A 55,841-nucleotide genomic window follows, 5' to 3' on the forward strand; every position below is an offset into this window, starting at 1 on the left:
TCATGCGCCGGGTGGTTGGCTCAGTCCCGGAAGCGGCGGGTCAGCTCGCCATAGGCATCGATGCGGCGATCTCTCAGGTAGGGCCAGATGCGTCGCACCTGCTCGCCGTGATCCAGGTCCAGGGTGACCAGCAGGGTCTGGGCCTCTTCGCCGGCGTGCGCCAGCAGCTCGCCCTGTGGGCCAGCGACGAAGCTGCCGCCCCAGAAGTCGATGCCCGGGCTGACGCCGGAGTGGTCCGGTTCGTGGCCCACCCGGTTGGCGACCAGAACCGGTACGCCATTGGCCACAGCATGGCTGCGCTGGATGATGGTCCAGGCGTCCTTCTGGCGTGTCTTTTCCGCGTCATCGTCATTCGGTGCCCAGCCAATGGCGGTGGGGTACAGCAGCACCTCGGCGCCGGCAAGGGCCATCATGCGTGCCGCTTCCGGATACCATTGATCCCAGCACACCAGGACGCCGAGTCGCCCGACCGAGGTGTCGATGGGGGTGAAGCCCTGGTGATGTGCGGGGTCATGATCTCCCGGGGTGAAGTAGAACTTCTCGTAGAAGCCGGGATCATCGGGAATGTGCATCTTGCGGTAGTGACCCACAGCGCCCTTGGCGCCGTCGTAGACCACTGCCGTGTTGTGATAGATGCCGGGCGCACGACGTTCGAACAGCGAGCCCATCAGCACAATATCGAGTTCGCTGGCGAGTGCCGCCAGGCGTGTCCCGGTGGGCCCGTCCAAGGGTTCGGCGAGATCGAACAGGTCAGGATCTTCGTACTGGCAGAAGTAGTGGGTGGCATGCAGCTCCTGCAGCATCACCAGCTTGGCTCCCTGGCCGGCCAGGTCGCGGATGGCCTGTTCGCTGGCATCCAGGCTGCGTGCCTTGTCGGGCCAGGCCGGTTGTTGCACCAGGCCCACGATCAATTGGCGCGTCATTGGTGTGCTCCTTCAAGGTTGAGAGTGCCGCGGGGCCACTGCATGGTCAGGCAGTGCAGGCTGCCATGCTGACGGATGGCGGCGCTGGCATCGATGGGAATGATGTCACGCTCCGGGAAGGCGCCTGCCAGGGCGTTGAGCGCCGCCAGATCCTGTCGATCGCCGTACACCGGCACCAAAACGGCACCATTGATGATCAGAAAGTTGGCATAGGTAGCCGGTAGCCGATGTCCGTCGTCGCCATCCCGGCACGCGGCTGGCCAGGGCAGGGGAATCAGACGGTAGGGCGAGCCGTTGGCCTGGCGCAGCGCCGTCAATTCCTGCTCCATGGCGTGCAGGTCGGCGTAGTGGGAGTCGGCGGGATCATCGCAGCGCACGTAGGCAATGGTCTCGGCATCGCAGAAACGGGCCAGGGTGTCGACGTGACTGTCGGTATCATCCCCTTCCAGGTGTCCATGGCGAAGCCACAATACTCGCGTAAGCCCAAGCTGGCTGGCGAGCCAGTCCTCGACCTGTTGCCGGGACAGGTCAGGGTTGCGATTAGGGTTGAGCAGGCAGGCTTCGGTGGTCAGCAGGGTGCCTTGCCCGTCGGTTTCGAGAGCGCCACCCTCCATGACAACATCGCTGGTGGTGACGGGGCAGCGTATCCAGTCCGCCGTGACCAGCTGCTGCGTGAGGGTATTGTCGCGATCAGCGCGAAACTTGCCGCCCCAGCCGTTGAAGGTGAGGTCGTGGAAATGCACAGCGTCGCCATCCTGGCTGGCCAGTGGGCCATGATCACGGGCCCAGGTGTCGTCCGCCTCGACCACGACGAGGTGTACTCTGTCGGTAGCGGCACCTCGGGCCATCAGGCGCTGGTGCAGACCATCGCCGCAGGCAGGGTCGGGTACCCCGATGATGACGTGCTGATAGCGGCTGATGACCAGCGCCAGCTGCTCCATCATGGCCTCGATGGCGGGCAGAGTATCGGCCCAGTCGCTGTCAGGGCGGGGCCAGGTCAGCTGGACGGCGTCCTGGGGATGCCACTCGGGAAGCAGGCGGTTCATGGCAGTGTCCTGGAGGTCGAAACGGCGAAATGTAGGCCTGCGAGCAGGAAGATGCAAGGATCTCGCAAATCCCATGCCGTGGCGATGCAGAGGCGTGCAAAAAACCGTACCATGGCGGCCTGCCGACAAGGAAAGAGTCCATGCTTGATCGATTGCCATTTCTGATCGGCTTGCGCTATGTGCGAGCCAAGCGACGCAACCACTTCATCTCCTTCATCTCGCTGACGTCCATGCTGGGGCTCACCCTGGGCGTGGCGGTACTGATTCTGGTGCTGTCAGTGATGAACGGTTTTGACCGAGAGCTACGCCAGCGGGTGCTGGGCATGGTGCCCCACACCCAGATCGAGCAGGCCGGTGGCATGACCGATTGGCAGCCTCTGGCCGAGCGTCTGACCCAGCGCGAGCACGTTATCGGTGCCGCGCCCTATATCCAGCAACAGGGCATGTTCTCCCAGGCCGGACGTAATCAGGGAGCCATGGTCAACGGCATCGATCCGCAGTGGGAAAGCCGCGTTTCCATTGTCGACGAGAACATGTCCCAGGGCTCTCTCGATGACCTGCAGCCGGGTGAGTGGCACATCGTGCTGGGGTCGATCCTTGCCAACAATCTGAGGGTCGATGTCGGTGACAGCGTGACCCTTTTGGTACCCGAAGCCTCGATCACTCCGGCTGGCGTATTCCCGCGTCTGAAGCGCTTCACCGTCAGCGGTATCTTCAGCGTAGGGGCCGACCTGGATGCCAACCTCGCCTATGCCAATATCGAGGACATGCAGACCTTGGCACGCATGGGCGATAGCGTTGGTGGCCTGCGTCTTGAGCTGGATGACCTGTTCCTGGCCGGTCAGGAAACCCAGGCCATCGTCAATGAGCTGGGCGCTGGCTATCGCGGCTACGATTGGACCTTTACCCGTGGCAACCTGTTCCAGGCCATCCAGATGGAGAAGCGCATGATCGGGCTGCTGCTGACGGTGATCATTGCCGTGGCCGCGTTCAATATCGTCTCTACCCTGGTCATGGTGGTGACCGACAAGCATGCCGACATCGCCATTTTGCGCACGATTGGCGCCACGCCTCGTTCGATCATGGGGATCTTCATGGTTCAGGGGATTGCCATCGGCGTGATCGGCATCCTGATAGGGGTTGCGCTGGGCATCTTGCTGGCGCTGACAGTGTCCGACATCATCGCTTTCGTGGAGTCCACACTGGGGATCCATTTCCTCGATGCCGGCGTCTACTTCATCAGCGACCTGCCGTCAGAGCTGATCTGGAGTGATGTGTATCAGATCGTTGCAGCCGCCTTTGTGCTGACCTTCCTGTCCACCCTCTATCCGGCGTGGCGAGCCGCCCGGGTCCAGCCTGCCGAGGTGCTGCGCTATGAGTGATGTTGTCAATCAGCCGGCAGCGACCGAGGCGCCGGCTGCCCAGGCGCCCGGCAAGGTAATGCTGGAATGTCATCAGCTGTCCCGCGTCTACGACGAGGGGCCCGCCGACCTGGTCGTGCTGGATCAGCTGGAGCTCAAGGTGCACGCCGGGGAGCGCGTCGCCGTTGTCGGTAGCTCCGGGTCTGGCAAGACGACCTTGCTCAACCTCCTGGGTGGGCTGGATAGCCCCAGCGCTGGCGAGGTTCGTGTCGATGGAACGGTGCTGCATCAGTTGGGGGACGCCGAGATCGGCCGTTTTCGCAACCGCCACATCGGCTTCGTCTACCAGTTCCATCACTTGCTGGCCGAGTTCTCCGCGCTGGAGAATGTGGCGCTGCCGCTGATCATTCGCGGGAGTCGCAAGCGCGATGCCGAAGACAAGGCGCGGGCGCTGTTGCAGAAGGTGGGGCTGGGGCCGCGTGCGGATCACAAGCCCGGCGAGCTGTCCGGTGGTGAGCGCCAGCGCGCGGCCATTGCCCGCGCCCTGGTGACCGACCCCAGCTTGATGCTGATGGATGAGCCCACCGGAAACCTGGACAAGCACACCGCGGCCAGCATTCTGGCGCTGATGGATGAGCTGGCTGCCAGCGCGCGCTGCGCTTTCGTTATCGTCACCCACGACCCGGAGCTCGCCGCGCATCAGGACCGCGTGTTGCGGCTGGACAATGGTCGCCTCCAGCCCGACTGAAGCGCTTTCGGTAAAATGGCTTCGGTAACATGTGGATGGCCCCGCTGCACGGCAGCGGGGCCATTTTCTTATCTAAGGCGTATCGGGGGCGTAGTGGGAGTATAGCGAGTGATGCGTCAGGAGTGAGCGCGGGCCTGACGGCGGCGGCGCCGCCGCGCCTTCCAGCTGCGCGAGACCTGCCAGCGCCATAGCAGTCGAATGACCACATTGGCGAGGGCGCCGACAATCACTGCAGCCACCAGCGAGCCAAACAGCAGTGACGGCAATATGTCCATCAGCTGTCCTTGCAGCCACTCTGTGGTCAGGCGATGAGGGGCATGCAGTGCCGGTTGCTGCAAGAGCCATGCGCCAAGGCAGTAGTTGCCATAGAAGATGATCGGCATGGTCAGCGGATTGGTGATCCATACCAGGGCGACCGACAGCGGAAGATTGCAGCGGCCGAGGCGCGCGCCAAGTGCCGCTACCACCATTTGGCACGGAATAGGCAGCAGGGCGCTGAACAGGCCGACGCTGAATGCGTTGGCCACGCTACGCCGTGTCAGCACCCACAGCGCGGGGTCAGCAATCAGGTGAGCCATGAAGCGCAACGAGCGCTGCCGACGCAGGGCGTCTGGCGAGGGTAGATAGCGCTTTAGTAGTCGACGCGGCATGGAGTATCAGCTCAAGGCTGCGGATGCGTGGCTATTATCCATACAAGCCGATGCCCTTGCCATGACGTCGGCCAACGCTGTGCCTGAAAGACCTGACCTGGCCGCCGGCAAGGTCTTGTCAGAGAGGAGCAAGTCGCTGTGCAGATGGGGGAGCTGAAAGGGCGCTGAACAAGGGCGGCCACCCGCGCCTCAAGCCCGGGTGACGGGGACAAGGAAGGTCCACCAGCAGGAGTGCCATGGACATGACGGGCGGTCGGTCACTGTATTGGCGTGGCGCTGCCAGGGCGGGACAGCGGTCGCACCAGAGGCGCGGTGGTGGGCCTGCGTGGCCATCACCGGCTGTCAGTCTAGCCAGCGGCGCCACCTTGGGCGGCGCGCTGATCGGCGTGGCGGAGCCTGCCATGTACCTTCTGCTCGCGGTCGCAGTGGCCAGTCTTGCCGCGCGACGCTGGCGGCTGCTGCTGGGTGCATGGGTGGCGCTATGGGTGCTGCTGTCGCTGTTGCAGCAGCAAGGCGCGCGTCTTCCGGCGGGCCTTGCCGGAGTCACCTTGTTGGCTGATGTCCGGGTCGGCGCGGCACGTGAGCTGGCCGGGGCGCAGCGCCTGACGCTGGAGGTCGAGCGCTGTGAACCGATGCTGGCTGACAGGCTTGCCTGCGATCGCCTGGAGCGGGTTCGCGTCACCCATTACCGGGCGGCACATCAGGCAGCCGGTCTCGGCAGCCCGCAGCCGAGTGGACGCATGACGGTGGGCGAGCGCTGGCGCCTGGCGCTGCGTCTGCGGCCGCCAACTGGCTTGGCCAACCCTGGCCGCTTCGACTATGAACGCTGGCTGTGGCAGCAGGGCATTCAGGCGATCGGTGCCGTGGTATCGGAACCCCCGCCGTATCGCCTGGCGCTGGCACCAGAGGATCTGCGCGAGTCGCTGCTGGCCACGCTGGAGGGTCTGGCTTTGGCTGAGCGCACTCGTCGCTGGCTGGCGGCGTTGACGCTGGGTCGGGGCGAGCGCCTGGAGGCACAGGAGTGGCAGCTGCTGAACAGCACTGGAACCACTCATCTGGCGGTCGTGTCCGGGCTGCACGTTGGCTTGGTGGCGGTGCTCGCACTGGGCTGTGGGCGCTGGCTGTCTCGGAGGATTCAGCCTGGACGCTGGCGTCTGGTGCGCTGGCCATGGTGGTGGGCGGGAGGTTTTACCGCTGGCTTCGTCTGGCTGGTGGGTGCCGAGCCCCCGGCACTCAGGGCGCTGGTGATGATTGTCATCGCCCTGTGGGTCGCCGGCGGTCGTCATGCGCCGTCGGCGTGGCAAGGCTTGGCGGTGGCCTGGACGCTGGTGGTACTTATCGATCCGCTGTCGCTCTGGCGTCCGGGGCTATGGTTGTCCTTTGGGGCGGTAGCCGCGTTGATCATCATGTGGCAAGGGCGCGGTCTGAAGCCGCACCAGCGGTCGGGCCGGGGCGTGCAGACGGCGTTGGTCACGCTGGTACGTACCCAGCTTCTGCTGGCGCTTCCCATGGCGGGGCTGGTGCTGGCCTTTACGGGTCAAGTGTCGCTGGTGACGGTGCTGGCGAACCTGGTGGCGGTGCCGCTGGTGTCGCTGATACTGGTGCCGGCGGGCATGCTGGGTTGGGCGGTAGTGCTCGTAGCCCCGCCGCTGGCACTGTGGTGGTGGAAGGGATGGGGTTGGGTGCTGGCGGCACTGCTTGAGCTGCTTGAGGGGCTGTCCTGGCCAGCCGCAATGCTGTGGCTCGATGTCGATATCCGGCTCTCGCTGGCGTTGCTGCTGTGGGGCATTGGCGTCGTCATCTGTCTGCCCGGCATCGGGCGCGGTCTCAAGGGAGGCGCAGTGATCGCTCTGGGCGTTGCCCTGATCAGTCTGGCGCCGGCACGGCCCGACCCCCGTACCGTTCGCCTGGTGGTGTGGGATGTGGGGCAGGGCTTGATGGTCGAAGTCCATACCGCTGGCCATCGGCTGCTGTATGACAGTGGCCCACGCTATGCTTCCGGCTATGCCCCCATCGACGGTATCTGGCCGTCACCCCAGCAGTTTGACCAGGTCATTATCAGCCATGCTGACCTGGACCACTCGGGTGGCGTGGAGCGCCTGGTCGAACAGCATAAGGTGGCGCACTGGTGGCATCCCGCTGGACGGATACCCGGTTTACCTGCTGAGCAAGCTGCCGACGGCTGCCATTGGGGGCAGCAATGGCGCTGGGAGGGCGTCGACTTTCGTTTTCTATGGCCAGGCTCGGATGAGGCTGTCGCGACACTGGAGTCCAATGACCAGTCCTGCGTGTTGCTGGTCAGCTCCCCTGGGGGGAGTGTGCTGATTACCGGCGACGCCAGTCGCCGGGTCGAGCGCTACCTCATCGCTCAGCTGCCTTCGCCGCCGACGGTGCTGGTGGTCGGGCACCATGGCAGTGACGACAGCACCGGCGCCGCACTGATCGACGCCAGGGCGCCGCAGTTGGCGGTAGCCTCCAGCGCCGCCTTCAACCGGTTTGGCCATCCCCATGATGATGTGATTCGGCGGCTTCGGCAGGCAGGCAGCTGTATCCTCGACACAGGGCTCGATGGTCAGCTGGTGATCGATCTGGACAGGGCCGGCGTGCATCTGGTCAGCAGTGGACGCCGGCGTCATCTGCACGGCGGTGTCGAAGGTCTCTGCCATGGGGTAGAATCTCGCCACTGAATCTCGCTGCCCTGTGCAACCTGCTGGTGTGCCAGCGAGCTGGCATCGTCACCAGGCTTGGTCGCGGCTGATGCCGAAAAGGCTGAATGCTGCGCTGATCGACGTGCTGGTGGTCGACGTGCTGGTAGTCGACGTGCTGGTAGTTGACCTGTTGGCAGTCGACCTGCTGGCAGAAACGCAGCAGGTGAACCCAGCCAGGCTGGGTCATGCGACAGGGCTGATTCCCCTTGCAACTGGAGCCAACGTGAGCGAATACTCCGGCTGGGCGCTGTACAAGCGCCTCCTTGGTTACGTCAGGCCGTTCTGGAAGTCCTTTCTTGTCGCGGTGATCGGTTACGCGATCTACGCGGCCTCCAGTACGGCGCTGGCCGAGATGATGAAGCGCCTGATCGACGGCATTCAGAATCCCGACGCAGCGTTTCGACTGTTTTTGCCGCTGTTTGTGGTGGGCATGTTCGGCGCGCGCGGTCTCGGCACCTTCCTCGGCACCTATTTCATGAGCAATGTGGCGCGCAATATGGTTCATCGGCTGCGCTGCGATGTGTTCAATCACATGCTGAGACTACCGGGGCGATTCTTCGACAATCACTCCTCGGGGCATCTGATCTCCCGCGTCACCTATCACGTGGAGCAGGTCACCGGTGCGGGCACCAAGGCCATTACGGTGGTGCTGCAGGAAGGCCTGTTCGTGCTCGGCCTGCTGGGCTATCTGCTGTGGACCAACTGGATGCTGACGCTGCTGTTCATGGCAGTGACGCCATTGATTGGTGGCGTAGTCAGCTATGCCAGCAAGCGATTTCGCAAGATATCCAAGCGCATCCAGCGCTCCATGGGAGATGTCACCCATGTCGCCTCCGAGGCGCTGACCGGCTATCGCGTCGTGCGCACCCACGGGGCAGAGCAATACGAGATGACCCGCTTCCATGACGCCAGTGAGGTCAATCGTCGACAGAGCCTCAAGGAGGCCTTGACCAAGGCCACCAGCACCCCGGTCATCCAGCTGTTGGTCGCCCTGTCGCTGGCGCTGCTGGTGTGGCTGGCGATGTCGCCTGCGCTGATGGACAACATGACCCCAGGCGAATTCGTGGCCTTCATCACTGCAGCGTCGCTGATGGCCAAGCCCATCCGCTCATTGAGCGAGATCAACGGCACCATCCAGAAGGGGATCGCCGCCTCCAGTGAGCTGTTCGGCCTGCTGGACGAGCCGGAGGAAGTCGATAGCGGGAGCTTGGTCCCGGGTCGTCTGCGTGGTGACATTCAGCTCGAGCAGGTGCGTTTCGCCTATGGCAGTGACCAGCCGGAGGTGCTCAAGGGCATTGACCTTAGCGTTCGTCAGGGGGAAATGGTCGCCATCGTGGGACGCTCGGGCAGCGGCAAGTCCACCCTGGTGAGCCTGTTGCCGCGCTTCTATCAAGCCACCGGCGGTCGCATTCTGATTGATGACGTCGCCATTGAGGAGTACCAGCTGACGGCGCTGCGTCAGCAGATCGCCCTGGTCAGTCAGCAGGTCACGCTGTTCAACGCCACCATCGCCGAGAACATCGCCTATGGCGTCCCAGACGCGGATCCTGCCGCGATCGAGGCTGCCGCCAAGGCGGCCCATGCCCACGAGTTCATCGAGCGCATGCCCGGCGGCTACCAGGCGCTGGTCGGAGATAACGGCGTGATGCTGTCAGGCGGACAGCGTCAGCGCATGGCCATCGCCCGGGCGATATTCAAGGATGCGCCGATCCTGGTGCTCGATGAAGCGACCTCTGCGCTCGACACGGAATCCGAGCGCCATATCCAGGCGGCTCTGGAAGAGGTCTGCAAAGGCCGCACGACGCTGGTCATCGCTCACCGCCTGTCGACGATTGAGCGCGCCGATCGCATTCTCGTGATGGAGCAGGGGGAAATCATCGAGCAGGGCAGTCACAGTGAGTTGCTGGAGCGTGAGGGGGCTTACGCCGCCCTGCACCAGCTGCAGTTTCAGGAGGCCTGAATGGGGCTTGGTCAACGCTGGCTCGATGCCGCCTACCGAGGCTCGCCGTGGCTGACCTTGCTGCGCCCGCTGGAGCTTCTGTATCGGCGTGAAGTCGAGCGGCGCGCCAAGGCGTACCGACAGGGTTCTCGCCAGGCCTGGCGAGCGTCCGTACCGGTCATCGTCGTGGGTAATCTGACCCTGGGCGGTACCGGCAAATCCCCGCTGGTGGCCTGGCTTGCTCGGCGCCTGAAGGAGCAGGGTTGCCGCCCTGGAGTGCTCTCGCGCGGCTATGGCGGTAAGTCGGACGCCTATCCACTGCTGCTGACGCCCACCACTGAGGTAGCAGAATGCGGCGATGAGCCTCGGATGCTGGCGGATCAGACCGGACTGCCGGTGGTGGTGGATCCGGACCGCCCGCGTGGCGCTCAGCGCCTCATCGATGAAGGGTGCGACGTGATTGTCACCGATGATGGCCTGCAGCATCACGCCCTGGCTCGCGACATCGAGCTGGTCGTGGTGGATGGCAGGCGCGGGTTCGGCAATCGACGCTGCTTGCCCGCCGGGCCCTTGCGTGAGCCCTTGGCCCGACTTTCCAGTGTTGACGCCCTGTTGATCAATGGCGATGGAGCTGCCAGCTTGCCCGCAGGGTACCGCATGCGGCTCGAGCCTTCAGGCTGGCGCCGGTTGGGGGATTCACGGGTCTATCCGCCGTCACCCTTGCCGTTCGACGGCCCAGTAGTGGCCGTGGCCGGCATCGGGCATCCGCAGCGATTTTTCGCCACCCTGGATGAGCTGGGGGTCGACTACCTGGCTCGGCCTTTCAGCGATCATCATCGTTATACCCCTGCGGATGTAACGACGGACAACGGGCAGCCAATGGTCATGACCGCCAAGGATGCGGTCAAATGCAGGGACCTGGCTCCGACTGATGGCTGGGTGCTGGATGTGGAGGCGCGTCCAGACCCTGACTTTATTCGCTGGTTCGATCAGCGCACGGCTGGTTGGTCGGATGGGCGCCGAGATACGGCGGCAGGCGCCTCCGGCGCTGACGGTATCCAATGACGAGATTCTGAAGTGGGGAGACGATGATGGACAAGGAACTTCTGGCAATGCTGGTGTGCCCCCAATGTCAGGGCAAGCTGCGCTATGACCGCGAGGCCAACGAACTGTGCTGTCTGTATGACGGTCTGGCCTATCCGGTACGAGACGGGATTCCGGTGATGCTGGCAGAGGAAGCCAGGGTCATGGACGTGGACGAGACGCTGAAGAGCCATCCAGGGCGCGGCGAGCCGCAAGGGTAGGGAGCAGTATCGATGCAGGATTTCATTGTCGTGATTCCAGCACGCTACGCCTCGACGCGGTTGCCGGGCAAGCCTCTTGCCGACATCGCCGGGCGTCCCATGGTGGCCAGGGTCTGGGATCTGGCCAAGCGCTCACTGGCAAGTCGAGTCGTGATCGCTACCGACGACCCGCGCATCGAGCAGGCAATGTCTGACCTTGGTGCGGAAGTGGTGATGACCCGTGCGGATCACTCGACCGGCACCGATCGGCTTGCGGAAGTGGTCGATCTGCTGCAGCTGAACGATGAGGCAGTGCTGGTCAATGTTCAGGGCGATGAGCCCTTGCTGCCGCCGGAGCTTGTCAATCAGGTGGCGATTCGCCTGATGCGGGACGAGGGGGCATCGGTCGCGACCCTGGCAGAATCCATTGGCGATGTGGACACCTTGTTCAATCCCAACGTGGTCAAGGTGACCCGTGCCGCCTCGGGGCGGGCGCTGACCTTTACCCGGGCGCCGATGCCGTGGGACCGAGAGGGCTTCCGTGAGCCCCCCAGCGTATTGACCACCGATGCCTGGCTACGCCATATCGGGCTGTATGCGTATCGTGCGGGCTTTTTGCGCGCCTACAGCGAGTGGCTGCCCGCTCCTATCGAGCAGCTGGAGCAGCTGGAGCAATTGCGCGCGTTGCACTACGGACACGCTATTCAGGTGGCCCTGGCAGAGCAGACGCCAGGAGCCGGCGTGGATACAGAGGAGGACCTCGCCCGCGTGCGCGCTCACTTCGAGCAACGGGCGAGAGGAGCCACGCCATGAGACTGGACGATTCGCCCGCGAAGATTCGTGTGCTGTTTGTCTGCCTGGGCAATATCTGCCGCTCGCCGACCGCAGAAGGAGTGTTCCGTCAGCAGGTGCGCGCGTTAGGCCTTGATGACCGCGTCGAGATTGACTCGTGTGGCACCGGCGGCTGGCACATCGGCGAGCCCCCCGATGCACGGGCGCAGCAGGCGGCGAAGCAGCGGGGCATCGATATTTCCGGGTTGCGTGGTAGGCAGCTGTGCCAAGAGGATTTTACGCGTTTCGATGTTGTGCTGGCGATGGACCACGACAACCTCGCCGAGCTGGAGCGATGGATGCCGGCCGATAGCCAGGCTTCCATAGGCTTGTTGATGGAGTGGGCCGGTGAGCCTGGGGCGGCCGTGCCGGACCCTTACTATGAAGGTGGCTTCGATAGGGTCTATGCGATGATCGAGCGGGCCTCCCAGGCGCTTGCGGCAGAGCTGGAACAGCGCCTGGAGGCGGCGAGGTGAAGCTATCCATCGAGCATGACGTGATGCTGTCGGGGGCCAACACGCTCGGCCTGCCCTGCAGAGCGGAGCGAGTAGCCGTCGCCAGGGATCGTCAGCAACTGGCAGCACTGCTGGAGAGCAGCCGCGATGAGCCGGTGACGCTGTTGGCCGGGGGCAGCAACCTGATCCTGCCCAGCGTGCTTCCAGGACTGACGCTTCGGCCCCAGCTGGACTACTGGTGGATCGAGCGTTGCGGCAGCGAGGCCCTGGTGCACGTGGGGGCGGGGGTCAGCTGGCATCGGCTGGTGATGGCCCTGGCTCGCGACGGCTGGTGGGGGCTCGAGAACCTTGCCCTGATTCCCGGTCATTGTGGAGCGGCACCCATACAGAATATCGGTGCCTACGGCGTCGAACTGGCCGACGTGCTGGCCTCGGTGAGCGTTCTTCATCGCGCCGACGGCAGGGCGGAGACGCTGGACGTAGATGCCTGTGGCTTCGGCTACCGGGAGAGTCGCTTCAAGGGGGAGTGGCAGGGGAAGGTGATCATCACCGACCTGATCCTCAAGGTGACTCGCCATGGAGCTCCCAGGCTCGGATATGGCGATCTGGCCCAGCGGGTGAGTGCCAAGGCGTCGGCCCTGGAGGTCGCCGAGGCCGTCTGTCAGGTGCGTCAGGAAAAGTTGCCGGATCCGCAGGTCCTCGGCAACGCCGGCAGTTTTTTCAAGAATCCCGTGGTGGATGCGTATCGGGCTGAGGCATTGGCCGAACAGTTTCCCGCCATGCCCCGCTACCTGCTGGAAGATGGCAGGGTCAAGCTGGCCGCTGGCTGGTTGATTGATCAGTGCGGTTTGAAAGGCTGGCGCGACGGTCACTTCGGCGTTCATGACCGCCAGGCGCTGGTGCTGGTGCATCATGGTGGTGGCGATGCACGGGAGCTGCTGACTTTCGCCGACAAGGTGGCTGGACGGGTGGCAGAGCGCTTTGGGGTTACGCTGGAGAGGGAGCCCCGCCTGGCCTAGGCGATGCTGGCCACGGGCCAAGGTCGCTGAGCACGGTGTCTATCACGTCTGCACAAAAAAACGCCCGCAGCCTTGGCTGCGGGCGTTTTTGGTTGGCCGAGACTAGACGTTGTGACTATCGCCCGTCTTGTCCTGGCTGGCAGCTACCGAGCCTGACTCACGCTTTCGCTGTTCGCGCGGGTCGTTGTGGGCACGGCGACGGCGGCGACGAGCAGGCTTGTCCGTCGCGCTGCTCTTGCTGTCGCTATCGTCTTCTGCCTTGGCTTCAGCTGTCGGGGCCTCAGCAGCCTTGCTCTCAGCTACTGCCTTCGACTCTGCCGGCTTAGCATCAGCCGCCTTCGCTTCAGCCGTTTTGGTCTCGCTCGGCTTGGTCTCGCTCGGCTTTGCTTCGGTCGGCTTGGACTCAGCAGGCTTTGACGCAACAGCCTTGCTGTCAGTCACCGCCTTGGCTTCCGTCGGCTTCGTTTCAGCCGCTTTGGCCTCAGCAGGCTGGGCCTCAACAGCCTTGGACTCGGCAGGCTTGGACTCAACAGCCTTGCTGTCAGTCGCCGCCTTGGCTTCCGTCGGCTTCGCTTCAGCCGTCTTGGACTCAGCAGGCTTGGCTTCAGCGGGCTTGGCTTCAGCGGGCTTGGTCTCGGCAGGCTTGGACTCAACAGCCTTGCTGTCAGTCGCCACCTTGGCTTCCGTCGGCTTCGCTTCAGCCGTTTTGGACTCGGCAGGCTGGGCCTCGACAGCCTTGGTCTCGGCAGGCTTGGACTCAACAGCCTTGCTGTCAGTCGCCGCCTTGGCTTCCGTCGGCTTCACTTCCGCTGTCTTGGTCTCGGCCGACTTGGTCTCGGCAGACTTTGACTCAACGGGCTTAGGCTCAACGGGCTTGGACTCAGCCGCCTTGCTGTCAGCTTCCGCCTTGGTATCAGCTGGCTTGGCTTGCGTAGGCTTGGCTTCTGCCGCCTTGGTCTCAGTCGCCTTACTGTCAGCTTCCGCCTTGGCGTCAGCTGGCTTGGCTTCGGTCGGCTTGGCTTCAGCAGGCTTGGCTTCAGCGGTCTTGCTGTCAGCTTGCTGCTTGGGATCCGCTGCCTTGGCGTCGGTGGGCTTGGCGTCTGCCGTCTTTGCGTCAGCAGCCTTGGACTCAGTCTCCGCCGGGGCGTTGACGTTCTGGCCGGCCTTAGTGGCTGGGGCCTTGGAAGCGTCAGTGGTGCCCGCTTCGGCTGACTGACCATGGTCGTCGCTAGCGGCAGCCTCTGCCTGAAGGCGCTGTTGCTCCTTTACGGCATCGGGATTGATCGCCTGCTTGCGGCTGCGATTGCGCGGATTGTTGCGGGTGCGCTTGGGCTTGGTGTCCTTGGGTGCGTCGCTGGCAGCCGGGCCGTCAGCCTGAGCGGCGCTCTGGCTGTTCTTGGCCGTGGTGGGCTTGGCACTGGATGCCTTGCTGTCGTCGCTCTTGCGAGACTCCTGCTGACGCGGCTCTTGTTGACGCGGCTCTTGCTGGCGTGACGCCTGCTGACGTCCGTCGTCGCGACGTGAGCGCTGACGGTTGTCGTTGCCATCGCTCTTGTCGTTACGGTTGTCGGCCTTGGGCTGACGACGATCCTGCTGGCGGCGGTCCTGACCACTGCTGTCACTGCGACGGTCCTGGTTATCGCTGCGCCCGGCGCGTTGGCTGTTGCTCTGCTGGCGCTGGTTGGTCTGACCGTTGCTGCGACGATTGCGCTGACGTCCGCTGTCGCTACGCTGGCCGCCGTCAGAGCGCTGCTGCCGTTCGGAGGCGTTGACGTTCGTCTTGCGCGTGTCGGAGCGAGCGCTGTCGCTGGTGTCTTCTTCGCCGCCGAGGAAGCGAGCGAAGCCTTTCACCAGGCGCCCAAACAGTCCCGCATTGTGCACGCCCGCCTGACTGGTATTGGCTGCCGGCTGGCGCTGTTGCCGCGCAGGGGTCTGGCGGCTGGCGCGCTGAGGCGCTGCCGGGCGCGCTTCCTTGGCCACTTCTTCCTCGTTGAGAGAAGCGGGGGCGGGAGCGTTATGCACGACGCTCTTCACCGCTGCCTCGGCGCGCTGCACCGGCTTGCCGAACGCAGCGTCGGGTTCCTTGCCGACCTCGGTGTCGGTGGACAGCTCGAAGCTGGAGGCGTGGGCGGTGCCTTCTTCATCGACGTGATCATCGCGCAGGCGCTGCACGTCGTAGTGCGGCGTATCCATGTCCGGGCTGGGCAGCACGACCACGCGCACGCCTTGACGACGCTCGATTTCGGCCAGCACGGCGCGCTTCTCGTTGAGCAGGTAGGTGGCTACCGGCACCGGCAGAATGGCGCGAATCTGCGCGCTGCGCTCCTTCATCGCCTCTTCTTCGATCAGGCGCATCACCGACAGCGACAGCGAGCGGACATCGCGGATAGTGCCCTGACCATCGCAGCGGGGACAGACCACGCCGCTGGTTTCGCCCAGGGAAGGGCGCAGGCGCTGGCGTGACATTTCCATCAAGCCAAAGCGTGAGATGCGTCCGATCTGGACCCGGGCGCGATCAAGCTTGAGGGCATCACGCGCGCGATTCTCGACCTCACGCTGATTGCGTGCGGGCCCCATGTCGATGAAGTCGATGACCACCAGGCCACCGATGTCCCGCAGACGCAGCTGTCGTGCGATTTCGTCGGCAGCCTCGAGGTTGGTCTGCAGTGCGGTCTCTTCAATATCGCTGCCGCGGGTGGCCCGCGCCGAGTTGATGTCGATGGACACCAGCGCCTCGGTGTGATCGATGACGATGGACCCACCGGAGGGCAACTTGACCTCCCGCTCGTAGGCCGTCTCGATCTGTGACTCGATCTGGAAGCGGGAGAACAGCGGTACCTCATCGGCGTACAGCTTGATCTTCTGCTGATAGGAGGGCATCACCTGGCGAATGAAGGAGAGCGCTTCCTGGTGAACCTCGGGGCTGTCGATCAAGACCTCGCCGATGTCCTGGCGCAGGTAGTCGCGCATGGCGCGAATAATGACGTTGGATTCGCGGTAGATCAGGAAAGGCGCAGAACGCTTGCCGGCCTCTTCGGTGATGGACTCCCACACCTGAACCAGATAGTCCAGATCCCACTGGAGTTCTTCCGGGGAGCGCCCGATACCTGCGGTACGGACGATCAGGCCCATCTTGTCAGGCACCGTCAGCTGGCCCATGGCTTCCTTGAGCTGGGCACGTTCCTCGCCTTCGATGCGACGCGAGATACCGCCGGCGCGGGCATTGTTGGGCATGAGGACCAGGAAGCGGCCAGCCAGGCTGACAAAGGTGGTCAGTGCAGCACCCTTGTTGCCACGTTCTTCCTTGTCGACCTGAACGATGACTTCCTGGCCTTCCTTGAGGACTTCCTTGATGCTGGGACGTCCTGAGGGCTCCTTGATGAAGTACTCGCGAGCGATTTCCTTGAGCGGCAGGAAGCCGTGTCGCTCGGCACCAAAGTCGACGAACGCCGCTTCGAGGGAGGGTTCCACGCGGGTGATCTTGCCGCGATAGATGTTGGCTTTTTTCTGTTCCCGGGCACCGGATTCGATGTCCAGGTCGTACAGGCGTTGTCCATCCACCAGGGCGACGCGCAGCTCTTCAGGCTGGGTCGCGTTGATGAGCATCCGTTTCATGTTGTCTCGCAAAATGGGCGCGCCGGAGGGCGCCCATTGGCAACGGCAATGGTGAACCGCTGGTGCAGCGTGCTTGTGCTCAGCGCATGTCGCGGAAGCTGCGCCCGGCCACGACATCCAGCTGCGATCGCCGTGGCATGATCATGTTGAGTACGGGGCGGAGGGAGAACGTGTCTCGGTGGGGCCTTGCCCATCCGGTCCTGCCGTCACCGCCAACACCTGGCATTCAATCGATTCACCGTTGCCGGCCTCCGGCACGGTGTTGTACGTCTCCCGACGACAGTGGAGGGCGACCACTCAGGGTGGAGGCATGTCCGTTGCGTCGGGCGTGATGTTGTCACCTTTACATCGGCGGCGGGATCTCTCAGGGATCGTCGCGGCCTCTGCGGTAAACGCTGTGTCAGTCACATTTCGCTCAGGCCTGCGTGTCTGTCGTGCAGGCGCTTGCTGGGATCAATCGGACCCGGGGAGCGAGAGGGCAATATAACAGTAATGCCAAGGGTCAGCAATTGGCGACAAGCTGCGCTAGAATGGCGTTTTAATGCGGGTTTCCAGTGGAGTGACAGCGTGGCCGAAGGGCGTGACGTACAGTGGGTGGAAGTGACCGAGGGCCAGGTCGGCCAGCGCGTCGATAACTTTTTGATGAGTCGGCTCAAGGGCGCGCCGCGCTCGCTGGTGTACCGGATCGTGCGCAAGGGCGAGGTGCGGGTCAACAAGAAGCGGGTGAAGGCGGACACGCGTCTGGCGCTGGGGGATCTGGTGCGTATCCCGCCGCTCAAGCTGGCGCCACAGGAGGCCGTGCGCGAGGTCAGTGACAACCTGCGCAACCTGCTGGCCGGCAGTGTGCTGTTGGAAGGGCCGGACTGGATGGTGCTGAACAAGCCCTCAGGGCTTGCCGTGCACGGAGGCAGTGGCGTCAAGATCGGCTTGATCGAGGCGCTCCGCCAGGTGCGGGAAGATCTGGATTTTCTTGAGCTGGTGCACCGACTGGACCGTGACACCTCCGGCTGCCTGCTGTTGGCCAAGTCGCGTCCTGCGCTGCTGTCACTCAACCAGTCCTTGAAGCAACACAAGATGAACAAGCAGTACCTGGCGCTGGTGGCCGGGCGCTGGCCCGCCCGACGTGACTTCGTGAGTGCACGCCTGGATCGCTACGACGCCGGCAATGGCGAGCGACGGGTGAGGGTCGATGCGGCGGGCAAGGTGGCGCGTACCCGTTTCGCCGTGCGCGAAACCTTTGCCGGTGCCACCCTGGTCGAGGCGGAGCCGATTACCGGTCGTACCCATCAGATTCGCGTGCATGCGACCCATGGCGGCCATCCATTGCTTGGTGATGACAAGTACGGCAGTCGTGAGGGCGCTCGCCTGAGTCGCGAACTGGGTCTTGAACGGCTGTTCTTGCACGCGGCGTCACTGACGTTTCCCGAGCCGACCAGTCAGCGGCCGGTGCAGATTCGGGCGCCGCTGGATGACGCTCTCGAGGCGGTACTCGAGCGCGCGAGAAGGCGTCAATAAGCCACCTGGTGGTGGTCTCAGGCGGCCAGCTGGCATGTCTTCAGTGGTATCTCGCCTGCACACCTTTTTGTGGCGGTGGCTGCTGCCATGACCAACTCTTCTGGTAAGGAGTCGGCGCTTTGCGGCGACGACTCAGGACAGCCCCAGAGGAGCGATGGCGATGCGTGTGTTGAGCGAGAAGGTGACCTTTGCCGGTCAGGATGGACAGCAGCTGGCGGCGCGCCTGGATCGCCCCGAGGGCAGCGAGCCCCAAGCCGTGGCGATCTTTGCGCACTGTTTTACCTGCACCAAGGATATTCTTGCCGCCAAGCGTATCGCCGCCGGACTGGTATTGCGCGGCGTAGCGGTGCTGCGCTTTGACTTTACTGGGCTGGGACACTCCGAGGGTGAGTTCGCCAACACCCACTTTTCATCGAATGTCGACGACCTGTTGGCGGCCGCTGCTTATCTGGAGGGAATGGGCTTGGCGCCAGGACTGCTGGTCGGGCACTCCCTAGGCGGAGCCGCAGTGCTGGCGGCGGCGGGTCAGCTGCCGGCGGTGAAGGCGGTTGCGACCATCGGTGCTCCGTTCGATCCGGCCCATGTGCTGCATAACTTTGGCGCAAGTCTGGAGCTCATTGAGCGACAAGGCGAAGTCAAGCTGGAGCTGGCGGGTCGCCCCTTCACCATCCGCAAGACCTTTGTCGACGACCTGCGTGAGCAGCGCCAGCGTCAGCGTATCGAGGCGCTAGGGCGCCCCTTGCTGGTGTTGCATGCGCCGGGGGATGAGACCGTCGAGATCGAGAATGCCGCTGCGATATTCGGCGCCGCTCGCCATCCCCGCAGCTTTATCTCCCTGGATGATGCCGACCACCTGCTGACCCGGGCCGCCGACGCCGAGTACGCCGCCGAAGTGGTGGCTAGTTGGGCGTCCCGCTATCTGGGGCTGGTGGCGCCTAAGTCGCTACCGGGGGTGCCCGAAGGGACGACCCGGGTGTCCGAGGCGGACCCCGGCGGGTTTCGCCAGGATGTGCTGGCGGGGGCGCATCATCTGCTGGCGGACGAGCCGCTATCCTATGGCGGAACCAATCTGGGATTTACGCCGTATCAGCTGCTCGCGGCCGCCCTGGGCGCCTGCACGTCGATGACGGTGCGTAGCTATGCCAGGCGCAAGAAGCTGGCCCTCGATGATGTGACGGTGGATGTCAGTCACGACAAGATTCATGCCGTGGACTGTAGCGAATGCGAGGCGAGCGGTGGCAAAATCGACCGCTTCGAACGTGTTCTCCACCTTGCCGGTGCCTTGACCCAGGATGAGCGTGATGCGCTGCTGGCCATCGCCGACCGTTGTCCTGTACATCTCACCCTGGAAGGTCAGGCCCTGGTGGTCACTCGACTGGCGGGCGAACCCCGCTGAGCGGTGGCAGGACACGACCCATGCAGTGAGGGCTCCCCTGCGGTGCCCGCCGAGGAGCCATGTCTTGCGCTACGATCTGACCATATTTGATTGGGATGGCACCCTGATGGACTCCATCGCCCGCATCGTTTCCTGTATGCAGGCGGCGGCCCGAGAGGTCGAGTGGGGCGAGTTGGGTGCTGCCGAGGTGCGCAACATTATCGGTCTGGGGCTGCCTGAGGCGATCGCGACGCTATGCCCCGGCATCTCTCCCGACCACGCAGAAAGGCTGAAAGCGCGATACTCCTGGCACTTCGTCGAGGGAGATTCGACGCCGGTCACCTTCTATCCGGGGGTAGAGGCAGGGCTTGCTGAGCTCTCTCGGCAAGGCGCCTTGGCCGTGGCCACCGGCAAGAGCCGCAAGGGCTTGGATCGGATCTTCCGGCAAAGCGACACCGGGCGTTTCTTTGTGGGAAGCCGGACCGCCGATGAAACTCGCTCGAAGCCGCATCCGCAGATGCTGGAGGAGTTGCTCGCCGAGTGCGGCGTGCCGCCCGAGCGAGCGATCATGATCGGCGACACCGAATATGACATGGAAATGGCGCGGGCCATCGGCATGCCGCGTATGGCGGTCAGCTACGGTGTGCATGACGTGGCAAGGCTTGAGCGCACGCAGCCGGTGCTGATCGCTGATGACTTTGGTCAGGTGCTTGAGCACTTGCGCGGATAGTGGGATGGATCATCGGACGGCTAGCTGACGTCGTGGGTGCAATAGAGCGCCAGGTGGCGGTGATGACGAGTGGACAGCTTGTGCCGCTGTCTGGCTATCCAGAGTGTCGAGGAGTGAGATATGGCAAACACGCCCAAGGATGATCCCTGGACCGAGGGGGAGGAGTCAGTGCAGCCTGCTGCGCCAGAGCGCGGGGGGGATGACAATGCTGAGGTCCTGCGAGAGCGTCAGAGGCTGGTGCAGATCGAGAGCATGGATCGCTGGATACAGGGCGTGCTGGTCGAGCAGCGGCGTGGGCGGCGGTGGAAGCTGTTCTTTCGCTTTGCCTGGCTGCTGCTGGTGGCGGGCGTCATTGCATCGGTGTGGTATGCGTTGACGATGACACCCGACGAGGATGCCGTGCAGGGGGAGCACCTGGCGCTGGTCAGTGTCGAGGGCGTCATCGACAGCGAGTCACCGGCGAACGCCGAACGCCTGATTGAGGGTCTCGAGGCCGCGTGGGAGGCGCCGGATGCTCGCGCCATCGTGCTTCACATCAATAGTCCGGGCGGCAGTCCTGTACAGTCACAGCGGGTGTATCGGGCGATTACGGCGCTGCGTGAACAGGGGGACAAGCCGATCATTGCCGTGATCGAGGACCTCGGCGCAAGCGGTGCCTATTATATGGCGGCGGCTGCGGATGAAATTGTGGCGGCCCCGTCCAGCCTGGTGGGATCCATCGGTGTGATCTATGCCGGATTCGGGCTTGATCAAGTGATCGACGACCTCGGTGTCGAGCGTAGAGTGTTTACCGCGGGTGACAACAAGGCATTTCTCGACCCCTTCTCCGAAATGCGCCCTGATCAGCAGGTGTTCTGGCAGAAGGTGCTTGATACGACCCATCAGCAGTTTATTGACGCGGTCAAGGCCGGTCGTGGCGAACGCCTTGCCGAAGACCCGAAGGTCTTCAGCGGGTTGATCTGGACCGGGGAGCAGGCCCTGGAGCTGGGCTTGGTGGACCGCCTCGGCACTCTCGATGATGAGGCTCGTCACTGGCTGGACGAGCCAGTCATCGAGGACTATACCCCCTCCCAGGACCCGCTGGACCGTCTGGCTCGCCGCTTTGGCGTGTCGCTGGCGCATTGGATGGGGTTGCCCCAGGCAGCGTCGCCGCTGCGCTACCAATTACCTTGAGCCACTGTGCTGTCAGCTGCCTTGAGCCGCGAGCGCTATGAGTTGCCGGGAGTCGTTGCCTGGCGTGTAACGCTGACCACAGAGCATGATCCGCTGCCTTTGCCTCAAGGGGGCGGGTCAGGGCGTCGCCAGCAACGGATCCGCGCCTGCCTCTCGCAGCCATCGGCAGAGCAGGATCAGAGGTAGCCCAATCAAGCTATTGGGGTCGTCTCCCTCGAGTCGTTCGAACAGGGTGATGCCGAGGCCCTCCATGCGGAAGCTGCCGGCGCACTGCAGGGGTTGCTCGCGCTCGACGTAGGCGTCAATCTCGGCGGCGCTGAGCTGCCTGAAGACAACGTCGAAGTGCTGGTGTCCTACCCAGTGTCGTTGGCGGGCGGTGTCGAGCAGGGCGAGGCCGGTGACGAAGCGCACGCGCTCGCCGGAGAACTGAGCCAGCTGAGCGCGCGCACGCTCTGCCGTATGGGGTTTGCCCAGGATCTTGTCGCCAAACACGGCGACCTGGTCGGAACCGATGATCAGGTGCGACGAATAGATGTCCGCCAGGGCCATGGCCTTGGCGGAGGATAGTCGCTGGACCAGGGTTGTGGGAGATTCCTGTGGGCGCGGGCTCTCGTCAATATCGGGGCTGGCCCAGGAGAAGGGCAAGCCCAGGCGCTCGAGCAGTTCGCGGCGCCAGGGTGAGCTGGAAGCCAGGACCAGAGGTGTCATGCCGTTTTCCTTGTCGACAGTGTGGGGTAAGGCCGAGGCGCGGCGGCGTTAACGCCGGGCGTGCCGCGGATGAAAGATGAAACATGGTAACCTATTGAGTACTGGGCTTTGACAGGGGGCAGACGAGTGCCTATCATTGCGCGCCTATGTTGACCTCACGATTGCCCGGCCGGGTCGAGCCCTATAAGCTCGCAGCCCAAGCCGAACACCTTGAAGGCCTGGTGGCACTGGCCGAAATGAGTCGCTTGACCGACGAAGTCGGCGCTCAGCAGGGCGATGCCAGCGCGTGGCTGGAATTCGCCATCGACGCCCAAGGGCGTCGGGTGATCCGGGGGCGCCTGGAGGCCGAATTGCAGCTGCCCTGTCGCCGCTGCCTCGAGCCCATGGCTCAACATGTCGCAAGCGACTTCCTGCTCGGGCTCGTCAGCAGTGACGACCTGGCCGCGGACCTGCCTAGCACCCATGAGCCGGTGCTGGTGGAAAATGAACAGCTGGATCTCCTGGGTGTGATCGAGGATGAACTGATCCTCAGTCTGCCCCAGGTGGTCTACCACGACGAGTCAGAGTGTCCTGTCTCGCGCGACCAGCTGAGCAGCGGGGCAGAGGCCGAAGTTTCGGAAGCGCCCTCTGGCAGCCCCTTTGACGTGCTCAAGCGCCTCAAGGGCAACACCGATACCTGATCGATATTTTGTGGAGTGATTTCCCATGGCAGTTCAACAGAACCGTAAGACTCGTTCCAAGCGCGGCATGCGTCGTAGCCACGACGCCCTGAGCGCGCCGACTCTGTCCCAGGACAAGGAAACTGGTACTACTCACCTGCGTCACCACGTGTCTCCGGACGGCTTCTACCGTGGTCGCAAGGTTGTCGACGTATAAGTCGACAACGGCTGATACTCGCTGGCCGCCGTAATGCGGATCGCCGTTGATGCCATGGGTGGGGACAAAGGTCCTCGCGCCACCGTGGCAGGCGCGGCCAGCGCTGTCATCGAAGACCCCCAGATCGATATCCAGCTGTTTGGCCCCAGGGCCCTGTTGGAAGATGAGATCTCACGCCTGCCGCGGCCTCTGGTCGCGGCGGCGTCGCATTTGCACCTCTGTGATGCCCCAGACGTCATCGCCGCCGACATGCGCGCCTCCCAGGCGCTGCGAAGCGGTGGCCGTTCGAGCATGGCGCGTATGCTGGAGAGTGTTGCAGCAGGTGATGCAGCGGTTGGGGTGAGTCCGGGCAACACCGGCGCTCTGATGGCGCTGTCGCGCCGAGCGCTGGGAATGGTGCCCGGCGTCCCGAGGCCTGCCATCAGCACCGCCATCCCGACGCGGGATGATGGGCGCTGTTATTTGCTTGACCTGGGTGCCAATGTCGATGTTTCGGCAGAGCGATTGGTGGACTTTGCCCTGATGGGCGATATTATGGCCCGCCACGTTGATGGCCTGGTCGCCCCGAGGATCGCGCTGTTGAATGTCGGCGTTGAATCCACGAAGGGTTCTGCTGTGGTCCAGGACGCTGATGCCATGCTGCGACAGCTGCCTGGGCTCAACTATCTGGGGTTTATCGAGGGCGATGGCGTGTTTGCCGGCGAGGCAGACGTCGTGGTCTGCGATGGCTTTGTCGGCAATGTGCTGCTCAAGGCCAGCGAAGGGCTGGCCAAGATGCTGGTAAGGCGCGTTCAAGCCACCTTCGAGGCGCACTGGGGTAGTCGCCTGGTGGGACTGCTGGCGCGCCCAGCCCTTAAACGATTGAAGAGCGAACTGGATCCCGTTCGCTACAATGGCGCCAGTCTGCTTGGGCTGGCCGGGATCGTGATCAAGAGTCATGGCAGCTGTGACGCCCAGGGCTTTCACTACGCCCTGAGACGCGCGTCCCAGGAGGTGCGCCGTGACTTGCCGAGCCGGCTGCACGCCGAGCTCGACCATCGTCGTTTGGCACGGACGCGCACCCGCTGAGGGTGGGCGTGGTGCCGGGCGGCAGCCAACAAGAGCATAGGTGATCAAGATGACACAACCGCTTGCCCTCATCTTCCCTGGGCAGGGGTCGCAACAGATCGGCATGCTGCGCGATCTCGCCGAACGCTACAGCGTGGTGAGAACCACCTTCGAGGAAGCCTCCGAGGCACTGGGCTATGACCTTTGGCAGGTGGTCCAGGAGGGGCCGGAAGAGTCGCTGAATGCAACGGCATGCACGCAGCCAGCGCTGCTGGCATCCAGCGTGGCCATCTGGCGTGTCTGGCAGGAGCTTGAAGGGCCTCGCCCCGGTGCCATGGCTGGCCACAGTCTCGGCGAGTACAGCGCCATGGTGTGCGCGGGAGCGCTGCCGTTTGCAGAAGGTATTCGTCTCGTGCGTCTGCGCGGCGAGGCCATGCAGCAGGCGGTGCCTGCGGGGCAGGGCGCCATGGCGGCCATTCTTGGGCTGGACGACGCTGCGGTAGAGCAGGCCTGTGCGTCCGCCGCTGAAGGCGACGTGGTCTCGGCGGTCAACTACAATGCACCCGGTCAGGTGGTGATTGCGGGCAGCAAGGCGGCCGTAGAGCGTGCCATTGCGGCGTGTCAGGAGGCTGGGGCAAAGCGCGCTATGCCGCTGCCGGTGTCCGTGCCGTCTCACTGTGACTTGATGCGCCCTGCGGCCGAAAAGCTCGAGCAGGCCTTGGCCGAGGTCGAGTTGAAGGCGCCCCGCTATACCGTGATCCAGAACGTGGATGCGCAGGCTCACGCGGACGTGGCTACGCTGCGCACGCGGCTGGTCGAGCAGCTGTATCAGCCGGTGCGCTGGGTCTCCTGTGTCGAGAAGATGGTGGCGGATGGCGCTGATGTCTTTATCGAGTGCGGGCCTGGCAAGGTGCTGACAGGGCTGAACAAGCGCATTTCTCGCGGTACGCGTGGGCTGGCGGTGAATGACCCCGATAGCCTTGCTGCGGCGCTTGAGCTGGCGCGTGAGGTGCCCGCGGTTTGACGGTGGCTGACGCCCTGAAGCGTCGCCTTTTGGCCCGGCAAGAAGTCGGGCAGCAATGACCAAGCAATGGAAGTGACCATGACAACCGAGCCTAGAGTCGCCCTGATCACCGGAGCCAGTCGCGGGATTGGCCGAGCCATTGCCCACGAGCTGGGTCGGCAGGGTCGCATTGTGATCGGCACCGCCACGTCTGATGCTGGTGCAGACCGCATCGACGCGGACCTCAAGGAGCAGGGCATTCAGGGGGCCGGCCGCCGCCTGGACGTGACCGACATGGCCAGCATCGAAGCACTGATGAAGTCCATCAATGACGAATTCGGTGCGCCGACGATCCTGATCAACAATGCTGGCATCACCCGTGACAACCTGCTGATGCGCATGAAAGAGGATGAGTGGGACGGCGTGCTGGATGCCAACCTGAAGTCCGTCTATCGTCTCAGCAAGGCCTGCCTGCGCGGCATGAGCAAGGCTCGTTGGGGGCGTATCGTGTCGATCAGCTCCGTGGTAGCCACCATGGGCAACGCCGGTCAAAGCAACTATGCTGCCGCGAAGGCTGGCATGGAAGGGTTTACTCGCGCCCTGGCGCGCGAAGTGGCATCTCGGGATATCACGGTCAACGCCGTGGCGCCGGGCTTCATTGCCACTGACATGACCGATGCACTGTCTGACGAGCAGCAGGACAAGCTCAAGGGGCAGGTGCCATTGGCTCGTCTGGGCAAACCCGAAGAGATCGCTGCTGCGGTAGGCTTCTTGACCAGTGAGGGCGCAGGCTATATCACTGGTGAAACCCTGCACGTCAATGGCGGCATGAACATGCGTTAAATGCACGCTCTGCGTGTGTTGCGTCGACCCCAAGGGGTCTATAAACTACCCCGCAGTTTAGTTGCGGAATTAACCAGCTGGTCATCAGAACGGCTAACGTGAACGACTGGAGTATGTCTAAATGAGCACCATCGAAGAGCGCGTGAAGAAAGTTGTAGCAGAGCGCCTGAACGTCAAGGAAGAAGATATTCAGAACTCATCTTCCTTCACCGAGGACCTGGGCGCTGATTCCCTGGACACCGTTGAGCTGGTGATGGCGCTGGAAGAGGAATTCGACACCGAAATTCCTGACGAAGAAGCCGAGAAAATTACCACCGTTCAGGAAGCGATCGACTACGTCAACGCCAACCAGTAAGCCCGTCTCGATACGTCGAGTCGGTCTTGCGGTGGCGGACATGTCCGCTTGCTGAAAGGCCGGGGAGTGTACTCCCCCATGAGCCGCTCTGGTTATTCCAGGGCGGCTTTTGCGTGGTCGGCCAGGTACCCTCGAACCAGGTTGCCGGGGGGAGCACAGTGGCATCTGTCTCGGGTATAATGCGCGCAACCGACGGTCCCCTGAGGGCAGGGCCGCAATTTCAAGGAAGTCTGGAGGAAAGCTGATGGCTCGCAGAAGGGTAGTGGTGACCGGCCTTGGTCTGGTCACGCCGGTGGGCAACACCGTCAAGGAAAGCTGGGACAGCATTCTGTCCGGCAAGAGCGGTATCGCGCCCATCGAGCACTTCGATGTCAGCGGCTTCAATACCCGCTTTGGCGGCTCGGTGAAGAACTTCGACATCAGCCCCTATCTCAATCCCAAGGATGCCAGGAAGATGGACCTGTTCATCCAGTACGGGATTGCGGCAGGCGCTCAGGCGATTGAGGATGCGGGCATCGAGTGCACCGACGAAAATGCCGACCGCATCGGTGTAGCCATCGGCTCGGGCATTGGCGGCTTGCCGATGATCGAGCACAATCACAACGCGCTGAACAAGAGTGGCGCCCGGCGTATCTCGCCGTTCTTCGTGCCGGGGTCCATCATCAACATGATCTCCGGCAACCTGGCGATTCAGCACGGCTTCCGTGGTCCCAATATTGCCATCACCACGGCCTGCACCACCGGCACTCACAACATCGGCTACAGTGCCCGCACGATTGCCTACGGCGACGCCGATGTGATGGTCTGTGGTGGCGCCGAGATGGCGACCACGCCGCTGGGTCTTGGTGGTTTCTCGGCCGCTCGTGCGCTGTCGACGCGCAACGACGATCCCCAGTCGGCAAGCCGCCCCTGGGACAAGGATCGCGATGGCTTTGTGCTCTCCGACGGCGCTGGCGTGGTGGTCCTGGAAGAGTACGAGCATGCCAAGGCCCGTGGCGCCACCATCTACGCGGAGCTGATCGGTTTCGGCATGAGTGATGACGCCTACCATATGACGTTGCCACCGGAAGATGGTCGTGGTGCGGCGGCCTCCATGGCCAACGCCATCAAGGATGCCGGTATCGATGCCTCGGAGATCAACTACGTGAACGCTCACGGTACCTCGACGCCTGCCGGTGACCTTGCCGAGAGTCGCGCGGTCGAGAAGGTCATGGGTGCGGCGGCCAATCAGGTGGCCGTCAGTTCCACCAAGTCGATGATCGGTCATCTGCTGGGGGCCGCCGGTGCCGTAGAGGCCGTCTTCAGCATCCTGGCGATCCGTGATCAGGCGCTGCCGCCGACCATCAACCTGGACAACCCCCAGGAAGGCTGCGTGCTGGATTACGTTCCGCACACCGCTCGCGATGCCAAGGTGGATGTCACGCTGTCCAACTCCTTTGGGTTCGGCGGCACCAACGGCACCCTGGTGTTCAAGAAGGTGTAATGGAAGAGCCCGTGCTGCCCCTGAGCGATCGGGGGCTTGCTTATGGTGACGGCCTGTTCGAGACGATTCTGGTGCGTGATGGCCGGCCGCTTCTGTGGGCCGAGCACGTGGATCGGTTGCTGCGAGGGTGTCGAGCGCTGAGTCTGCCGCCTCCGGGGTCGGCCGAGCTGATCGACAGCCTGGCATGTTGCGGCCCGGGGTTGGGGGTGCTCAAGCTGGTGTATACCCGCGGTAGCGGTGGCCGAGGCTATGCGCCTCCCCCGTCGGTGAGTCCGCGCCTGGTGTCGACCTGGTCTTCATTCACGCCGGACGCCCGGCGTTGGCACGAGGGCGTGCAGGTGCGCCTCTGCCGGCTGCGGCTGGCCGCACAGCCGGCGCTGGCGGGCATCAAGCACTTGGCTCGTCTGGAGAATGTCCTGGCACGCAATGAATGGCACGACACCGAGATCGCCGAGGGTCTGATGCTGGATGAGCATGGCGCGGTAGTGGAAGCGACCGCCATGAACGTGTTCTTGCGAGCGTCTGAAGAGGCTCCTGTGGTGACGCCGCCACTCGATCGTTGCGGCGTGGCGGGCACGCTGCGCCAGGCCTTGATCGCGGCCGGAGCGGTCAGCGAGGCGCCGCTGGACGTCGATCAACTACAGGCGGGAGCGTCGCTGTGGGTGGGCAACAGCGTCCAGGGTGTCTGGCCGGTCAAGCAGCTGAGTGACAGCCAAGGGCTGCAACTATCGCGGTGGACGGTCACGCCGTCCGGTAGCTGCCAGTTTCAGCAGCAGGCGCACGCCCTGTTGGGTTACTGAGATGCCGCTGGCTGTCCCTCCGCTTCCCCCTCATGCGGTGCCAACGGATGTTGACCTGCGTCGAATCGGCGCAACCTGATAAGGAATGATCATGCGCACAGCGCTGAAAGCTCTGTTGATTCTTGTGGTGCTGGGTGCCGCCGCAATGTTTGGTGGTTATCAGTACTGGCAGCAGCGCCTTGGGGCCGAGATTACGCTGGACCAGCCTATGCTGTACGAGGTCTCTCCCGGCGACGGATTCAACCGCGTGGTGAGTGAGCTTGAACAGCAGGGCGTGCTGGCCGATGCCTGGGCCTTCAAGTTGCTGACTCGGATCGAGCCCGATCGCGTGCCGTCGCTCAAGGTCGGCGAATATCTGCTGGAGCCGGGCATGAGCGGCATGCAGGTGCTGGATAAACTGGCCAGCGCCGATGTCGTGACCTATAGCGTGACGATTCCGGAAGGCTGGACCTTTCAGCAGATGCGCGACGCTCTCGACGGTGCCGAAAAGCTGGCCCACCTGACGACCGACATGTCCAGCGATGACCTCATGGCAGAGCTTGGGCGAGAGGGTGATCACCCTGAAGGGCGCTTCTTTCCAGACACCTACACCTATCACAAGGGAGTGTCGGACCTGGAAATCCTGCGTCAGGCCATGAAACAGATGGATGACCTGCTAGCCGGCGCCTGGGCCGAGCGCGACGACGACCTGCCGCTGGCGACGCCGTATGAGGCGTTGATCATGGCATCGTTGATCGAGCGCGAGACCGGTGCTCCCGAGGAACGTCGCGAGATCGCTGGCGTGTTCAAGCGACGGATGGAGCGCGGTATGCGGCTGCAGACGGACCCCACGGTCATCTACGGCATGGGAGAGCGCTATGAGGGCAACATCACCCGTGCCGATCTGCGTGAAGCCACCCCTTACAACACCTATGTCATCGATGGCCTGCCGCCGACGCCCATTGCGCTTCCAGGGCGTGCCGCCATTGAGGCAGCGGTGCATCCGGCCGAGGGCGAGACCCTGTATTTCGTGGCGAAAGGGGATGGCACGCATCATTTCTCGCGGACCCTTCGCGAACACAACAACGCCGTCAACCGTTACATTCGTGGCCGCTGACGATAGCGCCATGGGTTGATCCCCTGTTTCCACTACGGTGCTTCATGACTCACGACAAGCAAGAAAAGGCCGGGTTGCCGCGCGGTCGTTTCATCACCCTGGAAGGAGGAGAGGGGGTCGGCAAGTCCACCAACGTCTCCTTCGTGGTTGCCGAGCTCGAGGCGCGCGGTATCGAGGTGGTGCAGACCCGAGAGCCCGGCGGCACGCCGCGGGCCGAAGCCATACGTGAGCTGCTGCTGTCGGCCGCCGAGGAACCCCTGGACAGCGATGCCGAGCTGCTGCTGGTATTCGCCGCCAGGGCGCAGCATCTTGCTCAACGGATACGTCCGGCGCTGGCACGGGGTGCCTGGGTGGTCTGCGATCGCTTTACCGATGCCACCTTTGCCTATCAAGGTGGAGGTCGAGGGCTGTCCTTTGAACGTATTGCGCTGCTTGAGCGGCTGGTGCAGGCGGAGCTGACTCCCGACCTGACGCTGCTGCTCGATATGCCGTTAGAGGTCGCCGAGCAGCGCCTTGCGGCGCGGCTGGATCGCACCAAGACGTCGCGCGATCGCTTTGAACAGGAGCAGCGCGACTTTTTTGAGCGGGTGCGCCTGGCCTATCTCGCGCGGGCTGAACAGGATTCATGGCGGGTGGCGACCATCGACGCCGACGGCAGTCTGGACACAGTCCAGCGGCGTATCCGCCTGGTGCTGGACGAGCGAGTGCAGCAATGGACGTAAGGCATGCCATGGCCGAGCCGATGCCGTGGCTGATGCCGCGCTGGCAGGAGTTGGTGAGGCTGATGGACAGCGCAAGGCTGCCCCACGCCGTGCTGCTGTCGGGACCTCGTGGGCTTGGCAAGCAGACCCTGGCAGAAGCGCTTATCGCCCGTGCTCTTTGTGCTGCACCTGGCGAGACGGCCTGCGGCCACTGTCACGGCTGTCATATGCTGGCGGCAGGCTACCATCCTGACCTGCTGCGCGTGACGCCTGACGAGGGCAAGCGAATGATCCGCGTCGACCCGATTCGTCAGGTCAATGCCTTCGTCTCGCAGACGGCCCAGCAAGGCGGGCGTCGGGTGATCGAGATTCGTCCTGCAGAGGCGATGAACGTGGCCGCCTCGAACGCATTGCTGAAAAGCCTCGAGGAGCCGGGTGAGGACACCCTGTTCGTGCTGGTGTCCGATATGCCGTCCCATTTGTTGCCGACCATTCGTTCTCGCTGCCAGCAGTGGAGCTTGAAGCCCCCCGCGTTGGACGAATGCCTGCCATGGTTGTCCCGTGAGCTTGGCTCCGACGAGGAAGCGCGTTTCTGGTTTCGCGCGGCCGGAGGCTTGCCGCTGGCCGCCCGTGAGCTGGCCGAGCCAGGGTCACGTAGCCTGCGCCAGCAGCTGCATGAAACCTTTGATGCCCTGGTGCGAGGCGCCGAGCCGGTGGCCGAGGCGGCACGCCTGGACCGCCAGGCCATCGATGCCATCCTGTGGTACGGTATCACCTGGCTCGAGGACTTGATTCGTCTCGGCCTTTCCGGTGAAGCCGCGGAGCTGCGCAACCCGGATCTGGCGCCGCTGTATCGGCAGGCCGTCAAGAATGCCCGGGTCCGGGACTGGTTTCGCCTGCTAGATTACGCCCGTGAGCAGCGTCGGCTGCTGGCCGAGGGGGGCAACCCCAATCCCCAACTGGTGCTCGAAGCCTGGCTGGTGCGCTGGGCTGCCCTGTTGCGCTCCTGAACGGCGTTAACGTGCGTTGATATCACTTTGCCGAGCAGGCGGCGCTCACCTGGTCGGGTGATCCCCGCCTGCTGTCAGTGTCCGACAAGAGATTCCGATGTTCATAGATTCCCATTGCCATCTCGATCGCCTTTCCGAGGATACCCACGGAGGAGATCTCGACGCCGCCCTGGAGGCGGCGCGTCAGCGTGGTGTGCAGCAGTTCCTGGCGATCAGTGTGACCCTTGAGGGAGCGCAGAATCTTGCCGCCATTCGGGCCCGGCATGCTGACGTCGTCATGTCGGTAGGCGTGCATCCGCTGCATTCGGTCGAGCATGAGCCCACGGTTGCCGATATCGTTGCCTGCGCCAAGGCGCATCAAGCGGTCGCGATCGGCGAGTCCGGCCTCGACTATCATTACGACAGCGTACCGGTCGATGTGCAGCGAGAGCGCTTTATTCGTCATCTCAAGGCGGCGACCGAGCTATCTCTGCCGATCGTGATTCATACGCGTGAGGCGCGGGAGGAAACGCTGGCCCTGATGCGCGAGCATAGCGACCCCTCGGTAGGTGGGGTGCTCCACTGCTTCACTGAAGACCTGGATATGGCCAGGGAAGCCGTGCGGCTGGGGTTCTACATCTCGCTGTCAGGGATCGTCACCTTCCGCAACGCCAAGCAGGTGAAAGAGGTGGCCCGCCGGGTTCCTCTCGATCGTCTTTTGATCGAGACCGACAGCCCTTATCTGGCTCCGGTGCCACACCGCGGCAAGCCTAATGAACCGGCTTGGGTGGTCGAAGTGGCCCAGTGTATCGCCGACGAGCGGGGGATCAGTGTCGAGGAGGTGGCCATGCAGACCACCGCCAACTTCTATCGTCTGTTTCCTGCGGCAGCCCCCGAGGCGCCGGAGGAAATCAAGCAGGCCTTACGTGATGCCGGCTTCGTCGAATAGCTGGCCGTCTTCAATGAGTAGGCGCCTGTCTTCATTGAGTAGGCGTTAGGGAGAACACGTTCATGCGACTGGATCACATCCTCCAAGGCATTGCCGAATTTGGCGAGCGTCCGCCGCTGGACGAGTGGGCTCCCGCGCTCAGCGGCGAGATGGATCTGGTCATCACCCGTGATGGTCGTTGGGTGCACGAAGGCCGTGATATCGAGCGTCCTGAGCTGGTCAGGCTCTTTGCACGCATCCTACGGCGTGAGTCAGACGGTCAGTACTATCTGGTCACTCCGGTCGAGAAGTGGCGAATACGGGTGGAGGACACCGCGTTCGTCGTGGTGGATGCCGACTATGTCGACCCATGCTGGTGGCTGACGACCAATGTGGGCGAGCGTGTGAGTCTGGGGAAAGCGGCGCGGCTGACCCTGACCACCACGCCCATGGGGGAGTGGGTGCCAGAGGTGGGACTACCGTTCGGACTGAGTGCGCGTCTCGGACGCAACGTGTTCTATCGGCTGGTGGAGCTTGCTGAGGTGAAGGAGGCGGATCTGGGCATCCATAGTGAGGGTGTCTGGCAGCCGTTGGGGCGGCTGGAGGGCGAGTCGCGCTGATGTCTGCTGTTGGTGATAGGTTTCCCTCTTCTTCCGCGGACGCTCAAGCGGGCACGCTGTGGTCGACGCTAACCCCGGAGCAGCAGGCCGTGGTGTCACATCAGCGCGGTCATGCCAGGGTGGCGGCGGTCGCCGGTGCCGGCAAGACCACCACGCTGGTCGCCAGGGTGTTGCACCTGCTGGCCGGTGGCGCCCAGGCTCGGCGCATGATGGTGCTGATGTTCAACCGAGCCGCGCGGGAAGACTTCCAGCAGCGCTTGGCCGCAATGGCGCCGGCGGGTATCGAGTTGCCCGAGGTGCGTACCTTCCATTCCCTCGGCCATCGACTGACGTCCAGTCTGGTGCGCTGGGGCGCCTTGCCTCGACGGGAACTGCTGACCGCTGACTGGCAGCAGGAGCGGCTGTTACGTCAGGCGACCCTTCAGGCCCTGGAAGACGTCGACGAAGACCGTGACGCGGCGTTGGAGCCTGATCGCATCGAGGAGCTGGCGCATTTCTGCGCGCTGGCCAAGGCCGAGGTCATCGAGCCCCAGTTACTGTATGAGCGACTCGAGCTTGGCGATGGAACCCGCCATTTTGTCAGTGCCTTTCACTGTCTCGAAACCCTGATGGCCGACAATGGCGTCATGACCTACTCGGATCTGCTGTTCCGTCCCTTGCTGGCACTGGAAGGAGACGAGGGGCTGCGTCGCCGCGTTGAGGGATTTCTCGACCACGTCATCATTGATGAATACCAGGACATCAATGCCGCCCAGCAGCGGTTACTGGCAGTGCTCGCCGGTGCCCGGGCAGATGTCATGGCCGTGGGGGATGCCAACCAGTGCATCTATGAGTGGCGAGGGGCGCATCCCGACGCCATGCTCGATAACTTTACCCAGGTATTTGGCGCGGCGACCGACTACCCCCTGTCCACCACCTTTCGTCATGGTCATGCCCTGGCCCTGGCCGCCAATCATGCCATTGCCGGCAATGGCCGGGGGGCGGATCAGCTGTGTATCGCCGGGCCCAGCACGCCGCAGACAAGCCTGTCGGTGGCCCGAGGCGCGAGTGCCTTTCTGGAGACACTGGCGGCGTGGCAGCAGCAGGGCCGCTGTCTCAGCGACGCCTGCCTGCTGGTGCGCAGCTGGACCCTGTCGGTGCCTTTGCAGCTGGCGCTGTTGCGAGAAGGCATTCCCTTTCGCCTGGCCCGCGAGGACCGGTTCGTCTTTCGGCTTCCGTTGGTCGAGGCCCTGGCCGGTTATCTATCTCTTGCCCTGTGGCCGGAGCAGCTGCGCGATCCTGCCGCGTTGATGCCGATGTTCGCCCAGCCGACCTGCTTTGTGCCCCGGGAGGTGCTGTCCTCGCTGGTACAGCGCCTGGCCGAGACTCAGGCTTGGCCGGGGCCGGGTGACGCCCTGCTTGAGCGGCTCAAACCTCATCAGAAGCGCACGCTGAAGCGTCGCTGGGCGCTGCTGTGCGAGCTGCCTCGACTGTCGCGCCTGAGTGCGGATGCGCTGCTGGAGCACGTTGTCGCCGAAGTCGAGGCCGAAAAGGTGCTCAAGCGAGCCGCATCGCGACGTGACAAGGGCGAGGAGGACGTGCGCCTGCTCGACGTGCTGATCGAGCAGGCGCGCGAGGTCAAGGACGTCGCCACCTTCATCGAGCTGTTGCGACGACCGGTGGAAAACCAGGAGCAGGGCGTGCTGATCAATACCGTGCATGGCGCCAAGGGACTGGAATGGCCGTTGGTGATCGTCGGCTCCGTCAATGAAGAAGACTTCCCGCACTACAGTCGCGACAACCCGCTATCGCCTCAACGACTCGAGGAAGAGCGTCGCCTGTACTACGTCGCCATTACCCGCGCCATCGAGCGGCTGGTCGTGTTGCATGACGGTGGCGACCACCGGCCGAGTCGTTTCATTCAGGAAAGCGCCTGCCAGGACGCCAGCGCGGTGGCCGAGGCTCTGTATGCTGGCACCAGTGAAGCGCCGCCGGCACCGTCGGAGCCTCTCAAGGTGGCGGCGCCGGCTCTGATCCAGCGCTACCTGGCGGCGATCGGTCAGAGCCTGACGCTCTCCGCGGCGGAGCGGGCCCGGACTGACGGCGAGTATCGTGTCGGTGAGCGTGTTCGCCATGGGGTCTTTGGTGACGGCGAGGTCGCCGTCGTCGAAGGAGATCCTGCCAATCCGGTCATCGAAGTGCGTTTTGACCACGCCGGCAAGCGCCGACTGATCGCTCGCCGTGCCCCCATCGAGCGGCTGGGCCATCCCGTCTGAGCGCCGTCTTCCAAGGGTGACGCTAGCCTGTGACGTTGGCGTTGTGGACGGCAACGCCTATGCTGTCGGTTCCTTTGTCGAAACGGAGTTCGCCATGGTGCATCCATTGATCGATGCCGAGACCCTGCGCCAGGCGCTGGAAAGCGAGACACCGCCGCTCGTGCTGGACTGTCGGGTTCGGCTTGGAGATCCCCAGGCTGGCGCGGCGTTGTGGCGACAGGCCCACGTGCCGGGTAGCCTGCATCTCGACCTGGACCGTGATCTATCCGGTCCGAGCGACGGTCCTGGCGGGCGGCACCCGCTGCCCACCCAAAGCGATTTTGCCGCCTCCCTGCAGCGGCTCGGGGTATCGCCACGGCAGCCGCTGGTAGTGGTGGATGACACCTCCGGTCAGCTGGCCGCTGCACGGGCCTGGTGGATGCTGTCGATATGGGCGGGTCACCCCCATGTCAGGCTGCTGGATGGCGGCCTTGGCGCCTGGGAAGAGATTGCCGGGGACTGGGAGGTTGGCGAGGCTGCTCCGCGGGAGCCGTCGAGCTGGCAGCCTGAGTTCGACACCAGCGGCATCGTCTCCCTGAATGAGCTGGTGGCAAGCGAGGTGCTGAAGGTGGATGCCAGGGCAGGAGAGCGGTTTCGCGGTGAAGTGGAGCCGCTGGACCCCCGCGCGGGCCACATACCCGGCGCCGTCAGCCGGCCCTGCAGCCTGAATCTGGACGAACATGGACGCTTCAAGCCGGCCGAGGCGCTCGACCGCGAACTGCCCCAGGCCGATAGCATCGTCGCCTATTGCGGTTCTGGGGTGACCGCCTGTCATAACCTGCTGGCCTATCGGCTTGCCGGACGTCCGCTGCCCCGGCTCTATGTCGGTTCCTGGAGCGAGTGGAGCAGCGATCCGGCGCTGCCCGCCGAGGTAGGCCCGTCAGCATCATCATCGCCGGACTGACGTGGGATGGTGAGCGCTGACGGGGCAGGCGAGGGCGTCAGTAGGAGGGTGTCAGGAGGAGGGCGACCGAGGGGCTGAACTGGCCGGTACCTCGTCGCCAGGGCGCCGTTCTAGTCGCGCCAGCAGCATGGCGTTGGCGGTGTTCCCCATCACGTTCAAGGCGGTGCGGAAGCCATCGGTAAAGCGGTCCACGCCGGCCACGACCGCAACGCCTTCCAGCGGCAAGCCTGCGGCAGACAGCACGGTGCTCATGGCAACCAGGCCGGCACCGGGCACCCCGGCGGTGGAGAATGACACCAGCAGGCCGGTCGCAAAGATGGTGGCCGCCAGCGTAAGCGTGATGTCGACTCCGAACAGCTGGGCAACGAACAGCGCGTTGAAGCCTTGCAGCACCGCAGCACCATCACGCTTGAGCGCCGTGCCGAAGGGTAGGGCAAAGGCGCTCAGCTGACTGGGTGCGCCGTAATCTCTGGCGTTGTTGAGGGCGATGGGTAGGGTGGCATTGGAACTTGCCGTACCCAGGGCGAAGCTCAGCGCCTCGCCGAAGTGGCGCAGGTAGGCCAAGGGGCGCGCACCGGCAACGGCCAGCAGCGCCAGGTAGAAGACCGCCATGGCCGCAATGGCCGCAAGCAGACCGATGACGTAAAGCCCCAGCTTCAATAGCAGGTCGAAGCCTTGGGTCGCCACCACCGAGGCGATCAAGGCAAACACCCCGATCGGGGCCAGGCGCAGCACCATCGACAGGATCTTCAGGGTGATGTCGTAGCCGCTCTGCAGCACGTCGATCAAGGGCCGGCTCTGCTCCGGTAGCTGGCGTGCAGCAATGCCAACCATGGCCGCTGCCAGGATGATCTGCAGCAGGTTGGCCTGGGCCAGAGCTTCGAAGGGATTTTTCGGTACCAGGCCCACAAGCCATTGGGCGAGGGGCGTTGGGTCCCTTGCCTCGATGCTGGCAGAGCCGGCGCCGTCGACGCCGAGGCCAGGTGTCAGCCAGGCGGCGACCCCCATGCCGATGGCCAGAGCGACGGCGCTGGTGACAACGTAAAGCAGCAGCAGTTTGCCGGCGTAGCGGCCAACGTTCTCGCTGCGATCCACCTGGGTGAAGCTCAGTACCAGAGCGCAGAAGACCAGAGGTACCACGATGAACTGCAGCAGGCGCAGGAAGATCTGGCCCAAGGGGGTCAGCAGCTGGGTATCCAGCGCCGCCGCGAGCTCAGGAATGAACAGATTGATACCACCGCCGGCCACGATCCCGAGGATCAGGGCCAGCAGTATTTGACGGGTATGGGCCATGCTATCTCCCGGTGAAGAGGTTCGAGTTGGGGCTCACCCCCCGAGTGGCGAGCAAGCCAGTCGTCTACAGAGGTGGCTCTGGCTCAGCGTTGAGGGCGTCTGGCCCAGATGAGCGGGGGCACACTATTGAGTGCCGCCAAGCGCTTGGCAAGCGTTCCAATAGACCGATTTGTTATGACGTTAATGTATTGTCACGAAACAAAAAAGCGGACGGGGTTTGCCCGTCCGCTGATGTCTTGCAGTGCCGCCTAAGCCGAGCGTCACATATTCGGGTAGTTGGGCCCACCGCCGCCCTCTGGGGCGACCCAGGTAATGTTCTGGGCAGGATCCTTGATGTCACAGGTCTTGCAGTGCACGCAGTTCTGGAAGTTGATCTGGAAGCGTGGGCTGCCGTCTTCACCTTCGACCACTTCGTAGACACCGGCCGGGCAGTAGCGCTGTGCGGGCTCGGCGTACTCGGGGAGATTCTTGTGAATCGGAATGTCCGGGTCGGTCAGGCGCAGGTGGCAGGGCTGGTCTTCCTCGTGATTGGTGTTGGAGAGGAACACCGAGGACGATTTGTCGAAGGACAGCTTGCCATCCGGCTTGGGGTAGTCGATCTTCTCGAACTGACTCGCCGGCTTTAGCGCAGCGTGATCCGGCGTGGTGTCATGCACGCGTGGAAGCTTGCCGCCCAGAAGCTGATCAACGAAGTTGTAGGCGCCGCCGCCGACGGTGCCATACTTGTGAATGGCGGGGCCAAAGCTGGCGCTTTGCTCGAGCTCCTTGTAGGCCCAGCTGTCCTGCCAGCGGCGCTCGAAAGTGCTCAGCTCGTCGCCACCTTCAGAGGCCTGTGCCAGGGCGTCAAAGACGCTTTCGGCCGCCACCAGGCCGGACTTCATGGCGGTATGGATGCCCTTGATCTTGGCGAAGTTCAGGGTGCCGGCGTCGCAACCGATCAGCAGACCACCCGGGAAGGTCATCTTGGGCAGGCAGTTGAGCCCGCCCTTGGCAATCGCGCGGGCGCCGTAGGCCACTCGCTTGCCCCCCTGCAGATGCTGGCTCAGCACGGGATGGTGCTTCATGCGCTGGAATTCGTCGAAGGGCGAGAGGTAAGGGTTCTGGTATCCCAGGTCCATGATCAGGCCGACGACGACCTGCTGATTCTCGGCGTGGTAGAGGAACCAGCCGCCATGACTATCCTTGTCGAGAGGCCAGCCAGAGCCATGCAGGACGAGGCCGGGTTGGTGCTGCTCGGCGGGCACATCCCACAGCTCCTTCAGGCCAATGCCGTAGTGCTGGGGGTCCTTGCCGGCATCAAGCTGGAACTCGCGAATCAGGCGTTTACCAATGTGGCCCCGTGCGCCCTCTGCAAACAGCGTGTACTTGGCCCGCAGTTCCATGCCGGGCATGTAGCCGCCTTTTTCGCTGCCGTCTGCGGCGACCCCCATATCGCCAATAAGAATGCCGCGGACCACACCATCCTCGACGATGGCGTCCTGTGCGGCGAAGCCGGGGAAAATTTCCACGCCCAGTGATTCGGCTTGCTCCGCCAGCCAGCGGCAAAGATTGCCGGCGCTGATGACATAGCGGGTCAGGTCGCCACCGGTGTTGTGCATGGACTTTGGCACCAGCGCGTTGGGCAGTTTCTGGGCCTTCTCGGCGTCCTTGAGCAAGTAGACTTCATCGCGGGTGGCTGGAGTGGACAGCGGAGCGCCGCGCTCCTCCCAGTCGGGGAACAGTTCAAACAGGGCGCGGGGCTCGAGCACTGCACCGGAAAGAATATGAGCGCCGACCTCTGAGCCTTTCTCGACAACGCACACCGTAAGTTCCTGCTCTGCCTCATTGGCTTGCTGCATCAAGCGGCATGCAGCGGCGAGGCCAGAGGGGCCGGCGCCAACGATGACCACATCAAACTCCATGGTGTCGCGTTCTACTTGTTCTGACATCTGGTGCTTTCCTCCTCAGGAAGACGCCGGCTGCCACCAACGTCTTACAGATTTTAAACGGTCGTTTGCTTCACGGTATAACTCATGATAGGCATAATAGCGTCGTCAGGTCATCCTTACGATGGTCGACTGTTGGCACAGCGCAGGGCGCCTTGCTGGGGATTGTTGCGCACGGCCGGGCTGTGGCACATTGAAGGAGCCGCTGCAGGCCCTATCAAACGCTTGCGTGAAGCGCCGCGACCTCGGGGCCGAGTCCACGCAGACGCCGGAATGAAAGGCGTTGGCGCGTTGGGGCGAGGTTGTTGGTGGGCCACGACGACGGTGGGAGAGGACCCGGCAGCGCTGTGTCAGGCAGGTAGCGGATGCTGCCCAGGGTGTTGCGTTATGCGCTAACTCCATGAGTGCATAGCGAAATGTTCTTGAATCGGCGGCTTGATGCAAGACGTCGAAGGGTGAGTCGATAGATAGTCGGCTCGCCGGTGTAGCGCTCAAGTGTGCAGAGGAAGCGTCGGTAGCGGAGAATGCCCCAGCGGCGTCGGGGTCAGGGCAGCGCCCGGTGCTCGGCCGTGCTGTATGTCGGCGAGCGTGGCGGCTCCGTCGGGGGCGACACACCGTGCCAGCGTTTTCTTGAGGATTCCTTCCTTTTATTCAGGGTTCCCCAGTGAACCAAGTGAGGACGACATGAAAGTACTCGTCGCGGTCAAACGCGTCATTGATTACAACGTCAAGATTCGCGTCAAGCCGGACGGCAGTGATGTGGACCTGACCAACGTCAAGATGGCCATGAATCCTTTCTGCGAAATCGCCGTGGAAGAGGCCGTCCGACTCAAGGAGCAGGGCGTAGCGACCGAAGTCGTGGCGGTGACCGTTGGTCCCAAGGCGGCCCAGGAGCAGCTTCGCACCGCCTTGGCGTTAGGAGCTGACCGTGCCATTCACGTCGAGAGCGACGAGCGAGTGGAATCCCTGGGCGCCGCCAAGGCGCTGGCCAAGGTGGTCGAGAAGGAGGCCCCGCAGCTGGTGATTCTCGGCAAGCAGGCCATCGATTCCGACAACAACCAGACCGGCCAGATGCTGGCGGCCCTGACGGGCATGCCTCAGGGTACCTTCGCGTCCGCGGTGGAAGTGGACGGCGAGACACTGAAGGTGGTGCGCGAGATTGACGGCGGACTGCAGACCGTGGCGCTCAAGCTGCCGGCCGTCGTGACGACCGACCTGCGCCTGAACGAGCCGCGCTACGCCAAGTTGCCTGACATCATGAAGGCGAAGAAGAAGCCCCTGGACGTGCTGACCCCGGCAGAGCTCGGAGTCGAGGTGGCCAGCGGGCTTACCCTGGTCAAGGTCGAGCCGCCGGCCGAGCGCCAGGGCGGTGTCAAGGTAGGCTCCGTGGATGAGCTGGTCGACAAACTGAAGAACGAAGCGAAGGTGATTGCATGAGCATCCTGGTTCTCGCAGAACATCATGACGGTCAGCTGGCTGACGCCACCGCCCACGTGGTTGCTGCTGCTCAGGCCATCGGTGGCGACATCGATGTGCTGGTGGCGGGTCAGGATCTGGGCAGTATTGCCGAGGCAGCGGCCAAGCTGGACGGCGTGGCGCGGGTGCGGGTAGCCGACAGCGAGGTCTTTGCCCATCAGCTGGCCGAGCCTCTGGCGGACCTGTTGGTCTCCCTGGCGGATGATTACAGTCACGTTCTGGCGGCGGCCTCCACCACCGGCAAGAACGTGCTGCCACGCTTGGCGGCATTGAAGGACGTTGCGCAGATCTCCGAGATCATCGCGGTGGAAAGCGCCGATACCTTCAAGCGCCCGATTTACGCAGGCAACGCGATCGCGACCGTCCAGAGCGGCGACGCGCTGAAGGTGATTACCGTTCGTTCCACCGCCTTCGACGCCGTGGCGCAGGAAGGCAGTGCCAGCGTGGAAGCAGTCGACGCCGCTGTCGATAACGCACTTTCAAGCTTTGTCGGCGAGGAGCTGGCCAAGAGCGACCGTCCCGAGCTGGGTGCCGCACGAGTGGTCGTCTCCGGCGGCCGCGGTATGGGAAGCGGCGAGAACTTCAAGATTCTCGATAGCGTTGCCGACAAGCTGGGTGCTGCCATCGGTGCCTCGCGTGCGGCCGTGGATGCGGGCTTTGTCCCCAACGACATGCAGGTCGGCCAGACCGGCAAGATTGTCGCGCCGGATCTGTACATTGCCGTAGGCATCAGTGGCGCCATTCAGCACCTGGCGGGGATGAAGGATTCCAAGGTCATTGTGGCGATCAACAAGGATGAGGAAGCCCCCATCTTCCAGGTCGCCGACTACGGCTTGGTGGCGGATCTGTTCGAAGCGATTCCGGAGCTCGACAGTAAGCTGTAAGCGCACTTTCTGTGCGCCTGGTAAGACGCCGCGGCCATTGGGCCGCGGCGTTTTTTTTGGCGCTGGCGCCGCAGCAGGGGACGGGCTCAGCAGCGGGGGGGGCAGATCGCGTGGCCTGCTGTACCCGAGGCTCCTGCGGGGACGACAGGACAGCCGGCAGCGCTCCTGGAGGCTTGCCGGATGTCTGCAGGCTCGGCCTAGGCTGTGCAGCACCGCAACTCCAGGGGATGGAGTTTGGCGATTGATGCGCCGACGGTACTGGGCTGGAGGGGCATCTGGACAGGGGGAAGCGGGGTATGTCCTTGTCTCGCATTGATAACTATTCGTGTTTCGGGTACTGTCTCTGCATTTGACGCGGCACGTCGATCCGACCGGGATGCGGCGAGCGAGACGGTATGGCGGAGGCCGAGGAATGGCGAAGACAGATCTGCGGGCATGGCTCAATGTCGGCACGGCAAGCTCAGGGCGAGCGGCGGTCAGCGCAGTGGCGTTGATGGTGGGGCTCGGCGTGAGTGGGGCAGCATGGGCGCAGTCAGAGCAGGCCAGTGGCGATGGTGAGGCCTTGGAGGCGCAGCGCACTCAGGCCGAACTGCAGCAGCGTATCGACGCTGCCGACGAAACGGTTCGCGAACGCATCGCCGAGCTGCGTCAGGCCGAACAGGAAGCGGAGCGTCTGGCGGCTTACAACGATTCGCTGGCGCCCCAGCTCGAGCGGTTGGCCACTACTCTGGACGAGCGCCGGGCGGGCATGGCCACCATGTCGGCGACCAGAGAAGCCTTGCCGGGTGTGCTCAGCGAGATGACCGAGCGTCTGGACCGATGGGTAGAGCAAGACATTCCCTTTCTGCACAGCGAGCGTAGCGCCCGGGTGACATCACTCGAGAACAGTCTGTCGAGTCCACAGCTGTCTAGCGCTGAAAAGCTGGAGCGGGTGGTCGCGGCCTGGCAGGCCGAATTGGCCTATGGGCGCGAGCTGGATGCATGGCGCGGCACCCTTGAGCAGGCAGATAGTCGTCGCGAGGTGGACTATCTGCGTCTGGGGCGGGTCGGCTGGTACTACCTGACGCCTGACGGCCATGAGGGCGGCGTGTGGCAGCAGGGCGAGTGGCAGCCTTTGAGCGCCGCGCAGCGCGATCAGGTCGAGAAGGGCATGCAGATTGTTCGTGATCAGCGTGCCCCGGACTTGCTCGAACTTCCCCTGTCACAATTAGGCGAGGAGGCCAACTGATGTTCTCTCCGATGAATGGCTCTCGTCATGGCGACGCCCACACCCGCAATGCGGGGGGAGTCGTGTCCCGCCCGTCCATGGCATGGTGCCGCACAGCGTTGGTGGCGGCGCTGTTGTCGACCGTCTCGCTGGCGGCGACTGCGCAGCAGAATAATGAGCAAGCGCAGCAGAATAATGAGCAAGCACAGCAGGATAATGGCCAGGCGCAGCAGGATAGTGAACAGACGCAAGTCGGCGAGCTGCCGCTCGCCACGTTCAAGCTAGAGCGTGAGGCCGCAGAGGCACGTGATCGAGAGCGCCTGGCTGGGCTCGTAGATGACAGCGAGGCGCTTGCCGCCGCTCTTGCGGACGCGCAGCAGCGCCGCGACGCCGCCCGCGCCGAACGTGAGCGGCTGGAGTCCGACATGGCCGAGACTCGCGCTGCGTTGGACGAGATCTCCGCCGCGCGAGACGCCGAGGGAGGAGACTTGACCGCGGTATTTTCCGCGGTGGCAGGTGCCACTGGCGAGCTACGAGATGAGCTGGGCCAGAGCTGGCTGACGTTAGGTGCCGAGACAGCGTTGCCGTCGCGTCTCGACGATGAGGCGATTCTCACCGTCCAGCATATCGAGGCGCTTGCCGATAGCCTGATGGGCATGACCGCAGAGACTGCCAAGGTGCGTCAGATAGAAGCGCCGGTGGCGGCATCCAATGGCGAGGTCGCCAGTCGTCCGGTGACCCGGGTGGGTGATCTGATGGCATTTTCTCAGGGCGAGCTGCTGGAACGGGTTGGCGAAGAGGGTCGCCTGGCGGCGGTGGAGCACACGCCGACGGCGGTGCGTAAAGCACTGACCGCCTACCAGGCCGGGGAGTCCGCCAACCTGCCCGTCGACCCTGCTGACGGTCGCGTTGTCGAGGCACTGTCGCGACAGCCCAGCCTGGTTGAGCGCTTCCACCAGGGCGGAGCGGTCGGCTATGTGGTCGTGGCGCTTGGCGTGCTGGGGCTGCTGGTAGCGGTTGGCCAGTACCTCTATCTGCTGAGGGTCAGCGTGACGACTCGACGTCAGCTTTCCAGCATGGAAAGCCTGCGCTCCGACAACCCGCTCGGGCGCGTGCTGTCCCGTTTCCACGCCTTTGGTGCAGATCATGCGCCCGAGGCGCTGGAGGCGCGCCTGGACGAGTGTCTGCTGGCGGAACAACCTCGCCTGGAGCGCGGCCAAGCGCTGGTCAAGATGCTGGCGGCGGTGGCCCCGTTGCTCGGCCTGCTGGGTACGGTGACGGGGATGATCGTGACGTTCCAGTCAATCACGGTGTTTGGTACTGGAGATCCCCAGCTGATGGCGGGGGGTATCAGCCAGGCGCTGGTGACCACCGTGCTGGGCTTGATCACTGCGGTGCCTCTGCTGTTTGCCCACACTGCGCTGTCGTCACGTTCACGCTCGCTGATCGGCACGATGGAAGGAAAGGCTAGTGCCGTGTTGGCTGACCGTCTGGAAACTCGCGCGGCGCCGGTGAGTGGGACCTCCACACAGCAGCAAGGAAGCAGGCAGCATGCCGACTCACCCCTGGCTTGAGCCCCTTTATTGGCTAGTCGACGCCGGTGGGCCAGTGCTGGTGGGTATCGCCGTGGTCGCCATGCTGCTGTTTTCGGTCGGGCTCGAGCGCTGGTGGTTTTTCCGCTTTCACTATCGCCCCGCGCGGGCCGCGCTGATGCGGCGCTGGGTAGAACGCCATGATCATGTCAGCTGGAGCGCTCGCACCCTGCGTGAGACCTGGGTGACGGAATTGATTCGGCGTCTGCGTGGACCGCTGCCCTGGCTCAAGCTGCTGGTGGTGATCTGCCCGCTGCTGGGCCTTCTTGGCACGGTGACCGGCATGATCACGGTGTTCGACAGCCTGTCCCTGGCGGACAGCAATCAGGCCCGAGCCATGGCGGATGGGGTGGCGAGAGCGACGCTCCCGACGTTGACCGGCATGGCGGTGTCCGTGGTTGGCCTGCTGTTTATCACACGACTCGAACATATCATCCGGCGCGAGGATCAGCGGTTGCATGATCGCCTGGCCCGTGCCGCGGAGGACGCACATGCGTAGACGTCGACTGTCCGCCGGCGCCGAAGAATCCAGCGAGGTCAATCTGACCCCCATGCTGGATGTGGTCTTCATCATGCTGATCTTCTTCATCGTCACCACCAGCTTCATCAAGGAGAGTGGTGTCGAGATCGAAAGGCCAGAGTCATCGGCCGCGTCGGCAAGGCCTGACGTGCAGGTGCTGGTGGCCATTACTCCGGAGGGAGCCCTCTGGGTCGATGGGCAGCCCGTGGATATTCACCGTGTAGGCACGACAGTGGCCGGCATGCTGTCTGATGACGGTTCCGTGGTGATACAGGCGGATCGTAACGCGGCGACCGGTGTGCTGATCGAGACCATGGACCGTTTGCGTGATGCTGGCGTGGACAAGGTCGCGGTAGCGGCGGAGAGGAGCTCCGACGCATGAGGCGAGTGGGAGCCCTGATCGCGGGAGGCCTGTTGACGCTGGCACTGTTTGCGCTGCTGGCACTCCTGGTGTTGCCGCCGGAGTCGGAGCCTGAGCTGAGAGAAGAGATCACGCTGTCGCTGGCCGAGCCGGTGGCACCCCAGGCAGAGGCGCCGGCGGAGTCATCAGCGGCATCGTCGGCAGCGCCACCGCCGCCGCCCCCGGTGCAGGCCGCACCAGCGCCACCTGCACCGGCGCAATCGGCAGTCAGCGAAATACGCTTGCCGGACCCGGAAGTGGTGCCGCCCAAGCGGGAGGTCCAGACCCTGGACAGTCGCTTGCCGGAGCTGACAGAAACGCCGCCGGAGCCCAAGCCGCAGCCGCGACCAGAGCCGCGACCAGAGCCTCAGCCTGAGCCCCAACCTCGCCCCGAGCCGACACCGCAGCCGGTGGCGACCCCGGCACCTTCGCCTTCGCCTGCGCCCACCCAGGCGTCCAGCGGCAGCGGCAGTGCCGCCAGCGCGGGGGCCGGGGCAGCAGCGCCCGCGTCCAATGAGCCGGTCGATGTGGGGACGTCAGCCCGTGCCACGCGCAAGGTACCGCCGGAGTATCCGCGTCGGGCGCAGCGTCGGGGACTCGAAGGTTACGTGGTCATGCAGTTCATTATTCGTTCCGACGGCAGCGTCGATCGCGGCAGCATTCAGGTGGTCGATGCCAGTCCACGAAGAGTGTTTGAGGACGCCGCACGGCAAGCCATTGCAGGCTGGCAGTTCGAGACAGCCTCCGGCCTGCGCCGGGCGCGCCAGCGTCTCGAGTTCCAGTTGAGGTAACGCCGGTGATGAAACCAGCAAGCGAGGTAGCCATGTCGACAACACCGCTGGCGGGACGAGCCCTGCGCAGGTTGCTGTCCATTGCAGTGGGGGCAGCGCTGCCTGTTGCAGCGTCGACCGCGCTAGCCGCACCGACCCTGTCAGGGGGCATCATTGCCGATCTCAAGGGGCTGGAGCAGCAACTTGCAGATGACCCATCTGCGGTTGAGGACAAGGCCGAAAGCCAGGCTCAGCGGCTCAGTGCCGGCAATGCGGCGGATCGCTGGGCGGCTGCCTTGTACCTGCAGCTCGCGGCAGGTGCCGAGTCGGCCCAGGGGCGGCATCAGCAGGCCGCAGAACATCTTGCCGCAGCACGGGAACTCGACGGAATAGAGGCGCAGCAGCGTGACCGCTGGCAGCGCCAGGAAGCCGAACTGCGCATCCAGGCAGGCCAGTCGTCTCGCGCGGCGGTGCTGCTCGAGGACTGGCTCCAGCGCCATCAGGACAGCGATGCACTATGGCTGATGGCCGAACTGGCCGCCGAGCAGGAAGCGTGGGACGAGGCCGCAGACTGGGTCGAGCGGGCCAGGCAGCAGGATGCCGACCCGACGGCTGAACGCCGGCAGTTCGCCGGCGCCGTCATGCAGCGCAGCGGCCGGCTGGATCAGGCATTGGCGGACCTGGAGGCTGCCTTGGCTGATCACCCCGCCAATAGCGAAGGCTGGCGGCGCGCGGCGGCCATGGCTCAGCGTCTGGGACAGCCGCAGCGGGCTGCTGCATTGTGGGAGTCTGGCTGGCGCCATGGTGCGCTATCCGGGAGTGATGACCTGGAGCAGCGCATCCAATTGCACCTGGCGGCAGGTACGCCCGCCCGCGCGGCTGAGCTGCTGGCCATGGCCATTGAGCAGGGTGTCCTTGAGGCCACCGAGAGCCGTCAGCGCCAACTGGCCGAAGCCTGGTTTCGTGCCCGCGATCGCCAGCGTGCCCTGGCCGCCTGGCAGGCATTGGCCAGCGACCATGACCGGGGTAGCGACTGGCTGCGCTTGGGACAGATTGCCGCAGCCTGGGGGCAGGAGTCCGTCGCGGTAGGGGCGCTGAAGCGAGCGCTCGAAAAGGGAGAAACCGACGCAACGTCTTGGTTGGCGGCACTTTCCGAGGAGACTCCACCAGCGGACGAAGGCTCTGACATGGGCGGCACAGACAGCTGAGCGATCGCCGCCCGCAGCGCGATTGGGTTGTCGACGATCAACGTTCAACCGTAGACTTTGCGCATGAAAACACTTCGAAGCCCTTTATTACTGGTCGTTGTTCCAACGGCTGCGATTATCGTGCTGGCGGCGGCGATCTTTGGCTCCCAGGCGCTGTCGGACAGTCGCCTCGATGACGACGCTCGGCGCGCCTTGGCCTCGGCGCTGGGCACTTCCTCTTCCATCGAGCTGGCTCAGTTGCAGGAAGTACGCTATGGCTACGGTCTATGCGGCTCCTATCGCCTGTCACCCGAGCAAGGGTTTGCGTCCTTCTACATGGACACCACGACGGGGGACGTTGAGCTAGACGTCAATTCTCGTCGTTTCAACACGCATTGTGGTCTGTCAGCGCTCTGCTGACAGGCGATGCAGTGCTTCCCAGGTGTCAGCCCTGATGCTGTCTCTGCCCATCGTCTGGAGTTCTCCCATGCGTTTCATGTCTGCTGCTGTGTCTCTTGGTCTTGCTGGCCTGTTGCTGGCTACCCCTGTCGTTGCCGCTGAGCTTGAGATCAGTGACGCGCGTCTTCGCGTGCTGCCTGGAGACAGGCCTGGCGCCGGCTACTTCCAGCTGCATAATCCGGGCGAAGCGGCTGTCGCCGTGGTAGGCGCCGAGACCGATGCCTACAAATCGGTGGAACTGCACATGAGCATGGAACAGGACGGCATGGCCATGATGCACGGTGTCGAGCGCTTCGAGGTGGGGCCGGGCGAGACGCGAGAGTTTGCGCCGCAAGGCTACCATCTGATGTTTATGCAGCCCCAGGCGACCCTCAACGTCGGAGACGATGTCGACGTGACGCTGTTGCTGGAAGGTGGGGGAGACGTCGCGGCCACCTTCGAAGTGGTGTCTCCGGCAGCGCTCTGACACCTCGGGTCATCGCACGGGCTCTGGGTTGCCACGCAAGCAAGTTCCAGCAGTGGTGGCCCTCCGTCGCCTGGGTTATGACGTAGTTATGATGTAGTTATGACGTAATGATGCTAGGCATGGGGGTAGGATGACGTCGTTTGGGAAGCGCGCCTTGGGGGTGTGTCTTGGACTAGGGTGGCTTGCGCTCGCGGGCTGCGAGGATGCCAATTGGCGTGGCACGGACATTTCGGAGACCATGCCGCCGTTGGACTTCGAGCTGGTCAGCGAAAGTGGCGCCGGGATCAATGAAGGGGATGTCGCCGGCGACACGGTGCTCGTCTATTTCGGCTTCACCCATTGTCCCGATGTCTGCCCGACCGCCTTGGCGCGCCTGTCCGCCGCACTGCGGGAACTGGACGAAACGGTTCGCGAGGATGTCACGGTGCTGTTCGTCTCGGTGGATCCCGAGCGCGATACTCCTGAGGTGCTAAAGGCCTACACCGAGGCCTTTGGCCCCCGCTTTGTCGGCGTCACCGGGGAAAAGGCCGCCTTGGATGAGGTCACCAATCGTTATCGTGTCAGCTATCGACTGGGGGAGCCAGAGGCGGATGGTAGCTACGACGTTGATCATTCCAGCGCCATCTTTGCCTTCGATGCCGGTGGTGATGCTCGGCTGTTGATGCGCGACAGCGACTCGGTAGAGGCCATCGCGGCGGACATTCGTCGCCTGGCGCAGCAGGGCTAGCCCGCGCTAGCAAGCCGCTACATACACGCCGCTACATGAAAAGGGCCGTCCGATGGGCGGCCCTTTTCTGTCATGCAACAGATATCGCCAGCGGCGCCAGGTACTGCCTACAGGTCAAACTCGGTCCACACTGGCGCATGATCGGACGGCTTTTCCATGCCGCGCAGGTCATAGTCGATGCCGGCCTGGGTGGCGCGTTCGGTGAGGCTTGAGGTGGTCAGGATATAGTCGATTCGCAGGCCGCGCTTGGGCTCACGATCAAAGCCCTTGGAGCGATAGTCGAACCAGCTGAAGCGATCGTCCACGGTGGGGTACAGGTGACGATAGCTGTCGACGAGTCCCCATCCCTTGATACCGCTCAGCCACTCGCGCTCCACCGGCTGGAAGCTGGTCTTGCCCTCGCGCAGCCAGCGCTTGCGGTTGGATTCACCGATGCCGATATCGATGTCTTCGGGCGAGATATTGAAATCTCCCATCACCGCGAGGCGCTGCTCGGGCGAATGCTGCTGGTCGAGCAGCTGTTGCAGCTGAGCGTAGAACGCGCGCTTGTGGGGAAACTTGGTCGGATGGTCGACGCTCTCGCCCTGGGGAAAGTAGCCGTTGTAGACCCAGACGGACTCGCCGTCGGCGCATGGCAGGCGTGCGCCAATCATGCGCCGCTGAGCGTCCTCATTGTCATCGGGAAAGCCGTAGCGGACTTCCTCTGGCGTCTGACGCGTCAGCAGGGCGACACCGTAGTGGCCTTTCTGACCGAAGAAATAGACCTGGTAGCCCATGGCCTCCACCGCCTCGCGGGGAAACTCGCTGTCCTGAACCTTGGTCTCCTGCAGCCCAATCACGTCGGGCCGGTGGGCCGCAATCAGGGCTTCCAATTGATGCAGGCGGGCGCGAATACCGTTGATGTTGAAGGACACCAGCCGCATCAGGAATCTCCCTTGCCAGCATCGCTGTCAGGAGTGTCCGGACGAGAGGGGTGGATCTCGATGTTGGGGGCAGCGCGCATACGTTCCAGGCGCTTGGCCGCCTGGTTCTTGCGCTGCTGCTTTTTCTTGGCTGAAAAGCGCCGGGACGAGGTCACTTCGTCGGGGTTTTCGTGGCGCCATTGCTTGTAGTCCTTGCGCCGACCGGTGCGAATGGTCACCTTGTCGGCCAGCGAGCGGGTCTTCTTGCGGCGTGTCATGACGCGGGGCTCCTCTCTATAATGTGCGCATTCTAACAGGGCGAGGGCTGACGGGGCAGCCGTCGTCGTGCAACGAATACGCATCAGGCAAGCCCAAACCGCCAGAGGCTGTTACAATGGCTGGCTTTAGTCAGGACATGAGAGCAGCCGCTCTGCGTGTCCCGTTTGCATTCACCTCCCGAGACGGACACACAGCACAGCCTATGAGCGAGTCGGAACAGACCACCGCACCGGCCGAGAGCCGCAAGCCCAAGCGTCGCCGTCGCAAGCCGCGGCGCCGTCAGTCCAACTGGGACCTGCGCCAGTTCCAGGTGCCCGCCGTGGCGGGCAAGTGGCGGTTCCATGACTTCGATCTGCCGCTGCCGCTGATGCGTGCCATTCATGCCCTGGGCTTTGAATATTGCACGCCGATTCAGGCCGAGGCGCTGACCCACACGCTGCTGGGTGGGGATGTGGTCGGCAAGGCGCAGACCGGGACCGGCAAGACGGCCGCCTTCCTGATTTCCATGCTGGCCTACTTTCTGGAAGAAGAGGCGCCGGACGGTCAGAAGGCTGGCGCCCCGCGCGCGCTGATTGTGGCGCCAACCCGTGAGCTGGCGCTGCAGATCGAGAAGGATGCCAAGGCCCTGGCACGGTTCACCTCACTCAAGGTGACCAGCGTTGTTGGTGGCATGGATTATCAAAAGCAGCGCGATGGTCTGGCAGGCAACGTGGACATCCTGGTCGCGACGCCTGGTCGCCTCCTGGACTTCCAGCAAAAGCGGGACATCGATCTGAGTCAGGTCGAGGTGCTGGTGCTGGACGAGGCCGACCGCATGCTGTCGATGGGCTTCATTCCGGACGTGAAGCGTATCATTCGCTACACCCCCAAGCCCGAAGAGCGCCAGACGTTCCTGTTCTCGGCGACCTTCACCGAGGACATCCTCAATCTGGCAAGCCAGTGGACGCATCAGCCTTCCCACGTGGAAATCGCGGTGACCGTGGACAACGCCGCGAACATTGATCAACGCGTCTACATGGTCAGCGATGACGACAAGCAGCGGCTGCTGGTGCAGTTGTTGCAGCAGGAGTCGTTTGATCGCGTCATGGTGTTCGGCAATCGTCGCGACCTGGTGCGCAAGCTTCAGGACCTGCTCAAGAAGGCCGATATCAACGTGGCGATGCTCTCTGGTGATGTGCCCCAGAACCAGCGCATCCGCACCCTGGAGCAGTTCCGCGAGGGCGAAATCCAGGTGCTGGTAGCAACGGACGTCGCCGGGCGAGGGATACACATCGAAGACGTCAGCCACGTCATCAACTACACCCTGCCGGAAGATCCCGAGGACTACGTTCACCGGATCGGCCGGACCGGTCGTGCGGGAGCCAAGGGCGTCTCGATCAGTTTTGTTGGTGAGGAAGATGCCTTCTCGCTGCCCGAGATCGAGCGCTTCATCGGTGACAAGTTGCCTTGTGAACACCCACCGGAAGGGCTGCTTTAAGCTCACCTGGGTGAACGGGTTGCCTGTGTGACAGGGCCGGCTCAGTGCCGGCCCTGCTTGTCTGTGGGCAATGCCTGCCCGACTTCCGTGATCGCTGAACATAGCGGGACCCGCCATGCTGGATGATGCCCTAAAACGCGAGATTCAGACCGCTTATCGCCGTGTGCTGGAGGCGTTGGAACTAACGCCTCGCTACGGTCAGCGCCTGATGATCGCTGAAATTTCGCGCACCCTGGCCTCCATCGAAACGGATGAGGACGGCAAGCGCACGAGCGACGAGCATGTCTGCGTGCTGGAGGCGGGCACCGGTACCGGCAAGACCCTGGCCTACCTGCTGGCGGCATTGCCGGTGGCCAAGGCGCGGGGCAAGCGGTTGGTGCTGGCGACCGCGACGGTGGCGCTGCAGGAGCAAGTGCTGCATCAGGATCTTCCTTCGCTGAAGGCCCATAGCGGACTGTCCTTTGACTTTGCCCTGGCCAAGGGGCGGGGGCGCTATGTCTGTGTGGCCAAGCTTGATGCCGCCATGGACGGGGTAGAGGACAACCCCACGCTGTCGCTGTTCGAGCAGAGCCTGGACAGCGCCAGTGGCGACGACTTCAAGGATCTGGTCGCCGCCATGGGCGACGCCTACGGCAACGGTCGCTGGGAAGGGGATCGTGACAGCTGGGGTGAAGCTATCGACGATGCGCACTGGCGGCGCCTGACGGTAGATCATCGCCAGTGCACCAATCGTCGTTGTGGCCACTTTGGCGCCTGTGCGTTCTTTCGCGCTAGGCGCGATCTTGATCAGGCCGATGTCATCGTCGCCAATCACGATCTGGTGCTGGCGGACCTGGCGCTCGGGGGCGGCATGGTGCTGCCTGATCCAGCGGACTGCATCTACGTCTTTGACGAAGGACACCACCTGCCGGACAAGGCCATCTCGCACTTTACCCACCGCTTCAGCGTGGGTGGGGGCTTGCGCTGGCTGCGCAATCTCAAGGGTTCGCTGACAGAGCTCAATACAGCGTTGGGCGTGCAGCCCACCTTGGCACGGCTGCTGGCGGCGCTGCCGGTGGCCATGGATGCCCTTGAGCCAAGACTGGGTGAGATTTTTGCGCTGGGGCACCAGCTCGCCGAGCGTCCCCACGGCCTGGCCGACGAAGAGGATGGTGCCCAGCACCGCTTCGAGATGGGGCGCGTGCCAGAGGCCTTGCGCACCCAGGCGGAGGGGCTGGTCGTGCCCTTCGCCGAGCTCTGCCGTCACCTGGAGTCGATGACCGATATCCTGCGTGAAAGCCTGGATCCCGAGAAGTCCACGGGGCTGGCACGTGAGCAGGCAGAGGCCTGGCTGCCCCTGTTGGCACTGTTGCACGGCAGGGCGCTGGAGGCCCATGCCCTGTGGCAGGCCTTTGCCGAGATGGATCCCGCGGACGCGCCGCCCAGGGCCCGCTGGCTGACGCTCGAGCGCTTCCAGGGGGAGCCCGAGCTGATCTTTTCGGCTAGCCCGGTGTCGGCGGCGCATACCCTGGCGCGCTCGCTGTGGGGGCGCTGCCACGGTGCCGTGGTGACCTCGGCGACATTGACGGCGCTGGGTCGCTTCGAGCGCCTGCAAGAGCGTGCCGGTCTGGCCAATCGTTATCGTTACCAGCGACTGCCGAGCCCGTTCGACTATTCGCGGGCCGTGTTGAGTGTGCCTAAGGAAGCGGTGGATCCGTCTGACCGTGAAGGGCATGAGCGGGCCATCGTTGACTTCGTCGAGGCTCTCGATGCCAGCGAGGCGGTGCTGGTGCTGTTTTCTTCTCGTGCACAGCTGCGCGGGGTAGAGAAGGCGTTGTCACGGGAGCGTCGCGAGCGGGTGCTGGCGCAGGACCGGTTGCCCAAGCGCGAGCTGGTCACCCGTCATCGACAGCGGGTCGACGACGGCGAAGGCAGCATCCTGTTTGGTCTGGCAAGTTTTGCCGAAGGCATCGATCTGCCCGGGGATTACCTGACGCATGTGGTTATTACCCGCTTGCCCTTCGCGGTGCCTGATGATCCGGTAGGCGCGACCCTGGCCGAGTGGATCGAGAGCCAAGGTGGCAATTCGTTCATGCGCATCAGCGTACCCGATGCGTCGATCAAGCTGGTGCAGGCCTGCGGCCGGTTGATCCGCAAGGAAGCCGATCGTGGCCGGATTACGCTGCTCGACCGCCGTGTGCTGACCCGTCGTTATGGTCGGGCACTGCTTGATTCACTGCCGCCCTTCGTGCGCGAGGTGGACGGAGTGCGCCAGTCAGGTTGAGCGGGCTCAGGCGGCAATGATGGGGTGTGTCAGCACAACGCAACGAGCCCGCCATTGGCGGGCTCGTTGCGTGAAGACGCTGGTGCAGCCAGCTCTCTGGCTTGGTGGGGCTAGCCGAGGCGCTTGGTCAGTACCGGGGCCAGGCGCTCGTTCATGCCGCGCAGCGCTTCCACGGTAGTGTCCCAGTCGATACAGGCATCGGTGACCGAAACGCCGTAGGCCATTTCGCTGCGATCCTGCTTGATCTTCTGGTTGCCCCAGCCGATGTTGGACTCGACCATCAGCCCGATGATCGAGCGATTGCCGTCCAGAATCTGGTGGGTGACGTTGTCGAGCACCAGTGGCTGCAGGGCAGCGTCCTTGTTGGAGTTGGCGTGGGAGCAGTCGATCATGATGTTCGGCTTCACCCCAGCCTTCTTCAGCTCTTGCTCTGCCAGCGCCACGCTGACGCTGTCATAGTTGGGCTTGCCGTTGCCTCCGCGCAGAACCACGTGGGCATAGGCATTGCCACGGGTGCGGATGATGGCGACCTTGCCCTGCTGGTCGATGCCGAGGAAGTTATGGGGGTGAGCCACCGACTGCAGCGCATTGACCGCCACGTCCAGGCTGCCGTCAGTGCCGTTCTTGAAGCCCACCGGACAGGACAGGCCAGACGACATTTCGCGGTGGGTCTGAGACTCGGTGGTGCGAGCACCAATCGCCGACCAGCTGATGCAGTCCTGCAGGTACTGAGGGGAGATCGGGTCAAGCGCTTCGGTGGCCAGTGGCAGGCCAAGCTCCGACAGTTCCACCAGCAGGCGCCGAGCGATGTGCAGTCCTTCCTCGATCTCGAAGGAGTCGTTGAGGTGAGGGTCGTTGATCAGTCCCTTCCAGCCAACGGTGGTGCGCGGCTTCTCGAAATACACGCGCATGACGATGAACAGGCTGTCCTTTACCTCATCGGCGAGGCGGCGCAGACGGCGCGCGTAATCCAGCGCTGCGTCGACGTCGTGGATGGAGCAGGGGCCGACGACCATCAGCAGGCGCGGGTCGCTGCCGTCGAGAATATTCTGGACGGTCTTGCGGCCTTCGATCACCGTGGCCTCTGCCTCGGCGGACAGTGGAATTTCCTGCTTCAATTGCTCTGGGGTGACGAGAACATCCTGGGCCAGGACGTTGAGGTTGTTCACCTGCTTGTCGGACATGAGGTCTACCTGTGTGTATCGTGTCAGCGCTGACGTTTTTGCGTGGTCCTACTATCCCTTGAGGCAAGGGAAACTTCAATCGTTCAACGGAACCTTGTCGCGCATCTGCTGTCCGACCGGCTTCAACAAATAGAGCCAGAGAACGCTTGATGCGAGACACGGAAACAGGAACACTTGTGCCTTTTATCATGACGAGTCTTATGACCTATACGTCGCCGACGGGTGAAAGGGGCTTCCCTGTTGCCACGGGCCAGTCCGAGGGTCCGGCGCCGTCAGCCCGACACCGTCGGGGAGGAGAGAGATGACGGCCAAGGAAACGGACCAGCAACTGGTAGCGCGAGCCCAGAAGGGCGATACCCGCGCCTTTGATCTTCTGGTCAAGAAGTATCAGCACAAGATTCTCGGACTGATCGGGCGCTACATCAATGATCATGCCGAAGTGCAGGACGTTGCTCAGGAGGCCTTTATCAAGGCCTATCGCGCACTTGGCAAGTTTCGGGCCGAGAGTGCTTTCTATACCTGGATGTACCGTATTGCCATCAACACCGCCAAGAACCACCTGGTATCACGTGGTCGGCGTCCGCCGGGCAGTGATCTGGACATCAACGATGCCGAGATTCTGGACATGAGCGGTCGGCTTGCTGACATCGAGACGCCCGAGGCCTCGATTGCTCGGGATCAGCTTGAGTCAGCCGTGTTCGAGGCCATCGAAAATCTGCCCGATGACCTGCGTACCGCGATCACCCTGCGTGAACTCGACGGTCTGTCCTATGAAGATATTGCCCAGATCATGCAATGTCCGGTCGGTACCG

The 55,841-nt window shown here is 63.7% G+C and carries 52 protein-coding genes (1 of these 52 cut by a window edge); 42 read left to right on the forward strand and 10 right to left on the reverse strand.

Going from position 1 to position 55,841, the window contains the following annotated elements:
- Positions 1 to 20: 20 nt before the first annotated feature.
- Positions 21 to 923 carry a carbon-nitrogen hydrolase gene (locus tag KUV41_RS15090; RefSeq protein ID WP_222486650.1) on the reverse strand — a complete coding sequence of 301 codons (903 nt, stop codon included), beginning with the start codon at positions 921 to 923 and terminating at the stop codon, positions 21 to 23.
- A complete protein-coding gene (locus tag KUV41_RS15095; protein WP_222486651.1) occupies positions 920 to 1,969 on the reverse strand; it encodes an agmatine deiminase family protein in 1,050 nt (349 codons plus the stop codon). Before KUV41_RS15095 ends, KUV41_RS15090 begins: the two co-directional genes overlap by 4 nt.
- 140 nt (positions 1,970 to 2,109) lie before the next feature.
- Here KUV41_RS15095 and KUV41_RS15100 point away from each other — a divergent pair, with 140 nt between their 5' ends.
- On the forward strand, positions 2,110 to 3,351 hold the full coding sequence (locus KUV41_RS15100; protein ID WP_206937348.1) for a lipoprotein-releasing ABC transporter permease subunit: 1,242 nt from the start codon (positions 2,110 to 2,112) through the stop codon (positions 3,349 to 3,351).
- The gene (locus KUV41_RS15105; protein ID WP_222486652.1) at positions 3,344 to 4,078 is read left to right on the forward strand and encodes an ABC transporter ATP-binding protein; all 735 of its coding nucleotides are present in this window, start codon (positions 3,344 to 3,346) and stop codon (positions 4,076 to 4,078) included. The genes KUV41_RS15100 and KUV41_RS15105 overlap by 8 nt, the downstream gene beginning before the upstream one ends.
- A gap of 116 nt (positions 4,079 to 4,194) precedes the next feature.
- Here the strand turns inward: KUV41_RS15105 and KUV41_RS15110 are convergent, their stop codons facing one another.
- Entirely contained in the window at positions 4,195 to 4,728 is a 534-nt protein-coding gene (locus KUV41_RS15110; protein WP_206937354.1) for a DUF2062 domain-containing protein, read from the reverse strand.
- Positions 4,729 to 5,129: 401 nt separating this feature from the next.
- Here KUV41_RS15110 and KUV41_RS15115 point away from each other — a divergent pair, with 401 nt between their 5' ends.
- The 7 genes from KUV41_RS15115 (at position 5,130) to murB (ending at position 12,963) form a co-directional block, all read left to right on the forward strand.
- Positions 5,130 to 7,415: a ComEC/Rec2 family competence protein gene (locus KUV41_RS15115; RefSeq protein WP_222486653.1), complete on the forward strand. Its 2,286-nt coding sequence runs from the start codon at positions 5,130 to 5,132 to the stop codon at positions 7,413 to 7,415.
- 70 nt (positions 7,416 to 7,485) lie between these two features.
- On the forward strand, positions 7,486 to 9,396 hold the full coding sequence (gene msbA / locus KUV41_RS15120; protein WP_261317432.1) for a lipid A export permease/ATP-binding protein MsbA: 1,911 nt from the start codon (positions 7,486 to 7,488) through the stop codon (positions 9,394 to 9,396).
- Complete coding sequence (gene lpxK / locus KUV41_RS15125) at positions 9,397 to 10,440, forward strand: tetraacyldisaccharide 4'-kinase (protein ID WP_222486654.1); 1,044 nt, start codon at positions 9,397 to 9,399, stop codon at positions 10,438 to 10,440.
- Between the two features lie 26 nt (positions 10,441 to 10,466).
- Positions 10,467 to 10,679 (forward strand): Trm112 family protein, encoded by a 213-nt coding sequence (locus KUV41_RS15130; RefSeq protein ID WP_206937364.1) that lies wholly within the window; start codon positions 10,467 to 10,469, stop codon positions 10,677 to 10,679.
- 12 nt (positions 10,680 to 10,691) lie between these two features.
- On the forward strand, positions 10,692 to 11,471 hold the full coding sequence (gene kdsB, locus KUV41_RS15135) for a 3-deoxy-manno-octulosonate cytidylyltransferase (protein ID WP_222486655.1): 780 nt from the start codon (positions 10,692 to 10,694) through the stop codon (positions 11,469 to 11,471).
- Complete coding sequence (locus KUV41_RS15140) at positions 11,468 to 11,965, forward strand: low molecular weight protein-tyrosine-phosphatase (RefSeq protein WP_224852038.1); 498 nt, start codon at positions 11,468 to 11,470, stop codon at positions 11,963 to 11,965. Before kdsB ends, KUV41_RS15140 begins: the two co-directional genes overlap by 4 nt.
- Entirely contained in the window at positions 11,962 to 12,963 is a 1,002-nt protein-coding gene (gene murB, locus KUV41_RS15145) for a UDP-N-acetylmuramate dehydrogenase (RefSeq protein ID WP_222486656.1), read from the forward strand. Before KUV41_RS15140 ends, murB begins: the two co-directional genes overlap by 4 nt.
- Before the next feature lie 102 nt (positions 12,964 to 13,065).
- Here the strand turns inward: murB and rne are convergent, their stop codons facing one another.
- Positions 13,066 to 16,578 carry a ribonuclease E gene (rne, locus tag KUV41_RS15150; RefSeq protein WP_222486657.1) on the reverse strand — a complete coding sequence of 1,171 codons (3,513 nt, stop codon included), beginning with the start codon at positions 16,576 to 16,578 and terminating at the stop codon, positions 13,066 to 13,068.
- Positions 16,579 to 17,145: 567 nt separating this feature from the next.
- Between rne and KUV41_RS15155 the strand changes: the two genes are divergently transcribed.
- The 4 genes from KUV41_RS15155 (at position 17,146) to sppA (ending at position 21,371) form a co-directional block, all read left to right on the forward strand.
- Positions 17,146 to 18,093 carry an RluA family pseudouridine synthase gene (locus KUV41_RS15155; protein WP_222486658.1) on the forward strand — a complete coding sequence of 316 codons (948 nt, stop codon included), beginning with the start codon at positions 17,146 to 17,148 and terminating at the stop codon, positions 18,091 to 18,093.
- Positions 18,094 to 18,253: 160 nt separating this feature from the next.
- Positions 18,254 to 19,489 (forward strand): bifunctional alpha/beta hydrolase/OsmC family protein, encoded by a 1,236-nt coding sequence (locus KUV41_RS15160; RefSeq protein ID WP_222486659.1) that lies wholly within the window; start codon positions 18,254 to 18,256, stop codon positions 19,487 to 19,489.
- A 64-nt stretch (positions 19,490 to 19,553) separates the two neighbouring features.
- A complete protein-coding gene (locus KUV41_RS15165; protein WP_206937379.1) occupies positions 19,554 to 20,198 on the forward strand; it encodes an HAD-IA family hydrolase in 645 nt (214 codons plus the stop codon).
- Positions 20,199 to 20,318: 120 nt separating this feature from the next.
- Positions 20,319 to 21,371, forward strand: a complete 1,053-nt coding sequence (sppA, locus tag KUV41_RS15170) for a signal peptide peptidase SppA (protein WP_222486660.1) — start codon at positions 20,319 to 20,321, stop codon at positions 21,369 to 21,371.
- Positions 21,372 to 21,488: 117 nt separating this feature from the next.
- On the opposite strand, the gene KUV41_RS15175 is transcribed toward sppA, so the two are convergent.
- Positions 21,489 to 22,079, reverse strand: coding sequence for a Maf family protein (locus KUV41_RS15175; protein WP_222163031.1), 591 nt, complete (start codon positions 22,077 to 22,079; stop codon positions 21,489 to 21,491).
- A gap of 146 nt (positions 22,080 to 22,225) precedes the next feature.
- On the opposite strand from KUV41_RS15175, the gene KUV41_RS15180 reads away from it, so the two are divergent.
- The 15 genes from KUV41_RS15180 (at position 22,226) to KUV41_RS15250 (ending at position 36,018) form a co-directional block, all read left to right on the forward strand.
- A complete protein-coding gene (locus KUV41_RS15180; protein ID WP_206937387.1) occupies positions 22,226 to 22,759 on the forward strand; it encodes a YceD family protein in 534 nt (177 codons plus the stop codon).
- 25 nt (positions 22,760 to 22,784) lie between these two features.
- Positions 22,785 to 22,955 carry a 50S ribosomal protein L32 gene (gene rpmF / locus KUV41_RS15185; protein ID WP_010627954.1) on the forward strand — a complete coding sequence of 57 codons (171 nt, stop codon included), beginning with the start codon at positions 22,785 to 22,787 and terminating at the stop codon, positions 22,953 to 22,955.
- A gap of 33 nt (positions 22,956 to 22,988) precedes the next feature.
- On the forward strand, positions 22,989 to 24,023 hold the full coding sequence (gene plsX / locus KUV41_RS15190) for a phosphate acyltransferase PlsX (protein WP_222163032.1): 1,035 nt from the start codon (positions 22,989 to 22,991) through the stop codon (positions 24,021 to 24,023).
- A gap of 49 nt (positions 24,024 to 24,072) precedes the next feature.
- Complete coding sequence (gene fabD, locus KUV41_RS15195; protein ID WP_222163033.1) at positions 24,073 to 25,026, forward strand: ACP S-malonyltransferase; 954 nt, start codon at positions 24,073 to 24,075, stop codon at positions 25,024 to 25,026.
- Positions 25,027 to 25,104: 78 nt separating this feature from the next.
- On the forward strand, positions 25,105 to 25,848 hold the full coding sequence (fabG, locus tag KUV41_RS15200; protein ID WP_206937425.1) for a 3-oxoacyl-ACP reductase FabG: 744 nt from the start codon (positions 25,105 to 25,107) through the stop codon (positions 25,846 to 25,848).
- A 121-nt stretch (positions 25,849 to 25,969) separates the two neighbouring features.
- Positions 25,970 to 26,203: an acyl carrier protein gene (gene acpP, locus KUV41_RS15205; RefSeq protein ID WP_021820799.1), complete on the forward strand. Its 234-nt coding sequence runs from the start codon at positions 25,970 to 25,972 to the stop codon at positions 26,201 to 26,203.
- A 244-nt stretch (positions 26,204 to 26,447) separates the two neighbouring features.
- The gene (gene fabF, locus KUV41_RS15210) at positions 26,448 to 27,686 is read left to right on the forward strand and encodes a beta-ketoacyl-ACP synthase II (RefSeq protein WP_222238167.1); all 1,239 of its coding nucleotides are present in this window, start codon (positions 26,448 to 26,450) and stop codon (positions 27,684 to 27,686) included.
- Positions 27,686 to 28,486, forward strand: a complete 801-nt coding sequence (gene pabC / locus KUV41_RS15215; RefSeq protein ID WP_222486661.1) for an aminodeoxychorismate lyase — start codon at positions 27,686 to 27,688, stop codon at positions 28,484 to 28,486. Before fabF ends, pabC begins: the two co-directional genes overlap by 1 nt.
- A 91-nt stretch (positions 28,487 to 28,577) precedes the next feature.
- Positions 28,578 to 29,582 (forward strand): endolytic transglycosylase MltG, encoded by a 1,005-nt coding sequence (gene mltG / locus KUV41_RS15220; RefSeq protein WP_222163036.1) that lies wholly within the window; start codon positions 28,578 to 28,580, stop codon positions 29,580 to 29,582.
- Positions 29,583 to 29,626: 44 nt separating this feature from the next.
- Positions 29,627 to 30,304, forward strand: coding sequence for a dTMP kinase (tmk, locus tag KUV41_RS15225; protein ID WP_222486662.1), 678 nt, complete (start codon positions 29,627 to 29,629; stop codon positions 30,302 to 30,304).
- Entirely contained in the window at positions 30,295 to 31,293 is a 999-nt protein-coding gene (locus KUV41_RS15230) for a DNA polymerase III subunit delta' (protein ID WP_261396066.1), read from the forward strand. The genes tmk and KUV41_RS15230 overlap by 10 nt, the downstream gene beginning before the upstream one ends.
- A 97-nt stretch (positions 31,294 to 31,390) precedes the next feature.
- The gene (locus KUV41_RS15235) at positions 31,391 to 32,221 is read left to right on the forward strand and encodes a TatD family hydrolase (protein ID WP_206937443.1); all 831 of its coding nucleotides are present in this window, start codon (positions 31,391 to 31,393) and stop codon (positions 32,219 to 32,221) included.
- Between the two features lie 62 nt (positions 32,222 to 32,283).
- Positions 32,284 to 32,820: a DUF1285 domain-containing protein gene (locus KUV41_RS15240; protein WP_222238173.1), complete on the forward strand. Its 537-nt coding sequence runs from the start codon at positions 32,284 to 32,286 to the stop codon at positions 32,818 to 32,820.
- Positions 32,820 to 35,075, forward strand: a complete 2,256-nt coding sequence (locus KUV41_RS15245) for an ATP-dependent helicase (RefSeq protein ID WP_222486663.1) — start codon at positions 32,820 to 32,822, stop codon at positions 35,073 to 35,075. The genes KUV41_RS15240 and KUV41_RS15245 overlap by 1 nt, the downstream gene beginning before the upstream one ends.
- A 94-nt stretch (positions 35,076 to 35,169) precedes the next feature.
- Complete coding sequence (locus tag KUV41_RS15250; protein WP_222486664.1) at positions 35,170 to 36,018, forward strand: sulfurtransferase; 849 nt, start codon at positions 35,170 to 35,172, stop codon at positions 36,016 to 36,018.
- 51 nt (positions 36,019 to 36,069) lie between these two features.
- Here KUV41_RS15250 and KUV41_RS15255 read toward each other — a convergent pair whose 3' ends face one another.
- Both KUV41_RS15255 and KUV41_RS15260 read right to left on the reverse strand, forming a co-directional pair.
- A complete protein-coding gene (locus tag KUV41_RS15255) occupies positions 36,070 to 37,311 on the reverse strand; it encodes a dicarboxylate/amino acid:cation symporter (RefSeq protein WP_222485495.1) in 1,242 nt (413 codons plus the stop codon).
- A gap of 260 nt (positions 37,312 to 37,571) precedes the next feature.
- Complete coding sequence (locus KUV41_RS15260; RefSeq protein WP_222163041.1) at positions 37,572 to 39,239, reverse strand: electron transfer flavoprotein-ubiquinone oxidoreductase; 1,668 nt, start codon at positions 39,237 to 39,239, stop codon at positions 37,572 to 37,574.
- A gap of 681 nt (positions 39,240 to 39,920) precedes the next feature.
- On the opposite strand from KUV41_RS15260, the gene KUV41_RS15265 reads away from it, so the two are divergent.
- The 11 genes from KUV41_RS15265 to KUV41_RS15315 all read left to right on the forward strand — a co-directional run bounded on the left by KUV41_RS15265 (position 39,921) and on the right by KUV41_RS15315 (position 48,924).
- A complete protein-coding gene (locus tag KUV41_RS15265; RefSeq protein WP_222163042.1) occupies positions 39,921 to 40,673 on the forward strand; it encodes an electron transfer flavoprotein subunit beta/FixA family protein in 753 nt (250 codons plus the stop codon).
- Positions 40,670 to 41,596 (forward strand): electron transfer flavoprotein subunit alpha/FixB family protein, encoded by a 927-nt coding sequence (locus KUV41_RS15270; RefSeq protein ID WP_206937461.1) that lies wholly within the window; start codon positions 40,670 to 40,672, stop codon positions 41,594 to 41,596. Before KUV41_RS15265 ends, KUV41_RS15270 begins: the two co-directional genes overlap by 4 nt.
- Before the next feature lie 412 nt (positions 41,597 to 42,008).
- Positions 42,009 to 42,824, forward strand: coding sequence for a DUF3450 domain-containing protein (locus KUV41_RS15275; RefSeq protein ID WP_242520552.1), 816 nt, complete (start codon positions 42,009 to 42,011; stop codon positions 42,822 to 42,824).
- Positions 42,824 to 44,377, forward strand: a complete 1,554-nt coding sequence (locus tag KUV41_RS15280) for a MotA/TolQ/ExbB proton channel family protein (protein WP_261396067.1) — start codon at positions 42,824 to 42,826, stop codon at positions 44,375 to 44,377. Before KUV41_RS15275 ends, KUV41_RS15280 begins: the two co-directional genes overlap by 1 nt.
- Positions 44,355 to 44,894, forward strand: a complete 540-nt coding sequence (locus tag KUV41_RS15285) for a MotA/TolQ/ExbB proton channel family protein (protein ID WP_206937464.1) — start codon at positions 44,355 to 44,357, stop codon at positions 44,892 to 44,894. The genes KUV41_RS15280 and KUV41_RS15285 overlap by 23 nt, the downstream gene beginning before the upstream one ends.
- Positions 44,887 to 45,297 (forward strand): ExbD/TolR family protein, encoded by a 411-nt coding sequence (locus KUV41_RS15290; RefSeq protein ID WP_206937467.1) that lies wholly within the window; start codon positions 44,887 to 44,889, stop codon positions 45,295 to 45,297. The genes KUV41_RS15285 and KUV41_RS15290 overlap by 8 nt, the downstream gene beginning before the upstream one ends.
- Positions 45,294 to 46,106 (forward strand): energy transducer TonB, encoded by an 813-nt coding sequence (locus KUV41_RS15295; protein ID WP_222163043.1) that lies wholly within the window; start codon positions 45,294 to 45,296, stop codon positions 46,104 to 46,106. Before KUV41_RS15290 ends, KUV41_RS15295 begins: the two co-directional genes overlap by 4 nt.
- 32 nt (positions 46,107 to 46,138) lie before the next feature.
- The gene (locus tag KUV41_RS15300) at positions 46,139 to 47,293 is read left to right on the forward strand and encodes a hypothetical protein (RefSeq protein ID WP_261396068.1); all 1,155 of its coding nucleotides are present in this window, start codon (positions 46,139 to 46,141) and stop codon (positions 47,291 to 47,293) included.
- A 63-nt stretch (positions 47,294 to 47,356) separates the two neighbouring features.
- Positions 47,357 to 47,692: a hypothetical protein gene (locus tag KUV41_RS15305; protein WP_206937474.1), complete on the forward strand. Its 336-nt coding sequence runs from the start codon at positions 47,357 to 47,359 to the stop codon at positions 47,690 to 47,692.
- Positions 47,693 to 47,759: 67 nt separating this feature from the next.
- The gene (locus KUV41_RS15310; protein ID WP_222163044.1) at positions 47,760 to 48,197 is read left to right on the forward strand and encodes a copper chaperone PCu(A)C; all 438 of its coding nucleotides are present in this window, start codon (positions 47,760 to 47,762) and stop codon (positions 48,195 to 48,197) included.
- Between the two features lie 238 nt (positions 48,198 to 48,435).
- Entirely contained in the window at positions 48,436 to 48,924 is a 489-nt protein-coding gene (locus KUV41_RS15315) for an SCO family protein (protein WP_222486665.1), read from the forward strand.
- A 107-nt stretch (positions 48,925 to 49,031) separates the two neighbouring features.
- Here the strand turns inward: KUV41_RS15315 and xthA are convergent, their stop codons facing one another.
- Both xthA and KUV41_RS15325 read right to left on the reverse strand, forming a co-directional pair.
- Positions 49,032 to 49,847: an exodeoxyribonuclease III gene (xthA, locus tag KUV41_RS15320; RefSeq protein WP_222486666.1), complete on the reverse strand. Its 816-nt coding sequence runs from the start codon at positions 49,845 to 49,847 to the stop codon at positions 49,032 to 49,034.
- Entirely contained in the window at positions 49,847 to 50,104 is a 258-nt protein-coding gene (locus tag KUV41_RS15325) for a hypothetical protein (RefSeq protein ID WP_206937484.1), read from the reverse strand. Before KUV41_RS15325 ends, xthA begins: the two co-directional genes overlap by 1 nt.
- Positions 50,105 to 50,307: 203 nt before the next feature.
- Between KUV41_RS15325 and rhlB the strand changes: the two genes are divergently transcribed.
- Both rhlB and dinG read left to right on the forward strand, forming a co-directional pair.
- Positions 50,308 to 51,582 (forward strand): ATP-dependent RNA helicase RhlB, encoded by a 1,275-nt coding sequence (rhlB, locus tag KUV41_RS15330; RefSeq protein ID WP_206937487.1) that lies wholly within the window; start codon positions 50,308 to 50,310, stop codon positions 51,580 to 51,582.
- Between the two features lie 115 nt (positions 51,583 to 51,697).
- Entirely contained in the window at positions 51,698 to 53,845 is a 2,148-nt protein-coding gene (dinG, locus tag KUV41_RS15335) for an ATP-dependent DNA helicase DinG (RefSeq protein WP_206937489.1), read from the forward strand.
- Between the two features lie 110 nt (positions 53,846 to 53,955).
- On the opposite strand, the gene KUV41_RS15340 is transcribed toward dinG, so the two are convergent.
- Positions 53,956 to 55,029, reverse strand: coding sequence for a 3-deoxy-7-phosphoheptulonate synthase (locus tag KUV41_RS15340; protein WP_206937503.1), 1,074 nt, complete (start codon positions 55,027 to 55,029; stop codon positions 53,956 to 53,958).
- A gap of 301 nt (positions 55,030 to 55,330) precedes the next feature.
- On the opposite strand from KUV41_RS15340, the gene rpoE reads away from it, so the two are divergent.
- Positions 55,331 to 55,841, forward strand: partial view of an RNA polymerase sigma factor RpoE gene (gene rpoE / locus KUV41_RS15345; protein WP_206937507.1) — the 5' portion only. The gene runs 95 nt beyond the window's last position; 511 of the gene's 606 nt are visible here — the first part of the coding sequence; it begins with the start codon at positions 55,331 to 55,333; the stop codon falls past the right edge of the window.

The organism is Halomonas sp. DP8Y7-1, from assembly GCF_019801685.1.
GTDB lineage: Bacteria > Pseudomonadota > Gammaproteobacteria > Pseudomonadales > Halomonadaceae > Halomonas > Halomonas litopenaei_A.

What these genes read in the sequence shown, in the direction of transcription:
- mltG (WP_222163036.1), top strand. Translation starts at nt 28,578, where the DNA reads ATGCGCACAGCGCTGAAAGCTCTGTTGATTCTTGTGGTGCTGGGTGCC.
- pabC (WP_222486661.1), top strand. Translation starts at nt 27,686, where the DNA reads ATGGAAGAGCCCGTGCTGCCCCTGAGCGATCGGGGGCTTGCTTATGGT.
- msbA (WP_261317432.1), top strand. Translation starts at nt 7,486, where the DNA reads ATGCCGAAAAGGCTGAATGCTGCGCTGATCGACGTGCTGGTGGTCGAC.
- KUV41_RS15290 (WP_206937467.1), top strand. Translation starts at nt 44,887, where the DNA reads ATGCGTAGACGTCGACTGTCCGCCGGCGCCGAAGAATCCAGCGAGGTC.
- tmk (WP_222486662.1), top strand. Translation starts at nt 29,627, where the DNA reads ATGACTCACGACAAGCAAGAAAAGGCCGGGTTGCCGCGCGGTCGTTTC.
- KUV41_RS15280 (WP_261396067.1), top strand. Translation starts at nt 42,824, where the DNA reads ATGTTCTCTCCGATGAATGGCTCTCGTCATGGCGACGCCCACACCCGC.
- KUV41_RS15260 (WP_222163041.1), bottom strand. Translation starts at nt 39,239, where the DNA reads ATGTCAGAACAAGTAGAACGCGACACCATGGAGTTTGATGTGGTCATC.
- KUV41_RS15310 (WP_222163044.1), top strand. Translation starts at nt 47,760, where the DNA reads ATGCGTTTCATGTCTGCTGCTGTGTCTCTTGGTCTTGCTGGCCTGTTG.
- KUV41_RS15300 (WP_261396068.1), top strand. Translation starts at nt 46,139, where the DNA reads ATGTCGACAACACCGCTGGCGGGACGAGCCCTGCGCAGGTTGCTGTCC.
- KUV41_RS15175 (WP_222163031.1), bottom strand. Translation starts at nt 22,079, where the DNA reads ATGACACCTCTGGTCCTGGCTTCCAGCTCACCCTGGCGCCGCGAACTG.
- fabG (WP_206937425.1), top strand. Translation starts at nt 25,105, where the DNA reads ATGACAACCGAGCCTAGAGTCGCCCTGATCACCGGAGCCAGTCGCGGG.
- fabD (WP_222163033.1), top strand. Translation starts at nt 24,073, where the DNA reads ATGACACAACCGCTTGCCCTCATCTTCCCTGGGCAGGGGTCGCAACAG.
- KUV41_RS15235 (WP_206937443.1), top strand. Translation starts at nt 31,391, where the DNA reads ATGTTCATAGATTCCCATTGCCATCTCGATCGCCTTTCCGAGGATACC.
- rpmF (WP_010627954.1), top strand. Translation starts at nt 22,785, where the DNA reads ATGGCAGTTCAACAGAACCGTAAGACTCGTTCCAAGCGCGGCATGCGT.
- KUV41_RS15340 (WP_206937503.1), bottom strand. Translation starts at nt 55,029, where the DNA reads ATGTCCGACAAGCAGGTGAACAACCTCAACGTCCTGGCCCAGGATGTT.
- KUV41_RS15105 (WP_222486652.1), top strand. Translation starts at nt 3,344, where the DNA reads ATGAGTGATGTTGTCAATCAGCCGGCAGCGACCGAGGCGCCGGCTGCC.
- dinG (WP_206937489.1), top strand. Translation starts at nt 51,698, where the DNA reads ATGCTGGATGATGCCCTAAAACGCGAGATTCAGACCGCTTATCGCCGT.
- xthA (WP_222486666.1), bottom strand. Translation starts at nt 49,847, where the DNA reads ATGCGGCTGGTGTCCTTCAACATCAACGGTATTCGCGCCCGCCTGCAT.
- KUV41_RS15270 (WP_206937461.1), top strand. Translation starts at nt 40,670, where the DNA reads ATGAGCATCCTGGTTCTCGCAGAACATCATGACGGTCAGCTGGCTGAC.
- KUV41_RS15130 (WP_206937364.1), top strand. Translation starts at nt 10,467, where the DNA reads ATGGACAAGGAACTTCTGGCAATGCTGGTGTGCCCCCAATGTCAGGGC.
- KUV41_RS15285 (WP_206937464.1), top strand. Translation starts at nt 44,355, where the DNA reads ATGCCGACTCACCCCTGGCTTGAGCCCCTTTATTGGCTAGTCGACGCC.
- KUV41_RS15295 (WP_222163043.1), top strand. Translation starts at nt 45,294, where the DNA reads ATGAGGCGAGTGGGAGCCCTGATCGCGGGAGGCCTGTTGACGCTGGCA.
- KUV41_RS15325 (WP_206937484.1), bottom strand. Translation starts at nt 50,104, where the DNA reads ATGACACGCCGCAAGAAGACCCGCTCGCTGGCCGACAAGGTGACCATT.
- KUV41_RS15140 (WP_224852038.1), top strand. Translation starts at nt 11,468, where the DNA reads ATGAGACTGGACGATTCGCCCGCGAAGATTCGTGTGCTGTTTGTCTGC.
- KUV41_RS15305 (WP_206937474.1), top strand. Translation starts at nt 47,357, where the DNA reads ATGAAAACACTTCGAAGCCCTTTATTACTGGTCGTTGTTCCAACGGCT.
- rne (WP_222486657.1), bottom strand. Translation starts at nt 16,578, where the DNA reads ATGAAACGGATGCTCATCAACGCGACCCAGCCTGAAGAGCTGCGCGTC.
- KUV41_RS15110 (WP_206937354.1), bottom strand. Translation starts at nt 4,728, where the DNA reads ATGCCGCGTCGACTACTAAAGCGCTATCTACCCTCGCCAGACGCCCTG.
- KUV41_RS15255 (WP_222485495.1), bottom strand. Translation starts at nt 37,311, where the DNA reads ATGGCCCATACCCGTCAAATACTGCTGGCCCTGATCCTCGGGATCGTG.
- sppA (WP_222486660.1), top strand. Translation starts at nt 20,319, where the DNA reads ATGGCAAACACGCCCAAGGATGATCCCTGGACCGAGGGGGAGGAGTCA.
- lpxK (WP_222486654.1), top strand. Translation starts at nt 9,397, where the DNA reads ATGGGGCTTGGTCAACGCTGGCTCGATGCCGCCTACCGAGGCTCGCCG.
- KUV41_RS15230 (WP_261396066.1), top strand. Translation starts at nt 30,295, where the DNA reads ATGGACGTAAGGCATGCCATGGCCGAGCCGATGCCGTGGCTGATGCCG.
- KUV41_RS15160 (WP_222486659.1), top strand. Translation starts at nt 18,254, where the DNA reads ATGCGTGTGTTGAGCGAGAAGGTGACCTTTGCCGGTCAGGATGGACAG.
- KUV41_RS15275 (WP_242520552.1), top strand. Translation starts at nt 42,009, where the DNA reads ATGGCGAAGACAGATCTGCGGGCATGGCTCAATGTCGGCACGGCAAGC.
- KUV41_RS15245 (WP_222486663.1), top strand. Translation starts at nt 32,820, where the DNA reads ATGTCTGCTGTTGGTGATAGGTTTCCCTCTTCTTCCGCGGACGCTCAA.
- kdsB (WP_222486655.1), top strand. Translation starts at nt 10,692, where the DNA reads ATGCAGGATTTCATTGTCGTGATTCCAGCACGCTACGCCTCGACGCGG.
- acpP (WP_021820799.1), top strand. Translation starts at nt 25,970, where the DNA reads ATGAGCACCATCGAAGAGCGCGTGAAGAAAGTTGTAGCAGAGCGCCTG.
- KUV41_RS15240 (WP_222238173.1), top strand. Translation starts at nt 32,284, where the DNA reads ATGCGACTGGATCACATCCTCCAAGGCATTGCCGAATTTGGCGAGCGT.
- KUV41_RS15180 (WP_206937387.1), top strand. Translation starts at nt 22,226, where the DNA reads ATGTTGACCTCACGATTGCCCGGCCGGGTCGAGCCCTATAAGCTCGCA.
- KUV41_RS15265 (WP_222163042.1), top strand. Translation starts at nt 39,921, where the DNA reads ATGAAAGTACTCGTCGCGGTCAAACGCGTCATTGATTACAACGTCAAG.
- plsX (WP_222163032.1), top strand. Translation starts at nt 22,989, where the DNA reads ATGCGGATCGCCGTTGATGCCATGGGTGGGGACAAAGGTCCTCGCGCC.
- KUV41_RS15100 (WP_206937348.1), top strand. Translation starts at nt 2,110, where the DNA reads ATGCTTGATCGATTGCCATTTCTGATCGGCTTGCGCTATGTGCGAGCC.
- KUV41_RS15250 (WP_222486664.1), top strand. Translation starts at nt 35,170, where the DNA reads ATGGTGCATCCATTGATCGATGCCGAGACCCTGCGCCAGGCGCTGGAA.
- KUV41_RS15090 (WP_222486650.1), bottom strand. Translation starts at nt 923, where the DNA reads ATGACGCGCCAATTGATCGTGGGCCTGGTGCAACAACCGGCCTGGCCC.
- fabF (WP_222238167.1), top strand. Translation starts at nt 26,448, where the DNA reads ATGGCTCGCAGAAGGGTAGTGGTGACCGGCCTTGGTCTGGTCACGCCG.
- rhlB (WP_206937487.1), top strand. Translation starts at nt 50,308, where the DNA reads ATGAGCGAGTCGGAACAGACCACCGCACCGGCCGAGAGCCGCAAGCCC.
- KUV41_RS15095 (WP_222486651.1), bottom strand. Translation starts at nt 1,969, where the DNA reads ATGAACCGCCTGCTTCCCGAGTGGCATCCCCAGGACGCCGTCCAGCTG.
- KUV41_RS15315 (WP_222486665.1), top strand. Translation starts at nt 48,436, where the DNA reads ATGCCGCCGTTGGACTTCGAGCTGGTCAGCGAAAGTGGCGCCGGGATC.
- KUV41_RS15115 (WP_222486653.1), top strand. Translation starts at nt 5,130, where the DNA reads ATGTACCTTCTGCTCGCGGTCGCAGTGGCCAGTCTTGCCGCGCGACGC.